Annotated in this window: 49 protein-coding genes and 1 pseudogene; 25 read left to right on the top strand and 25 right to left on the bottom strand. The window is 60.7% G+C overall.

Annotated features, from left to right (window positions below):
- Positions 1–69: 69 nt before the first annotated feature.
- Positions 70–516 carry a hypothetical protein gene (locus AC27VO_RS07250; protein ID WP_488666044.1) on the top strand — a complete coding sequence of 149 codons (447 nt, stop codon included), beginning with the start codon at positions 70–72 and terminating at the stop codon, positions 514–516.
- A gap of 105 nt (positions 517–621) precedes the next feature.
- On the opposite strand, the gene AC27VO_RS07245 is transcribed toward AC27VO_RS07250, so the two are convergent.
- The 3 genes and pseudogenes from AC27VO_RS07245 to AC27VO_RS07235 all read right to left on the bottom strand — a co-directional run bounded on the left by AC27VO_RS07245 (position 622) and on the right by AC27VO_RS07235 (position 1,715).
- On the bottom strand, positions 622–975 hold the full coding sequence (locus AC27VO_RS07245; RefSeq protein ID WP_488666410.1) for an FKBP-type peptidyl-prolyl cis-trans isomerase: 354 nt from the start codon (positions 973–975) through the stop codon (positions 622–624).
- Positions 970–1,314: pseudogene (locus AC27VO_RS07240) on the bottom strand (FKBP-type peptidyl-prolyl cis-trans isomerase); the annotation flags it as partial. The gene AC27VO_RS07245 and the pseudogene AC27VO_RS07240, both read right to left, overlap by 6 nt.
- Before the next feature lie 95 nt (positions 1,315–1,409).
- Entirely contained in the window at positions 1,410–1,715 is a 306-nt protein-coding gene (locus AC27VO_RS07235; RefSeq protein ID WP_191722908.1) for a winged helix-turn-helix transcriptional regulator, read from the bottom strand.
- A gap of 328 nt (positions 1,716–2,043) precedes the next feature.
- Between AC27VO_RS07235 and AC27VO_RS07230 the strand changes: the two genes are divergently transcribed.
- Positions 2,044–3,282 (top strand): CaiB/BaiF CoA transferase family protein, encoded by a 1,239-nt coding sequence (locus AC27VO_RS07230; RefSeq protein ID WP_488666043.1) that lies wholly within the window; start codon positions 2,044–2,046, stop codon positions 3,280–3,282.
- A gap of 164 nt (positions 3,283–3,446) precedes the next feature.
- On the opposite strand, the gene rpoD is transcribed toward AC27VO_RS07230, so the two are convergent.
- From rpoD to AC27VO_RS07200, 6 genes are all read right to left on the bottom strand, one after another.
- On the bottom strand, positions 3,447–5,930 hold the full coding sequence (gene rpoD, locus AC27VO_RS07225) for an RNA polymerase sigma factor RpoD (protein WP_488666042.1): 2,484 nt from the start codon (positions 5,928–5,930) through the stop codon (positions 3,447–3,449).
- A gap of 453 nt (positions 5,931–6,383) precedes the next feature.
- On the bottom strand, positions 6,384–8,396 hold the full coding sequence (dnaG, locus tag AC27VO_RS07220) for a DNA primase (RefSeq protein WP_488666041.1): 2,013 nt from the start codon (positions 8,394–8,396) through the stop codon (positions 6,384–6,386).
- Between the two features lie 159 nt (positions 8,397–8,555).
- On the bottom strand, positions 8,556–9,101 hold the full coding sequence (flhC, locus tag AC27VO_RS07215) for a flagellar transcriptional regulator FlhC (RefSeq protein ID WP_488666040.1): 546 nt from the start codon (positions 9,099–9,101) through the stop codon (positions 8,556–8,558).
- Between the two features lie 36 nt (positions 9,102–9,137).
- Entirely contained in the window at positions 9,138–9,464 is a 327-nt protein-coding gene (gene flhD, locus AC27VO_RS07210; RefSeq protein WP_312564648.1) for a flagellar transcriptional regulator FlhD, read from the bottom strand.
- A gap of 413 nt (positions 9,465–9,877) precedes the next feature.
- The gene (locus AC27VO_RS07205; protein WP_488666039.1) at positions 9,878–10,777 is read right to left on the bottom strand and encodes a sulfurtransferase; all 900 of its coding nucleotides are present in this window, start codon (positions 10,775–10,777) and stop codon (positions 9,878–9,880) included.
- Positions 10,778–10,950: 173 nt separating this feature from the next.
- Positions 10,951–11,862, bottom strand: coding sequence for a DMT family transporter (locus AC27VO_RS07200; protein WP_488666038.1), 912 nt, complete (start codon positions 11,860–11,862; stop codon positions 10,951–10,953).
- Positions 11,863–12,381: 519 nt separating this feature from the next.
- Here AC27VO_RS07200 and xseB point away from each other — a divergent pair.
- The 5 genes from xseB to AC27VO_RS07175 all read left to right on the top strand — a co-directional run bounded on the left by xseB (position 12,382) and on the right by AC27VO_RS07175 (position 18,081).
- Positions 12,382–12,630, top strand: coding sequence for an exodeoxyribonuclease VII small subunit (gene xseB, locus AC27VO_RS07195; protein WP_488666037.1), 249 nt, complete (start codon positions 12,382–12,384; stop codon positions 12,628–12,630).
- A gap of 10 nt (positions 12,631–12,640) precedes the next feature.
- Positions 12,641–13,576: a polyprenyl synthetase family protein gene (locus AC27VO_RS07190; RefSeq protein WP_488666036.1), complete on the top strand. Its 936-nt coding sequence runs from the start codon at positions 12,641–12,643 to the stop codon at positions 13,574–13,576.
- A 100-nt stretch (positions 13,577–13,676) separates the two neighbouring features.
- Positions 13,677–15,572 carry a 1-deoxy-D-xylulose-5-phosphate synthase gene (dxs, locus tag AC27VO_RS07185; RefSeq protein ID WP_488666409.1) on the top strand — a complete coding sequence of 632 codons (1,896 nt, stop codon included), beginning with the start codon at positions 13,677–13,679 and terminating at the stop codon, positions 15,570–15,572.
- Positions 15,573–15,753: 181 nt separating this feature from the next.
- On the top strand, positions 15,754–16,836 hold the full coding sequence (locus AC27VO_RS07180; protein ID WP_488666035.1) for a TRAP transporter substrate-binding protein: 1,083 nt from the start codon (positions 15,754–15,756) through the stop codon (positions 16,834–16,836).
- Positions 16,837–17,001: 165 nt separating this feature from the next.
- Complete coding sequence (locus tag AC27VO_RS07175) at positions 17,002–18,081, top strand: TRAP transporter substrate-binding protein (protein WP_488666034.1); 1,080 nt, start codon at positions 17,002–17,004, stop codon at positions 18,079–18,081.
- Positions 18,082–18,231: 150 nt separating this feature from the next.
- On the opposite strand, the gene AC27VO_RS07170 is transcribed toward AC27VO_RS07175, so the two are convergent.
- The 3 genes from AC27VO_RS07170 to yjgA form a co-directional block, all read right to left on the bottom strand.
- Positions 18,232–19,422: a multidrug effflux MFS transporter gene (locus AC27VO_RS07170; protein ID WP_488666033.1), complete on the bottom strand. Its 1,191-nt coding sequence runs from the start codon at positions 19,420–19,422 to the stop codon at positions 18,232–18,234.
- A gap of 98 nt (positions 19,423–19,520) precedes the next feature.
- Complete coding sequence (gene mog / locus AC27VO_RS07165; protein ID WP_488666032.1) at positions 19,521–20,114, bottom strand: molybdopterin adenylyltransferase; 594 nt, start codon at positions 20,112–20,114, stop codon at positions 19,521–19,523.
- On the bottom strand, positions 20,111–20,803 hold the full coding sequence (gene yjgA, locus AC27VO_RS07160; RefSeq protein WP_488666031.1) for a ribosome biogenesis factor YjgA: 693 nt from the start codon (positions 20,801–20,803) through the stop codon (positions 20,111–20,113). Before yjgA ends, mog begins: the two co-directional genes overlap by 4 nt.
- A gap of 66 nt (positions 20,804–20,869) precedes the next feature.
- Between yjgA and pmbA the strand changes: the two genes are divergently transcribed.
- Together pmbA and AC27VO_RS07150 are read left to right on the top strand one after the other, a co-directional pair.
- Positions 20,870–22,279 (top strand): metalloprotease PmbA, encoded by a 1,410-nt coding sequence (gene pmbA, locus AC27VO_RS07155; protein WP_488666030.1) that lies wholly within the window; start codon positions 20,870–20,872, stop codon positions 22,277–22,279.
- Between the two features lie 227 nt (positions 22,280–22,506).
- A complete protein-coding gene (locus AC27VO_RS07150) occupies positions 22,507–23,394 on the top strand; it encodes an EamA family transporter (protein WP_488666029.1) in 888 nt (295 codons plus the stop codon).
- A gap of 58 nt (positions 23,395–23,452) precedes the next feature.
- Here AC27VO_RS07150 and AC27VO_RS07145 read toward each other — a convergent pair whose 3' ends face one another.
- Positions 23,453–24,211 carry an IclR family transcriptional regulator gene (locus AC27VO_RS07145; RefSeq protein WP_488666028.1) on the bottom strand — a complete coding sequence of 253 codons (759 nt, stop codon included), beginning with the start codon at positions 24,209–24,211 and terminating at the stop codon, positions 23,453–23,455.
- Positions 24,212–24,311: 100 nt separating this feature from the next.
- Here AC27VO_RS07145 and AC27VO_RS07140 point away from each other — a divergent pair, with 100 nt between their 5' ends.
- From AC27VO_RS07140 to AC27VO_RS07120, 5 genes are read left to right on the top strand one after another with little or no spacing between them, the layout of a single operon-like run.
- Positions 24,312–25,184 carry an SDR family oxidoreductase gene (locus AC27VO_RS07140; RefSeq protein WP_488666027.1) on the top strand — a complete coding sequence of 291 codons (873 nt, stop codon included), beginning with the start codon at positions 24,312–24,314 and terminating at the stop codon, positions 25,182–25,184.
- A gap of 53 nt (positions 25,185–25,237) precedes the next feature.
- Positions 25,238–26,602: a flavin-containing monooxygenase gene (locus AC27VO_RS07135; protein ID WP_488666026.1), complete on the top strand. Its 1,365-nt coding sequence runs from the start codon at positions 25,238–25,240 to the stop codon at positions 26,600–26,602.
- An 18-nt stretch (positions 26,603–26,620) separates the two neighbouring features.
- On the top strand, positions 26,621–27,550 hold the full coding sequence (locus AC27VO_RS07130) for a bile acid:sodium symporter family protein (protein WP_488666025.1): 930 nt from the start codon (positions 26,621–26,623) through the stop codon (positions 27,548–27,550).
- Positions 27,547–28,551, top strand: a complete 1,005-nt coding sequence (locus AC27VO_RS07125) for an SDR family oxidoreductase (RefSeq protein WP_488666024.1) — start codon at positions 27,547–27,549, stop codon at positions 28,549–28,551. The genes AC27VO_RS07130 and AC27VO_RS07125 overlap by 4 nt, the downstream gene beginning before the upstream one ends.
- 26 nt (positions 28,552–28,577) lie before the next feature.
- Complete coding sequence (locus AC27VO_RS07120; RefSeq protein ID WP_488666408.1) at positions 28,578–29,480, top strand: EamA family transporter; 903 nt, start codon at positions 28,578–28,580, stop codon at positions 29,478–29,480.
- Here the strand turns inward: AC27VO_RS07120 and AC27VO_RS07115 are convergent.
- On the bottom strand, positions 29,477–29,653 hold the full coding sequence (locus AC27VO_RS07115) for a hypothetical protein (protein WP_488666023.1): 177 nt from the start codon (positions 29,651–29,653) through the stop codon (positions 29,477–29,479). The genes AC27VO_RS07120 and AC27VO_RS07115 overlap by 4 nt on opposite strands.
- 219 nt (positions 29,654–29,872) lie before the next feature.
- On the opposite strand from AC27VO_RS07115, the gene AC27VO_RS07110 reads away from it, so the two are divergent.
- Positions 29,873–31,666, top strand: a complete 1,794-nt coding sequence (locus tag AC27VO_RS07110; protein ID WP_488666022.1) for a monovalent cation:proton antiporter-2 (CPA2) family protein — start codon at positions 29,873–29,875, stop codon at positions 31,664–31,666.
- A gap of 107 nt (positions 31,667–31,773) precedes the next feature.
- Here the strand turns inward: AC27VO_RS07110 and AC27VO_RS07105 are convergent, their stop codons facing one another.
- Both AC27VO_RS07105 and AC27VO_RS07100 read right to left on the bottom strand, forming a co-directional pair.
- Positions 31,774–32,862, bottom strand: coding sequence for a tartrate dehydrogenase (locus AC27VO_RS07105; RefSeq protein ID WP_488666021.1), 1,089 nt, complete (start codon positions 32,860–32,862; stop codon positions 31,774–31,776).
- Positions 32,863–33,011: 149 nt separating this feature from the next.
- Positions 33,012–33,962, bottom strand: a complete 951-nt coding sequence (locus tag AC27VO_RS07100) for an MBL fold metallo-hydrolase (protein ID WP_488666020.1) — start codon at positions 33,960–33,962, stop codon at positions 33,012–33,014.
- Between the two features lie 155 nt (positions 33,963–34,117).
- Here AC27VO_RS07100 and AC27VO_RS07095 point away from each other — a divergent pair, with 155 nt between their 5' ends.
- Entirely contained in the window at positions 34,118–35,137 is a 1,020-nt protein-coding gene (locus AC27VO_RS07095) for a Bug family tripartite tricarboxylate transporter substrate binding protein (protein ID WP_488666019.1), read from the top strand.
- A gap of 108 nt (positions 35,138–35,245) precedes the next feature.
- A complete protein-coding gene (locus tag AC27VO_RS07090) occupies positions 35,246–36,196 on the top strand; it encodes a LysR substrate-binding domain-containing protein (RefSeq protein ID WP_488666407.1) in 951 nt (316 codons plus the stop codon).
- A 183-nt stretch (positions 36,197–36,379) separates the two neighbouring features.
- On the opposite strand, the gene AC27VO_RS07085 is transcribed toward AC27VO_RS07090, so the two are convergent.
- From AC27VO_RS07085 to AC27VO_RS07075, 3 genes are all read right to left on the bottom strand, one after another.
- Positions 36,380–36,826, bottom strand: a complete 447-nt coding sequence (locus tag AC27VO_RS07085) for a GatB/YqeY domain-containing protein (protein ID WP_488666018.1) — start codon at positions 36,824–36,826, stop codon at positions 36,380–36,382.
- Positions 36,827–36,948: 122 nt separating this feature from the next.
- Entirely contained in the window at positions 36,949–37,161 is a 213-nt protein-coding gene (gene rpsU / locus AC27VO_RS07080; protein WP_003052999.1) for a 30S ribosomal protein S21, read from the bottom strand.
- Between the two features lie 181 nt (positions 37,162–37,342).
- A complete protein-coding gene (locus AC27VO_RS07075) occupies positions 37,343–38,629 on the bottom strand; it encodes a BaiN/RdsA family NAD(P)/FAD-dependent oxidoreductase (protein ID WP_488666017.1) in 1,287 nt (428 codons plus the stop codon).
- A 149-nt stretch (positions 38,630–38,778) separates the two neighbouring features.
- Here AC27VO_RS07075 and AC27VO_RS07070 point away from each other — a divergent pair, with 149 nt between their 5' ends.
- The gene (locus AC27VO_RS07070; RefSeq protein WP_488666016.1) at positions 38,779–39,267 is read left to right on the top strand and encodes an acyl-CoA thioesterase; all 489 of its coding nucleotides are present in this window, start codon (positions 38,779–38,781) and stop codon (positions 39,265–39,267) included.
- A gap of 81 nt (positions 39,268–39,348) precedes the next feature.
- Here AC27VO_RS07070 and AC27VO_RS07065 read toward each other — a convergent pair whose 3' ends face one another.
- Positions 39,349–41,127, bottom strand: a complete 1,779-nt coding sequence (locus AC27VO_RS07065; RefSeq protein ID WP_488666015.1) for a methyl-accepting chemotaxis protein — start codon at positions 41,125–41,127, stop codon at positions 39,349–39,351.
- 206 nt (positions 41,128–41,333) lie between these two features.
- Between AC27VO_RS07065 and AC27VO_RS07060 the strand changes: the two genes are divergently transcribed.
- Positions 41,334–43,298 carry a PhoX family protein gene (locus AC27VO_RS07060; protein WP_488666014.1) on the top strand — a complete coding sequence of 655 codons (1,965 nt, stop codon included), beginning with the start codon at positions 41,334–41,336 and terminating at the stop codon, positions 43,296–43,298.
- A gap of 159 nt (positions 43,299–43,457) precedes the next feature.
- Here the strand turns inward: AC27VO_RS07060 and cobA are convergent, their stop codons facing one another.
- Positions 43,458–44,258: a uroporphyrinogen-III C-methyltransferase gene (gene cobA, locus AC27VO_RS07055; RefSeq protein ID WP_488666013.1), complete on the bottom strand. Its 801-nt coding sequence runs from the start codon at positions 44,256–44,258 to the stop codon at positions 43,458–43,460.
- Entirely contained in the window at positions 44,255–45,205 is a 951-nt protein-coding gene (ybiB, locus tag AC27VO_RS07050) for a DNA-binding protein YbiB (protein ID WP_488666012.1), read from the bottom strand. Before ybiB ends, cobA begins: the two co-directional genes overlap by 4 nt.
- A gap of 210 nt (positions 45,206–45,415) precedes the next feature.
- Here ybiB and AC27VO_RS07045 point away from each other — a divergent pair, with 210 nt between their 5' ends.
- The 6 genes from AC27VO_RS07045 (at position 45,416) to AC27VO_RS07020 (ending at position 52,268) form a co-directional block, all read left to right on the top strand.
- Positions 45,416–46,063 carry a DUF937 domain-containing protein gene (locus tag AC27VO_RS07045; protein WP_488666011.1) on the top strand — a complete coding sequence of 216 codons (648 nt, stop codon included), beginning with the start codon at positions 45,416–45,418 and terminating at the stop codon, positions 46,061–46,063.
- Positions 46,064–46,176: 113 nt separating this feature from the next.
- Positions 46,177–47,226 (top strand): tRNA (adenosine(37)-N6)-threonylcarbamoyltransferase complex transferase subunit TsaD, encoded by a 1,050-nt coding sequence (gene tsaD / locus AC27VO_RS07040; RefSeq protein WP_488666010.1) that lies wholly within the window; start codon positions 46,177–46,179, stop codon positions 47,224–47,226.
- A gap of 175 nt (positions 47,227–47,401) precedes the next feature.
- Complete coding sequence (locus AC27VO_RS07035; protein WP_488666009.1) at positions 47,402–48,871, top strand: efflux transporter outer membrane subunit; 1,470 nt, start codon at positions 47,402–47,404, stop codon at positions 48,869–48,871.
- Between the two features lie 24 nt (positions 48,872–48,895).
- A complete protein-coding gene (locus AC27VO_RS07030) occupies positions 48,896–50,287 on the top strand; it encodes an efflux RND transporter periplasmic adaptor subunit (protein ID WP_488666008.1) in 1,392 nt (463 codons plus the stop codon).
- Positions 50,284–51,063: an ABC transporter ATP-binding protein gene (locus AC27VO_RS07025; protein WP_488666007.1), complete on the top strand. Its 780-nt coding sequence runs from the start codon at positions 50,284–50,286 to the stop codon at positions 51,061–51,063. Before AC27VO_RS07030 ends, AC27VO_RS07025 begins: the two co-directional genes overlap by 4 nt.
- A complete protein-coding gene (locus tag AC27VO_RS07020) occupies positions 51,063–52,268 on the top strand; it encodes an ABC transporter permease (protein WP_488666006.1) in 1,206 nt (401 codons plus the stop codon). Before AC27VO_RS07025 ends, AC27VO_RS07020 begins: the two co-directional genes overlap by 1 nt.
- A gap of 433 nt (positions 52,269–52,701) precedes the next feature.
- On the opposite strand, the gene AC27VO_RS07015 is transcribed toward AC27VO_RS07020, so the two are convergent.
- From AC27VO_RS07015 to AC27VO_RS07005, 3 genes are all read right to left on the bottom strand, one after another.
- The gene (locus AC27VO_RS07015) at positions 52,702–54,462 is read right to left on the bottom strand and encodes a TRAP transporter large permease (RefSeq protein WP_488666005.1); all 1,761 of its coding nucleotides are present in this window, start codon (positions 54,460–54,462) and stop codon (positions 52,702–52,704) included.
- Between the two features lie 17 nt (positions 54,463–54,479).
- Positions 54,480–55,091 carry a TRAP transporter small permease subunit gene (locus tag AC27VO_RS07010; RefSeq protein WP_488666004.1) on the bottom strand — a complete coding sequence of 204 codons (612 nt, stop codon included), beginning with the start codon at positions 55,089–55,091 and terminating at the stop codon, positions 54,480–54,482.
- Positions 55,092–55,438: 347 nt separating this feature from the next.
- A complete protein-coding gene (locus tag AC27VO_RS07005; protein WP_488666003.1) occupies positions 55,439–55,930 on the bottom strand; it encodes a low molecular weight protein-tyrosine-phosphatase in 492 nt (163 codons plus the stop codon).
- Between the last annotated feature and the right edge of the window lie 185 nt (positions 55,931–56,115).

Raw genomic sequence — 56,115 nt, 5'->3', positions numbered from 1 at the left:
GCCCCAATGCGACGCGACGGCGATGTATGTCATGCTGCCCAATAGATACAAGATGCAGGAGGTGGCGGTATGGGAGTGCTATTGATCAAAACGCCAGAGGGCCAGCTGGCCTTCAAAGAGCGCAGCGTGCAGTTGGCGGGCAAGCTGCGTTCGGCCTTTTTGCTGTTTGATGGGCAACGCACGGTGCAGGATGTGCTGGCTGCGACCCAGGGGTTGGGCGTGACGCTGGACGATATCGAGGCCATGGCGCAGGCCGGGCTGCTCAGCGATGTGACGCCTGCCGCACCCGGGTTGGCGCCAGCGGCCCTGTCAGATCGCTCGCCGCAAGAGCGCTACCGCGATGCCTATCCGCTGGCTGTGGGGCTGACGGGCAAGCTGGGCTTGTCGGGCTTTCGGCTGAATCTGGCGGTGGAGGCAGCCACCAGCTACGAAGCACTGTCCCAGGTGGCCCCGAAAATCAAGGAAGTTGTCGGGCCTGTGGCCTATGCCCCGCTGGAGCGGGCGCTGTTCGGCTGAGCGCAGCACAGCCTGTTCACCATAAAAAACGGCCTGTCTCAGACAGGCCGTTGTGCTTATGTTGCAGCCATTGCGCAAGGGCTGCGATAACTGCTGCGACTGGGGTTAAACCGCCAGCAGCTCCACGTCAAACTTCAGCGTGGCGTTACCTGGAATCACGCCGCCTGCACCGCGTGCGCCGTAACCCATTTCTGGGGGGATGATCAGGGTGCGCTTGCCGCCCACCTTCATGCCTTGCACGCCCTTGTCCCAGCCCTTGATGACCATGCCTGCGCCCAGCTGGAACACAAAGGGGTCATTGCGGTCTTTGCTGGAATCGAACTTGGCGCCTTGCACACCGTCCTTGTACAGCCAGCCGGTGTAGTGCACGGTCACGCGTGCGCCGCGGGTGGCTTCAGCACCTTCGCCCAAGACGGTGTCTTCGATTTGCAGCACGGGCGCAGACTTGGTGCCCAGCAGTTCGACTTCAAACTTCAATGTGGCGTGGGGAGGAATCACGCCGCCAGCACCATGGGCGCCGTAGCCCAGCTCTGCGGGGATGATCAGGGTGCGCTTGCCGCCCACCTTCATGCCTTGCACGCCTTCGTCCCAGCCACGGATTACCATGCCGTCGTCCAGTGTGAATTCGAAAGGCTCGCGGCGGTCTTTGCTGGAGTCAAACTTGGCGCCTTGCTCGCCGTCCTGGTACAGCCAGCCGGTGTAGTGCACCTTGACGTCAGCGCCGCTGATCGCTTCGGCACCTGTGCCGACAACGACGTCTTCGTATTGCAGGCCGGAGGCAGTGGTGGTCAGTGCCATGGAATATGTCCTTGTTCAAAGGTCTCAAAGAAAAACAGGCACCCAAGGTGCCTGTGTGATTGCCGCAAGCGTGCTGCGGCAGGCAAGTGCCTAGATTACTTCTTCGCGCGTGCGGCTGCCCAGCGTGTGGCAAAAGCCTGCAGATCGCTCAGGCGCTTGAGCAGGTCCTGGCCCGAAGGGGTAACGGTGTAGCCGTCGTTGCCATGTTCCATCAAACCTTCTTCACGCAATTCCTTGATACGGGTGTTCAAGGTATTGGGGGTGATGCCGCCCACGCTGTCTTGCAGCAAACGGAAGGTTTGGGGGTGACCATCACGCAGTGCCCACAGCACGCGCAGTGCATAGCGGCGCTCGAGTTTTTCGAGCAACTGGTTGATGGCGGCGTTTTCCTTAGAGCTCATGGACGCTTCTCCTTGCGCTGAGATGGGGGATGGATCTGACGCAATCTGCATCGATCCAAGCTGGTTTGACTATAGCTTTGAATCTTGTCTGCTACAAGTTTAGTAGCTCGTGGCGCAGAATCGCTAGGCTGTAAAGCCCAAAAATCGTCAAAAAAACTGCTTTTGTTGTAGCGCTGCCACGTTCCGGAGGCTGGGTGTTCACCTTCGGGGATGGGCGGATTGCCCAAAACATCGGGAGGCAGGCCCAGCGGGCTTCCTAGAATCATTGCTACAAAGGGGAAACCCTTGGCTGCCCGTGCAGGCCGCTGTTTGATGAATTTTTACCGCTATGACCGACACCGCCGCTTCTGACCTACCCCCTTGCTCCGCCCCTGCCACCACCAAGACTTTGCCGCTGCAAGGCATTCGGGTGGTCGAGTTCAGTCACATGGTCATGGGGCCGGCTTGTGGCATGGTGCTGGCGGATCTGGGGGCAGAGGTGATCAAGGTGGAGCCTGTGACCGGCGATCTCACACGGCACCTGCTGGGGGCGGGCGCGGGCTTTTTCCCCATGTTCAACCGCAACAAGAAAAGCATTGCCATCGACCTGCGCAGTGCCGAAGGCTTGCAAGCCGCCATCCGCCTGGCATCGACGGCCGATGTGGTGCTGCAGAACTTCAAGCCCGGTGTGATGAAAAAGTACGGCCTGGACTACGCCCACCTGTCGCAGTTGAACCCTGGCCTGATCTATGTGAACCACACCGGTTTTCTGCCCGGCCCCTATGAGCACCGCACTGCCCTGGATGAAGTGGTGCAGATGATGGGTGGGCTGGCCTATATGACGGGCCGCCCTGGCGATCCACTGCGCGCCGGCACCAGCGTGAACGACATCATGGGTGGCATGTTTGGTGCCATTGGCGCCCTGGCGGCGCTGATGCAGCGCAACCAGACCGGCAAGGGCCAGGAAATTGATTCGGCCCTGTTTGAGAACAATGTGTTCCTTGTGGGCCAGCACATGATGCAGTACGCCGTCACCGGGCAGCCTGCGGCACCCATGCCCGAACGTATTTCGTCCTGGGGCCTGTATGACGTCTTCAGCGTGCAGGACGATGCACAGATCTTCTTGGCGGCCGTGAGCGACGCGCAGTGGCGCACCTTCTGCAGTGCCATGGGCTTTGAGGACATGGCCAGCGATCCGGCCTTGCAAACCAACAACGACCGTGTGCGCGCACGCGGCACCATGTTGCCGGAGCTGCGCAAGCGCCTGGCAGGTTTCAGTGCTGAGCATCTGGCCCAGGTGTTTGAAGCACACCAGCTGCCTTATGCGCCCATTTCACGGCCTGAGCAGTTGTTTGAAGACCCGCACTTGCTGGCCACAGGGGGCTTGGCCGATGTGCAGCTCAGCGATGGCGAGCGTGCGGGCAATACGGCCAAAACCACGCTGCTGCCCATCCGCATGGATGGTGAGCGCCTGGGTGTGCGCAGCAATCCCCCCAAGCAGGGCGAGCACACACAGGCCCTGCTGCAGTCGCTGGGTTATGCCGACGCCGAGATTGCGGCCTTGCTGCAAGCGCAGGCGATTGCTTGACAGGTGTTTTGGCTGTCTAGCCCTTATCCAGCCTGCGCTGGTTGCTATGGAAGTCATGTGAAGCCAGAAAAAAGGAGACCCCAGGGTCTCCTTTTTTTGGCCATAGCCACTGAGCGCGGCTGCCGCTTGCTGCCACCATGGGCAGCTTGCGGGCAGTGCAGGCGTTACAGCGAATCGATAAAGCTGCGCAGCTTGTCGGAGCGCGAAGGGTGCTTGAGCTTGCGCAGCGCCTTGGCTTCGATCTGGCGAATACGCTCGCGCGTCACGTCGAACTGCTTGCCCACTTCTTCCAGTGTGTGGTCGGTGGACATTTCGATACCGAAGCGCATGCGCAGCACCTTGGCTTCGCGGGGGGTCAGGCCATCCAGAATGTCCTTGACCACATCGCGCAGACCTGCTTGCATCGCAGCTTCGATAGGTGCGGTGTTGGCCGAGTCTTCGATGAAGTCGCCCAAGTGGCTGTCGTCATCATCACCAATTGGCGTTTCCATCGAGATGGGTTCCTTGGCGATCTTCATGATCTTGCGGATCTTGTCCTCAGGAATTTCCATCTTCTCAGCCAGGATGGACGCATCGGGCTCAAAACCAAACTCTTGCAAGTGCTGGCGCGAGATGCGGTTCATCTTGTTTATGGTCTCGATCATGTGCACAGGGATACGGATCGTGCGGGCCTGGTCCGCGATGGAGCGGGTAATGGCCTGGCGAATCCACCATGTGGCGTAGGTCGAGAACTTGTAGCCGCGGCGGTATTCAAACTTGTCCACGGCCTTCATCAAACCGATGTTGCCTTCCTGGATCAAGTCCAGGAACTGCAGACCACGGTTGGTGTACTTCTTGGCAATCGAGATCACCAGGCGCAAGTTGGCCTCGATCATCTCTTTCTTGGCAAAGCGGCTGTTGCGCTCGCCTTCGTTCATGCGCTTGTTGATGCTCTTCAACTCTTCCAGCGGCACGACGACGCGCGCTTGCAGGTCGATCAGGTTTTGCTGCAGCTCTTGCACGGGAGGAATATTGCGCGAGAGCACATTGCTCCAGGGCTTGCCTGCGGCAGCGTGCTCTTCCACCCACTTCAGGTTCAGCAGGTTCGGTGGGAATTCCTTGATGAAGGTTTCCTGGGGCATGCGGCACTTGTCCACGATGATCTTGCGCAGCTCACGCTCTTTCTTGCGCACATCATCCACCTGGCCACGCACCAGATCGCACAGCTTTTCAATGGTCTTAGCGGTGAAGCGGATGGTCATCAGCTCTTCAGTGATGGCCTTCTGCACCTTGTTATAGGTGGCAGATCCCCAGCCGTCCTTGTCGTAGGCCTTGCGCAGCTTTTCAAACTGATCGGCAATGCGGTCAAAGCGCGACAGGGCTTCATTCTTGAGCTCTTCGAGCTTCTTGGTCAGCGCCTTGGAGCCGCCCTTGCCGTCGTCGTCGTCCTCTTCGTCGTATTCGTCGAAGTCTTCTTCGGCCACGTAGTCATCGTTTTCATTGGCGTTCACAAAGCCGTCAACGATGGTGGAGATGACGACCTTACCTTCGCGGATTTCCGCGGCCATGCCCAGCACTTCGGCGATGGTGGCAGGGGAAGCGGAGATCGCTTCCATCATGTCCATCAAACCGCCTTCGATGCGCTTGGCAATTTCAATTTCGCCTTCGCGGGTCAGCAGCTCCACAGTACCCATTTCACGCATGTACATACGCACGGGGTCGGTGGTGCGGCCGAATTCCGAGTCCACGGTCGACAAAGCGGCTTCCGCTTCTTCTTCCGCTTCTTCTTCGGTCGTTGCAGACTGGCCGGTGTTGTTCAGCAGCAGGGTTTCGGCGTCGGGCGTTTGCTCGTACACCGCCACACCCATGTCGTTCAACATGGAGACGACGACTTCCAGCGTTTCGGCATCGACCAGCTTATCGGGCAAGTGGTCGTTGATTTCGGCGTGGGTCAGGTAACCGCGTGTCTTACCCAGCTTGATCAGCATCTTCAGACGCTGGCGGCGGGTGTTCAATTCGTCTTCGGTCAGAACGGTTTCGTCCAGGCCGAATTCCTTCATCAAGGCGCGTTCTTTGGCCTTGCTGATCTTCATGCGCAGTGGCTTGGCCTTTTCGGTCGTGCCCGTCTCTACGGTCTCGACTTCCGCTTCGGGCTCTGCCTCGGCTTCGGTATCTGCGTCCATGTCGGCGTCAAAGTCGCCCAGGTCTTCGTCGTCGCCAGACTCTTCCTTGGCCTTGGGCTTGCGGCCGCGCTTGGCCGGGGCCTTGGCTTCCGCAGCAGGCTTGGCCGCTTTCTTGGCCGCAGGCTTTTTGGCAGCGGGCTCGGCCACTTCTGCGTCTTCGTTCTTGGCGGCTACGGCCTTTTTGGCAGCAGGCTTCTTGGCAGCAGGCGCATCTTCAGCGTCGGCTTTCTTTTTGCCACGCTTGGGTGTGGATTCAGCCAGCAGCGCATCGGCCATGGCTTTGAGTTCGGCTTGGGACAGGGTCGCCATATCAGAATCTTTCTTGGAAGCGACTGCCTTTTTGGCAGCGGGCTTCTTCACGGCCGCAGGTGCAGCCTTGGCTGCAGGCGCTTTGGCGCTGGCAGCAGCCGTGGTTTTGGAAGTTTTGGGCTTCGCGGTAGCGTCGGGCGCCTGCTTGGACTTCTTCGCGGACTTTGCAACGGGCATGAAAACCTCTTGGTCAAAAGCGAACACACAAAGGGAAAACGCAAGCGCCACCTAACCCGGCGCGTCAGCGTGCGCAAAAAAATGCAGCACGCGCGGGAGCGAAAAGCTCCCAAGGCAAGATGTCTGGGCGATCATTTGGTGTGCAGTCCTTGCGGATATTGGGCGAGCAATTGCTGCTCAACACGTGATTCCATCACGGTGCCCGGGCCGGAGGTGCTGCTGTCGCTCTTGCCGATGAACTGTTTAATTATAGCGTTCGCCAGAAATTGCAAGAGGTTGGCGCGTTTTTTTCGTAAATATTTTTAGATGCCTGCGTTAGCCTTGCTGCATGCGGCTTTGCGCGGTATTGCTCTTAAAAATAGAGCTGCTAGCGCTCGTCAATTCATTCATTCAAATACATTTGGATTTGAATATTAGAAAAACAAAGCGCTGGCAGCTCCTCTTTTTGAAGTTTTAGTTGCCCGGCGTGGTGGGCGCAGCCAGCAGGCGGTTGCGCCGCTCGATCAGTGCCTGGTACTGCGCTTTGGCGGTGGTGTCGTGCGGGTTGGCCATATAGGCTTTGAGCGCTTCGGTGGCCAGCGTGCCTACACGCTCGGCCATCATGGGGCCCAGAATATTGCGCAGCTCCTGGAACTGTTCTTCTTCCTCGCCTTCCAGGTGGCCGTGCGGGCCGCTCATCAGTTGCAGCGCCAGCGCGGCGTGCGGGGTGTCGGCCATGCGCGTTTGCAAGATGGCCCAGGGCTGGGGGCCGTTTTCCTGGAACTGGCTTTCAATCCACGCGAACAGCGGGCCGTGGGGTGCGGGCTGGTTGGCCAGGGTATCGAGCGCATCGTTGTCCAGGCGTTCCATGAACTTCATCTGCGACAGCAAAATGCGTGTGGCCTGATCGGGCCCGGTTGAAGGCGCCACGCGTGGGCCGCCTGGCATGGGAGGGCGCTGCTGCTCTTTGTAGCGGCCAAATTTGCTTTTGCCTTTCCAGTCGCTCTTCCATTCGCCGCGTGGTGCGTTGTTATTGCCTTGCCAGCGTTCGCCATAAGGGGCGCTGCCGCCGGTGGGGGCAAATTCACTGACCCAGTCCGGTGGTGCCGATGCACTGCTGTGCGGTGCATTGTCGTACTGGGCGGCTGGAGCGGGTTTGCTGGCGCCGCGCTGAAAACGCTTTTCCTGCGCATCAGCCTGGGCCCAGAGATCGGACAGCTCGCGCGTGTCGATCTGGATTTTTTGCGCCAGCTCACCGAGCACCAGGCGCTTGAACGCGCCATCGGGCAGCAAGTGCCACAGCGGGCGTGCCTGGCTGGAGAGCTTGGCACGGCCCTGGGCCTGGCCCAGGTCGCACTCGGCGCTGGCCGCTTCCAGCAGAAATTGGTTCAGCGGCAAGGCATTGGAGATCTGGCGCGCAAAAGCGTCGCTGCCATGCTCACGGATATAGCTGTCGGGGTCGTGCTCGGCAGGCAGGAACAGGAATTTGATGCTGCGCGTGTCGGTGGCGTAGGGCAGGGCCGCTTCCAGTGCCTTGTGCGCGGCGCGGCGCCCGGCGTTGTCCCCGTCAAAGCTGAAGACCACGGAATCCGTAAAGCGAAACAGCTTTTGCACGTGGTCGTTGGTGCAGGCCGTGCCCAGCGTGGCTACTGCATTGGGAAAGCCCAGCTGCGCCAGGGCCACCACGTCCATATAGCCTTCGGTGACCAGTACATAGCCCATGCTGCGCAGTGCATCGCGGGCTTCATACAGGCCGTACAGCTCGCGCCCTTTGTGGAACAAGGGTGTTTCGGGCGAGTTCAGGTATTTGGGTTTCTCGTTACCCAGCACGCGTCCGCCAAAGCCGATGCACAGGCCTTTGACATCGCGGATGGGAAACATGATGCGGTCACGAAAGCGGTCGTAGCGCTTGTCGTCTTCACCGACGATGACGAGGCCCGACTCGTGCAGCTGCGGGTCGTCGTATTCGGGGAACACGCTGGCCAGGCTGCGCCAGCCTGCGGGGGCATAGCCCAGGCCGTATTTGCTGGAGACGGCGCCTGATACGCCGCGCTGCTTGAGGTATTGCACCGCGTGCGGGCTGTCTTTGAGCTGGCTGCGGTAGGCGTTGCCTGCGCGCTCAAGCACATCGTTGAGTGTGGCCTGCTTGACCTTGGCGGCGGCCTGGCGCTCACGCTCTTGCGGGCTGATGTCTTCTTGTGGCACCACCATGCCGACCTGGCCGGCCAGGTCGTTGACGGCCTCGATGAAGCCCATGCCGGTGTGTTCCATCAAAAAGCTGATGGCATTGCCGTTCTTGCCGCAGCCAAAGCAGTGATAGAACTGTTTGGCCGGACTGACGCTGAAGGAGGGGGATTTTTCGCCGTGAAAGGGGCACAGGCCCATGAAGTTGGCGCCGCCCTTTTTGAGCTGGACGTAGCGCCCCACCACGTCGACCACATCGACGCGTGCGAGCAACTCTTGCAGGAAAGATTGAGGAATGGACACGGTGTCTATTGTCCGGCATGGCGCTCGCTTGCGCCGAACTGTGCCTTTGCGGCGACGAAAAAATCCCGGCGCGTGCGGCAAAGCAGGTGTTTGGGGTCGAAAAAAAGCCCGACCTTGAAGGGCCGGGCTGTCAATGAAGGGAAAAGGATGGGATGCCGCTTAGTGCAGCATCAGTGCGCCTGCGCTCTTGCTCTTGCCAGCGCGCGCTGGTGGTGTGCACAGGCCGCATTCAAAGTGGCGGGCGTTTTCATACAGTTCAGACACAAACATGCCGCTGCACTTGCTGCACTTGGTGCGGGTGAGCATGTTGGCGTCCACAAACTTCACCAGGCGCCAGGCACGGGTGAAGGACAGCAGGCAGTCCAGCTGCGAGGCCGTGACCTGCTCGGTGTACAGGCGGTAGGCCTTGGTCAGGATCTCGACGGAGTCCGCATCTACGCCCTTGGACAGGTATTCATAGATGTTCAGGAACAGCGAGCTGTGGATGTTCTCTTGCCAGGTCAGGAACCAGTCTGTGGAGAAGGGCAGCTGGCCTTTGGAGGGCGACTTGCCGGCAATCTCTTTGTACAGACGAATCAGGCGTTCGTAGGACAGCGTGGTTTCCGATTCGAGCACTTGCATGCGTGCGCCCATGTTGATGAGCATGGCAGCACGTTCGATTTGCTTGGATTCGTTCAGAACGCTTTTGGTGGCGGTATTGGCCATGGGAGTCTCCGTGTCGGGTCGGTGGGCGTTGCGGGCTTAGAGGACTTCGGAGACGCGGCTGGCCATCAGGATGTTAGCGTGCAGCGTGTTGGTGGCTTCGTTGCCGATCTTGTTGCTGCTGTGGTTGGTCAGCAGGTTCCAGACCAGGTCATCGTCCACACGGAAGCTGCACAGCATGGTGTTGCGGGAGGCGATCTTCAGCACTTGGGCTGCGGAAAGGGTGCCCAGAATGTCGCAGGCTTCTTCGCTCAGGCCCAGGCGGAAAACCGCTTCGGCTTTGTCCTTGCGAATCAGCGTCTGTGCCAGCATCAAATAGGTGAGGTTGGCTTCACGGATCTCAGCTAGCAATTGTTCGTCATTCATGATTCATCCTTTTCCAAAAAACCTGTTCGAGTCGTTGCTCGGGGGTGGGTCGCTTGGCTCGGGATCGAGCGGCGATCTGATGGAATGAATTGTGAAATACCGTCAACGAGGCATGGAGTCGGGGCACGCCGGTGCGCGTTGTCTCGTTTGCAATCTGGGTTTGTCTGGTTTGGTATCCGCGTTTGTAGGGGAAATTCCTACATAAGCAGCATTGCACTGCTGGGATGGGGTGAATTTTAACGGCTTGGAGGCCGGGTAAAAGCTCAATCAATGCCGGGAAAAGCCGCCTGGATCACGGCTTGTATACCAGTTGGCTTTTCCTTCACCGCATGTCTGCATGATGCCTGAATTCAGGACGCTTAATGCTCCTGAAACAGGTGCAAAAACCCGCTTGTTCTCAGCGGAAACGATGTTTAACTTTTGGCCATCGGGCGGGCTGGGTTGCTGCACCACTCACTCCAGCTGCCGGCAAACAGCTGTGTAGGGGCATACCCTGCGATTTCCATGGCAATCAGGTTGGGCAGGGCGCTGACACCGCTGCCGCACTGGTGCACCACGGTGGCCGGGTCCTGGCCTTGCAGCAGGGCATCGAACTCGGCGCGCAGCAAAGCCTGGGGTTTAAAGCGCCCATCCAGGGCGATGTTCTCGGTGAACGGTCGGTTGAGTGCACCGGGGATATGGCCTGCCACGGGGTCCAGCGGCTCCACCTCGCCGCGGTAGCGTGCGGGGGCGCGGGCATCAATCAGGGTTTGGTTACCCTGGTTCAGGCGTCGCTCCACTTCAGTGGCACTGACCAGCTGGCGCAGGCTGTCTTGCAGGGCAAAGTTGGATTGGAAGTGGGCGGGCTCTTCCCCTTGGCTGGTGCTGCCACCCAGTGCTACCCAGCTGGGCAGGCCGCCGTCGAGCACGGCGACTGCATCGTGCCCTGCCCATTTGAGCATCCACCACAGGCGGCCGCAGAAGTTGCAGCCCTGGCGGTCGTAGACCACGGCTTGCATGTCATTGCGAAAACCCACCGAAGACAGCCACTGGGCAAAGCGCTCACGGCTGGGCAGCGGATGGCGTCCACCCGAGGCAGGCTGGTCGGTTTGCGCGGTCTGCACCTGCCCGTCTTTGCCGGGCGCGCCGTGGCGTGCGCTCAGGTGCTGGTCCAGGTCTGCGTGCACGGCTCCGGGGATGTGTGCTTCGAGATATTGCTGACGTCCTGCAGCGGGGTTGCTCAGGTCAAAGCTGCAGTCAAACACCATAAAAGGCTGGCCGCTGGCTTGAAGGGCTTGCAACTGGGCGGGCGAAATTAGGGTGGTGTAAGTCATGGCCATGCACAGGGAGTTCAATCTCCATGCATTGTGAACCAGTCACCACGGCTGTGTTCACAAAAAAAGGAGCTGCAAGCGATTGTCCTGCTTGAAGTTCAGAAGTAAAACAACTGAATATCTAGCAAATAAAGGCGTAAGCAGCTCTTATATAGAGAGTGCAGGCCGTGCGCCTAGCGTGGGCTAGCCGGGCGGGCTGCGCCGCGGGAGCGGAAGATGGTGGCTGCAATGCCGCTGATCACAATCAAGGTCATGCCCAGCCAGCCTTCCCAGCCCAGTTGGTCATTGAACAAAAACAGACTGTACAGCCCGGCAAAGACAATGCCTGAGTACTGCAGATTGGCCACCACCAGGGTGCCGCGTGCGGTTTTGGCGTTGGCGTAGGCCTTGGTCATGCACAGCTGGCCACCGGCGGCCAGCAGGCCGATAGGCAGCAGCCATACGGCAGCCTGCCAGCCCGGCCATTGCGAAAAGCCGGTGATGAAGCACGCCACCAGGCCTGCCAGGGTGCAACCCAGGCCGAAGAAGAACACGGTGCGCGACTCGGGTTCGCCGATGCGCGAGAGCGAGACCACCTGCATATAAGCCAGCGCGGACAGCAGCCCGGAGGCCAGGCCAAACAGTGCGGCCTGGGTTTGTTCCTGGGCAAAGCTGGGTTGCAGCATCAGCACCACGCCGACAAATCCCATGAAGATGGTCAGCAGCAACGGGGTGTTGAGTGCTTGCCGTGGTTTGCCGCTTTTGGGGTGCAGCGACCACAGGGCGCCAGCGAGCAGGAACACGGCAATCCACAGGCTGCTCATGTAGTTGAGGGTCATGGCGCTGGCCAGCGGCATTTGCGTGATGGCGTAGAACCAGCTGCCCAGAGCGCTGACCCCCACCAGGCTGCGCCAGGTGTGCATCCAGGGGTGGGCGGTTTTGAGGGAGACGCCTTGCGATGCGCTGAGCAGCCACAGCACCAGCATGCCGATCAGGCCACGGTAGAAAACGATTTCTGCGGTATTGAAATAGGGCGCGGCATATTTGATGCACATCCCCATGGTGGCAAAAAGAAAAGCGCCCACCACCATCCATAGCACTTGCATGGCCAGTTGTCCCTGATTAGCTGTTGTTTGTAGTTTTCAATCAAAAAGAGCTGCCAGCGCCCATGTACAGGGCGCTGGCAGCTCTGGAGAGCGTAGCAAAAAAGCGCAGGTTTGCGACGGCGGCACCCCCATCGTCTGGCGATACCACGCATGGAAATGCTGCATGCCGTCCACCGCCGGACTCTGTTAGGGCTCCACCTCGTAGCCACCGTGTGCCGGCAGCGCGCGGTGGCCTGTGTTCATGCGCGCGCCGATCTCAGCGTCTTCCTCGGTGGTTTTCTCTCTAGGGGCCGTGGCAGAGGGCGCTGCGTCTCACAGGGCAAAGCGCGTGCCGGTCGGTGGGGAATGGGGATGTAAGTGGTGGGGTTATTTCCACGGGAAACTTATGTGTATTGAATCAAAAGCTTGGCTGCAGAAAACTGTAAATTCTGCGCCAGCGTGCAAAGCCAAAGCCCCGGATGCCGGGGGCGCTTTTGCACCGCCTAAAATCACAGGTTCCCCAATCCCACGAGCGCCCACATGCCCAAGGCCAAAACCAACGCTGTTTTTGACATTTCCACGCCCCCAGCCAGCTACGAGCTGGCACTGGCCGAGCTGGAAACGCTGGCAGTGGCAATGGAGTCCGGCCAATTACCTCTGGGCGAGATGATGAATGGCTATCGCCGCGCTTCTTTCCTCCTGGAGTTCTGCCGCCAGCAGCTCGACACTGTCGAGGCGCAAATCCGCGCGCTGGATGAAGGGCAGATCAAGCAGTGGTCGCAGGACTGAGTGGGTTGATATGGAATCTCAGATTTTGACTACACCAAACACTTCCGCGCCAGCCATTTCTCCCTTTGACTTCCACGCATGGATGCACGAGCAGCTGCAGCGCACGGAGCAAGCGTTGTCGCTGTGGGTTGGGGTGAGTGCCCCTGCCAACCTGGGCGAAGCCATGCGCTACGCGGTGCTGGATGGCGGCAAGCGCTTGCGCCCTTTGCTGGTGCTGGCCGCCGCGCAGTCGGTGCAGGGGCTGAGTGAGGCCGCTCTGCGCGCAGCCTGTGCGGTGGAGTTGATCCACGCGTACTCGCTGGTGCACGACGACATGCCTTGCATGGACAACGATGTGCTGCGCCGCGGCAAGCCCACAGTGCATGTGCAGTTTGGTGAGGCGCAGGCCTTGCTGGGTGGTGATGCCCTGCAAGCATTGGCGTTTGAGCTGCTGACCCCTTCGGATCTGGAGGTGCCCGCCCCGGTGCAAGCCAAGTTGTGCCGCATCCTGGCGCAGGCAGCCGGTGCACAGGGCATGGCTGGTGGCCAGGCCATTGACCTGGCCAGCGTGGGCAAGGCACTCAATGAACAGCAGCTGCGCCAAATGCACAGCCTCAAAACCGGGGCGCTGCTGGAAGCCAGTGTTGCCATGGGGGTGGCGTGCGCTGCGGTGTCGCTGCCTGTGCAGCAGGCCCTGGGCCGTTATGCCACGGCGCTGGGTGTGGCCTTCCAGGTGGTGGATGATGTGCTGGATGTCGTGGCCGATGCGGCCACTTTGGGTAAAACGCCCGGCAAAGATGCTGCCAACGATAAGCCGACTTTTGTTTCCTTGATGGGGTTGGAGGGCGCACGCGCTTACGCCAACGATTTGTTGCAGCAGGCATTGCAGGCGCTGGAAGACAGTGGCTTGGCGGATGTCCGGGCCCTGGCTGCGCTGGCACACATGGTGGTTTCCCGCTCGCACTGAGCCATGGTCACACCACAACGTCGAATTTCTCCTATTGCCTGGCTTGCACTTGTGAACACACACTGTTCGCTTCGTGCAACCTGCCACCCGTAATTTGCTAATGACCACGAATGCTTACCCTTTGCTGCAGAAAGTGCATGCACCTTCTGACCTGCGTGCGATGTCGCGCAGCGACCTCAAAGCGCTGTCTGATGAGTTGCGAGCCTGTGTGCTGGACAGTGTGTCTAAAACCGGGGGGCACCTCAGCTCCAACTTGGGCACGGTCGAGCTGACCATTGCTTTGCACCACGTGTTCAACACGCCGTATGACCGCGTGGTGTGGGATGTGGGTCACCAAACCTATCCCCATAAGATTTTGACGGGGCGTCGCGAGCGCATGCCATCGCTGCGCCAACTGGGGGGGATTTCGGGTTTCCCGCTGCGCACGGAAAGCGAGTTCGACGCTTTTGGTGCCGGTCACTCCTCCACCAGTATTTCTGCCGCCTTGGGCATGGCCATGGCGGCCAAGCGCAAGGGTGAGGATCGCCGTGCTATTGCAGTGATCGGCGACGGCGCCATGACTGCAGGCATGGCCTTTGAGGCCATGAACAACGCCGGTGTGCTGGATGGCAACCTACTGGTGATCCTGAACGACAACGACATGAGCATCAGCCCGCCGGTCGGCGCGCTGAACCGCTATTTGGCACAGCTCATGAGTGGCCAGTTCTACGCGGCTGCGCGCAATGTGGGCAAAAACGTGCTCAAGCAAGTGCCGCCGTTGCTGGAGTTGGCCAAACGCCTGGAGCAGCACGCCAAGGGCATGGTGGTTCCGGCCACCATGTTTGAAAACTTCGGCTTTAACTACATTGGCCCTATTGATGGTCACGACCTGGACTCCCTGATCCCCACACTGGAGAACATTCGCAGCCTGGAAGGGCCGCAGTTTCTGCACGTGGTGACCAAAAAGGGGCATGGCTACAAGCTGGCCGAAGCCGATCCGGTGACCTACCACGGTCCTGGCAAGTTTGATCCGGCCGTCGGTGTGGTGAAGTCCAACGCACCTTCCAAGCCGACGTTCACGCAGATTTTTGGCAACTGGCTGTGCGACATGGCGGCCCAGGACAAGCGCCTGGTCGGCATTACGCCTGCGATGCGTGAAGGCTCGGGCTTGGTAGAGTTTGAAAAGCTCTTCCCTGATCGCTACTACGACGTTGGGATTGCGGAGCAGCATGCCGTGACCTTTGCAGCCGGCATGGCCTGTGAGGGCGTCAAGCCGGTGGTGGCGATTTACTCCACCTTTTTGCAGCGCGCCTATGACCAGTTGATTCATGACGTGGCACTGCAAAAGCTGCCCGTGGTGTTTGCGCTGGACCGTGCCGGTTTGGTGGGTGCCGACGGTGCTACGCATGCCGGTGCCTATGACATCGCCTTTGTGCGCTGTATTCCGAATATGAGCATGGCCACGCCTGCCGATGAGCGCGAATGCCGCCAGTTGCTCAGCACAGCCTATGCGCAAGACCACCCGGTGTGCGTGCGCTACCCGCGTGGTGCCGGTGTGGGCGTGGAGCCGCTGAAGGACTTGTCGGGCCTGCCCTTTGGTAAGGGCGAGATGCGCCGTGAAAGCGCCGCACCGCGCCAGGGTGAAGGCGCAGCGCAGCCGCGCATCGCCATTTTGGCGTTTGGCTCTTTGCTCTATCCCGCTTTGCAGGTGGGTGAGGCGCTGGATGCGACCGTGGCCAATATGCGCTGGGCGAAGCCTTTGGATGAAGCGCTGGTGCGTGAACTGGCCGCAAGCCACGATGTGCTGGTGACGGTGGAAGAAGGCTGCGTGGCCGGTGGCGCAGGTGCTGCTGTGTCGGAGGCTTTGTCTGCTGCAGGTTTGACCGTCCCGATGCTGCACCTGGGGCTGCCAGATCAGTTCATTGAGCACGGTGATCCAGCCAAGCTCCTGGCGCTGCAGGGCCTGGATGCGGCGGGGATCGAGCGTTCGATTCGCCAGCGTTTTCTGGCCGCCTAGTTCGTCCTTCTAGCCATGTCAGTCAGCCTGCGGGCTGACTGACAATTGGCTGAAGACGCGCTGGTTTCAGGGGTTTACCCCCAACGGTTTTTACATTTTCCATTCCTAAAATTTTGTACGCCCTGCTGGGTGTGGCGGCAGATTGCTGCAGCAGCCGCGTGTGCATATTCAAGGAGAAAAAATGGACCGTCGTTCCCTCATTAAAAACGCTGGCATTGCTGGTGTCTTGGCTGCCGCAGCAGCCCCAGCTGTTCACGCGCAAGCGGCAGTCCGTTGGCGCCTGGCCTCGAGCTTTCCCAAGTCGCTCGATACCATTTTCGGCAGCGCTGAAAAATTTGCCCAGGTGGTGAAGGCCCTGTCGGGCGGCAAGTTTGAAGTGTCGACCCATGCTGCAGGCGAGCTGATGCCCGCGTTCGGTGTGGTGGACGCTATTGAAAACAGCACCATCGAAATGGCGCAAACCGCGCCGTACTACTTCACGGGCAAGAACTCTATTTTTGCATTTGGCTGCGCAGTGCCTTTCGGCCTGACAGCGCGCCAGATGGATGCCTGGATGGAACATGGCAACGGCCGCAAGCTGTTTGACAAGTTCTGTGCCAACTACAACATCAAGAGCTACAGCGCGGGTAACACCGGCACCCAGATGGGCGGCTGGTACCGCAAGGAAATCAAGTCCGTGGCCGACTTGAAGGGTCTGAAGATGCGCCTGGGTGGCGGTCTGTTTGGTGAAGCCATGGCCAAGCTGGGTGTGGTGTCGCAAAACATGCCCGCTGGCGACGTGTACCAGGCACTGGAAAAAGGCACGCTGGACTCGACCGAGTTTGTGGGCCCCTACGATGACCAGAAGCTGGGCTTCAACAAAGTGGCACCGTTTTACTACTACCCCGGCTGGTGGGAAGGTGGCGCAGAGCTGGAGTTCTTCGTCAACGCCAAGGCCTATGCCGCGCTGTCGCCCGAGTTCAAGGCCATTGTGGACACCGCCACTCGCGTGGCAGCCCGTGACATGACGGCCAAGTACGATGCGTTCAACCCCATCGCGCTGAAGAAGCTGGTGGCGGACAAGACCCAGCTCAAGGCATTCCCCAAGGACGTGATGGACGCGGGTTTCAAGGCCTCCATGGAAGTGTTTGCCGAGCACGAAGCCAAGTCGGCCGAGTTCAAGGAAATCCACCAAGACATGCGTGCTTTCCAGCGCGATCAACTGCTGTGGGAGCGCTTCTCGGAGTTGCGCTTTAACCAGTACATGACGTCGGTCAAGCTGTAATTGACTGTGCGTACAGCGCTTGCATGGTTGGCCATGCAAGCGCGGCGTAGATAAAGGCCGGTGCATGCTTTCGCTCTCAGCACCGGTTTTTTTGTGTCTGCAAGACCGCCACAGAAGCGGCGCAGATGGGAGAGGTTCGTTTCATAACCCCTAAGGAGACCCCTAATGGATCGTCGTTCCATGCTCAAAAATGCCGGTATCGCCGGCGTTCTGGCTGCTGCTGCAGCCCCAGCCGTGCACGCACAACCTGCATTGCGCTGGCGCATTGCTTCCAGCTTCCCCAAATCCCTGGACACCATCTATGGCGCGGCCGACGTATTTGCGCAGGCGGTCAAGTCGATGACGGGTGGCAAGTTTGAAGTGTCGGTGCACCAGGCCGGTGAACTGATGCCTGCGTTCAACGTGGTCGATGGCGTGCAAAACGGCAGCGTGGAAATGGCCCACACTGCGCCGTACTACTTCTTCGGCAAGAACGAAGTGTTTGCCATTGGCGGTGCGATCCCCTTCGGCATGAATTCGCGCCAGCTGACTTCCTGGGTGGTGGAAGGCAACGGCAGCAAGCTGATGACCGAGTTCTACGCCAAGTACAACATCGTGCCGATGCTGGGTGGCAACACCGGCGCGCAGATGGGTGGCTGGTTCCGCAAGGAAGTCAAGAGCACGGAAGATATCAAGGGTCTGAAGTTCCGCGTGGGCGGTTTTGCGGGCCGCGTGTTGGAAAAGCTGGGTGCTGTGCCGCAAAACATTCCGGCCGGTGAAATTTACCAGTCGCTGGAAAAAGGCACGATTGACGCTGCCGAGTGGATCGGCCCTTACGACGATCTGAAGCTGGGCCTGAACAAGGTAGCGCCTTACTACTACTACCCCGGTTGGTGGGAAGGTTCGCTGAACCTGTCGTTCTACATCAACGACAAGGCGTTCAACGGTCTGAGCAATGAGTACAAGGCCATTGTCAAGGCGGCAGCCCATGAAGCCCATGTGACCTGCCAAGGTCGCTACGATGCCCGCAACCCCGCTGCCCTCAAGCAACTGGTGGCCGCAGGCGCCAAGGTGCTGCCATTCCCGCAGCAAGTGATGGACGCTTCGTTCAAGGCTTCGATGGAGCTGTACCAGAGCCTGGATACCAGCAATCCAGACTGGAAGAAGGTCTACACCGACTACCGCAACTTCCAGCGCGACCAAGTGCTGTGGTTCCGTTTTGCGGAAGGTCGCTTCGACAGCTTCATGTCCAGCCAGAAGCTGTAAGCCGCGCGGGATGCCGCACAAAAAAGGCAGCCGATGGGCTGCCTTTTTTTGGGTGCGATGTTTCTAAAAGGATAGCTGAAAGCGCAAGTATTATCTTGATCTCAAATAGAAATCTATAGATTTTCTAGGTTTGACAAGCGCTGGTTGCTCTTATTTTTCAGTGGATGCGTAGCGGGTGGAGCACCACCAGGTCAGCATGCCCAGGCCCACCAAGCAGAGCTGGCCAATGGCCAGCGCCAGACCGCTGTGGAACAGGTGGGGGGCAATTGCTCCGGCGGTGATGGCAAACACACTCATCTGCGTGAAGCCTTGCAGCGACGAGGCCAGGCCGCGCATGTGTGGGAACAGGTTCATGATCTGCAGCGACAGCAGCGGCGTCAGCAGCGCAATGCCCAGTGTGTAGCAGGCAATGGGCAATACCGCCCAGGGCACGGTGGGTGTGGCCGTCAGGCTGTGGTAGAGCACATTGCTGGTGCAACCCAGCAGCAAGCAGCCGTAGCCAATGATTTGCTGCACACGCTCGGGAATGTGCTTGGCCAGCACGCCAGAGATGGCCGAGCCGATCATGGAGCCACCGATCAGCGGCATGAACAGCCAGCCAAACGAGGTTTCATCGAGCTTGAGGATGACCATCACAAACTCTGCAGCAGCGCTGATGTACAGCCCAATGCCGCCAGACATCAAGGCCAGGCCCAGCACCATCAGGCGAAACTGCGGGTGGCGCAGTGCGGTGAGGTAGTTGCGCGCAATCACACCCAGTTTGAGCGGGGTGCGCTGTGCCGCAGGCAAGGTCTCAGGCAGCACACGCCAGCACATGACGGCCAGCAGCAGGCCAAAGGCTGCCAGGAAGAAGAAAGTGGCACGCCAGCCGCCATGGGCCTGCAGCCAACCTCCCAACACCGGGGCAATGGCGGGCGCCAGGCCAAAGCAGAACATGACCATGCTCATCATGCGCTGGGCATCGGCGCCATGGAAACGATCTTGCACGACGGCACGGGCAATCACCATGCCTGCACCAGCCATGGCCCCTTGGGCAAAGCGTACGGCCACCAGGGCTTCAATGCTGCCCACAAACGCGGCGACGGTCGATGTCAGCGCATAGCCCACACCTGCAAAAATCAGCACACGGCGGCGGCCAAAGGTGTCGCTGAGCGTGCCGTAAAACAGCATGGTGATGGCCATGGCCAGCACATAGACGCTCAGGGTCTGCTGCACGGCTGTTGGGCTGACAGCAAACTCTTGCGCAATGGCGTGGAACGAGGGCAGGTAAGTATCAATGCCCAGCGCGCCCAGCATGGTGCACATGGCCAGAATAAAAGTCAGCGATAAATGGCTTTTCATGGGTCTCTGTGTCTTGCAGTGCGGCAGGTGTCACTGTGCATCAGTCACTGCATAAAAAAGGCACATGGGGTGCATGTGCCTTGGTGGTTGCGCAGCTGCTAGGCCTTGGACGCGCGCTGGGCGCTCTTGGGGCGGAAGGCTTGGCACACGGTGTGGTCGGTTTCCAGGTACGGACCGCCAATCAGGTCGATGCAGTACGGGACGGCGGCAAAAATACCATTCATCCGCTGCTGGCCAGCCGCATCTTTGAGGCCTTCCAAGGTTTCTGCAATGGCTTTGGGCTGGCCGGGCAGGTTGATGATCAGGCTTTGGCCGCGAATCACCGCCACCTGGCGCGACAAGATGGCTGTTGGAACAAATTGCAGGCTGATCTGGCGCATTTGCTCGCCAAAGCCGGGCATTTCCTTGTCGGCCACCGCCAGCGTGGCTTCGGGTGTGACATCGCGCAGCGCCGGGCCGGTACCGCCGGTGGTCAGCACCAGGCTGCACCCGGCGTCCACCAGCTCAATCAGGGTTTGGCTGATGGTGGCTTGATCATCCGGAATCAGGCGTGCTTCAAACGTGACAGGGTTGCGCAGGGCGTGGCCCAGCCAGTCCTGCAGCGCAGGCAGGCCTTTGTCCTCATACACGCCGGAGCTGGCACGGTCACTGATAGAGACAATGCCGATCTTGACGGCATCGTGCTCGCTCATGCCTCGTCCTCTGCGTCTACGCCGTGATCCTGGTCATCATCCACACCATGGCTGGCGCTGCCGTTGATGTAGGAGAGCACCAGCTTGAACAGCTCGCGGTAGGCGTTGCCCTTCTTGGCGGGCGCCAGGATCTGGCCCTTGGCTTCAGCATCGATGGCTTTTTGTTTGGCGGTGGCTTCGTCCTTGCGCACCTGGCGCATCAATGTGCGCACTTGCTGGACATTGGTGGCAGGGAACTGGTCCAGCCAGATGCCCAGGTTGTCGTCGCTGTCGATCAGGCGGTCGCGCCACTGTTCGGCCACCAGAATCTGCGTCTGCTCCAGGCTCACACCTGTGCGCTGCTCTTCCAGCGCGGCCTTGGCGGCTTCGACTTCGCTTTCTTCCAGCTTTCGCATCAACTTGCCGATGAACTGCATCTGGCGGCGCTTGGCTTCAAAGTTGGTCAGGCGCTTTTGCTCAGCCAGGGCTTCCAGCAGTTTTTCCGGCAGCTGCAGGCGATCGAGCAGTTTGGGGCGCAGGCCCAGCAGGGCTTCGCCCAGATCTTGCAGGGCGTCGCTCTCCACCTTGCGGTCGGTACGGGTCTGATCCCAGGTGCCTTTGAGTTCGGCCTTCAGCTCCAGATCGCGCTCGCTGCCTTCTGCAACGAACACGCCTTTCACGTAGTAGCCTTTTTTGGGTTTGCGTGACATGTCTTCTCAGGGGAAATAGGGTGGCAGCACATAGGGGCTGCAGTGCTGGGTATCATATCCGCCGCTATGAATAAACCCCGCACACGCTCTACAAGCACCACCGCAGCACAGGCTGATTCTGGTTTCAGCTACAGCCGTTCCTTTTTTGAGGGTCTGGTGGACCAGGCCTTGGCCCATGCCAAAAAGCTGGGCGCCACCGATGCCGGTGCCGATGCGTCCGAAGGCTGTGGCCTGAGCGTGAGCGTGCGCAAAGGTGAGCTGGAGACCGTGGAGCGCAACCGCGACAAGTCGCTGGGGGTGACGGTGTATCTGGGGCAGCGTCGTGGCAATGCCAGCACCTCGGATTTCTCAGAGCTGGCAATTCAGCAGACCGTGCAAGCCGCGTATGACATTGCGCGCTTCACGGCCGAAGATCCCACGGCCGGTTTGCCCGACGCCGAAGACATTGCGCCCGAGTCCACACACAAGGATCTGGACCTGTTCCACGCCTGGAGCGTGAGCAGCGAAGAAGCTGCACGCCTGGCCATTGCGTGTGAAGACGCCGCGCTCAAGACCCACAAACGCATCACCAACAGCGAAGGCGCCAGCGTCTCGGCGCAGCAGAGTCACTTCTACAGCGCCCACACGCGTGGTTTTCGCGGTGGCTATGCCAGCTCGCGCCACAGCGTGTCGGTGGCGCCGATTGCTTCCTTGCCAGGCAAAAACGGCGAAATGCAGCGTGATTACTGGTACAGCTCCATGCGTGACGCGGTGGAGCTGGCCTCGCCCGAAGAAATTGGCCGCTATGCCGCGCAGCGCGCTTTGAGCCGTCTGGGCAGCCGCAAGATCCCCACCACCGAATGCCCGGTGCTGTTCGAGTCGCCCGCAGCAGCGGGCTTGCTGGGTGGCTTTGTGCAAGCCATCAGCGGTGGCACGCTCTACCGCAAGAGCAGTTTCTTGCTGGACTCGCTGGGCAAGCAGGTCTTCCCCGATCACATCAGCATTGAAGAAGACCCCTTCATTTTGCGTGGCAAGGGCAGCTCGCCCTTTGACGACGAAGGTGTGCGCGTGCAGCGCCGCATGGTGCTCGATAGCGGCCGTGTGGAAGGCTACTTCCTGTCCAGCTATTCGGCACGCAAGCTGGGCATGAAGACCACCGGCAATGCCGGCGGCTCACACAACCTGACGCTGACCTCGCGCTTGACGCGCCGTGGTGATGATCTGGATGCCATGCTCAAAAAGCTGGGCACAGGTCTGTTTGTGGTGGAGCTGATGGGCCAGGGCGTGAACTACGTCACGGGCGACTACTCGCGCGGCGCCTCGGGCTTCTGGGTGGAAAACGGTGAAATTGCATTTCCCGTCCAGGAGATCACCATCGCGGGCAACCTCAAAGACATGTACATGGGCATTGAAGCCGTGGGCGCAGATGCCTATAACTACGGTGCCAAAACGGTGGGCTCCATCCTCATCAATCGCATGAAGGTGGCCGGCAGCTAATTGCCACACACGGTGCACTGCAGGGTGAAAAGGGCTGTCTGGGACAGCCCTTTTTTGTGGCGCGCCGTGCGCTGTGTGTTCAAAAGCGGTTACCACACCTGGTGGTCGGTGGATAGGTGGCTGCCTGCGTCACGCAGTTGATCGGCACCCGGCGCAAAGTGTGGGACAGTGGAGCCCCCAGATTGCTCGCCACGCTTTTTATGCAGAACCACCACACGTTACGCCCCATGGATTGGCTCTTGGCCGCAGTCGTCATTGGGGTCTGGGGGGTGAACTTTGTTGTGATGAAGTGGGGCTTGCAAGAAGTCTCGCCCCTGCTGCTGTGTGCGTTGCGCTTTTTGGCGGCATCCCTGCCTTTCTTGTGGCTGGTGCGGCCACCTGCGACTTTGTCGTGGGGTGTGCTGGCTGCCTACGGGCTGGTGCAAGGGGTGGGGCAGTTCGGTTTGCTGTTTGTGGGCATGCAGCTGGGCATGCCTGCGGGGATGGCCTCGGTGGTGCTGCAAACCCAGGCGTTCATCACCTTGTTGATGGCGGCTGCCTTGCTGGGAGAGCGCCCTCAGCCCTGGCAGTGGGCCGGTCTGTGCATTGCGATTGCAGGGCTGATTACGATTGGCGCTGCCCATGGCGATAGCGCCACGCAGATGTCGCTGATCGGCTTTGTATGCACGGTTGGCTCGGCCGCCATGTGGGCCGCATCCAACCTGATTACGCGCCATGCCGCGAAATATGGCGTGTATGAACCACTGCCCTTTCTGGTCTGGAGCAGTGTGTTCCCCATCATTCCGCTGCTGCTGATGTCGCTGTGGCTGGAAGGGGGCTGGAGCACCATGCGCGCACAACTGACGGGCATGACGTGGCAAGGCATGGGGGCTGTGGCGTATCTGGCGCTGCTGTCTACCTTGCTGGGTTATGGCCTGTGGACCCGATTGCTGCAGCGTTACCCCGCCAGCACGGTGGCGCCTTTGTCGCTGCTGGTGCCGGTGATTGGCTTGATCGCCGCGATGCTGTTGCTGGGGGAGTTTCCTTCCGGCATGCAATGGCTGGGCACGGCCGGGGTTTTGCTGGGCATGGTGGTCAACCAGTTTGGCGGGCGTTGGCGCCGGGGTGCTGGATAGGATTTATCATCAAATTGGCTGCTAGCCCTTGCTCCATAAGCGCTAGCAGCTATACAAATTAAGCCAGCGTGCGCCCCAGTGCTGTGGCCGCTTGGTGCAGGCGCGGCACACGCTCCAGAGCCTGGGCCAGGCTCATGCGCGCTACGGGGGCCTGCAAGGCCACGGCGCAGCGCACGCTGCGGGCATCTGGGCCCAGCACCGGCACGGCGACGCAGACCAGTCCATCGACAAATTCTTCGGCGTCCACGGCGTAGCCGTCCTTGCGGATGCGGCGGAACTCTTCTTCCAGCATTTCACGGGTGGTGAGTGTGGTCGCGGTGTAGCGTGCCAGCGGCAAGGTGGCCAGCAGGCTGTTGCGCTGGGCGGCTGCCATGTGCGCCAGGATGAGCTTGCCGCTGGCTGAGCAGTGCACGGGCACATGGGTGCCGGGACGCAGGTTCAGCTGCAAGGGGAAGGCCGACTCAATGCGGTCCAGGTAGACCACCTCCACGCCTGACAAGGCGGTGAAGTTGCAGCTTTCCCCAATGTCCGCCACCAATTGCCGGAGCACGGCATGGCGCACGCTTTGCTGGGCGCTGCCCGCCAGCGTGGCTTCGGCCAGGCGCAGCAAGCGTGGGGCCAGGGCATAGCGGCGGCCATCGGGTTCACGTGCCAGCAAGCCGCCAGCCTCCAGCTGGGTGAGCTGGCGGTGCACGCTGGGCTTGGGCCAGCCGCTGGCGGCAACAGCTTCTGCCAGCGTGAGAGGACGGGCTTCACGCACCAGAATTTCCAGCAAATCAAACAGCCGCAAACCGGGGGTAGAGGTTGAATCTGTCATAAATCTCAGAATTCGAGACGATTTAATAAAATTTTCCGGGATTTTTATCATTCAACGTACAGTCATGGCAAGCCCTTTGCGGTAACGAAAGGATGGCGCCATGTCCGTATCTCCTGCCTCTCTTGCTCCTGCCACCGGTTTTCGCAACGCGGTGCTGACGGGTGCCTGTGGTGGTTTGGGTCAAGCCTTGGCACGCGCCTTGATCGCGCGTGGGGCCAAAGTGGCGCTGCTCGGTATTCAGACCCCCGTGCTGGAGCGCCTGGCCGCACTGGCCCCCGAGCGCACCCGTATCTACACCGTGGATGTCACCGACTCCGAGGCCATGCAGGCCATGGCGCAGGATTGGATGGCATTTGCCGGTATGCCAGATCTGGTGATTGCCAATGCCGGTGTGGCCAGCGGGTTTGATACCGCCCAGGCTGCAGATTTGCCGGTGCTGCGTCGCATGCTGGAAATCAATGTATTGGGGCCTGCCACCACATTCCAGCCCTTTGTACAGGCGTGGCAGCACACGCCCGGTCAGGCTTGTGCCTTGGTGGGCATTGCCAGCATTGCGGGCTGGCGTGGCATGCCGGGGAATGGCGCCTATTGCGCCAGCAAAGGGGCGCTGATTCGCTATCTGGAAAGCCTGCGTGCCGAGTGGCGCGGCACCCCCGTCACGGTGCACACCGTCTGTCCCGGTTATCTGCGCACGGCCATTACGGCCAACAACCAATTTGCCATGCCCGGTCTGATGGAGCCTGAAGCGGCCGTGCAGGTCATGCTGGCGCGCTTGGCCCAAGGCCATACGCATATTGTGATTCCACGCCGCACGGGCTGGCTGTCACGCCTGCTGGGGGGCTTGCCCGATGCATGGATGGATCGCTTGCTGCGCGGCCAGCCCCGCAAGGCACGCTGGGGTGAACCCGGTGGCAACCCGATTCCTGGCATGCCATCCGCAGGCGATAGTGCTTCACCACCACCTTCGCGCTAGCGCAGGACTGCATTCAACAACACGCTACAAAAAACACAATGACGGAGACAACCATGCGCAATGAAAGCCATGTGACCCCAGCACCTTTGGCTGCCGCCACGCCGGTGCAAGCCACGGAAGACATGATCGCCCTGATTGGCGCAGGCCCCTCGGGCCTGGCAGGGGCACGCAATCTGCAAAAGCAGGGCATTCCTTTTCAGGGCTTTGAGGCCTACAGCGATGTGGGAGGCTTGTGGAATATCGACAACCCACGCTCCACGGTGTATGAGTCGGCCCACCTGATTTCCAGCAAACGCACCACCGAGTTTGCAGAGTTCCCGATGGCGGATTCCGTAGCTGACTACCCCAGTCACCGTGAGCTGTGCGGCTACTTCAAGGCATTTGCCGATAAGTTTGATTTGCGCAGGCACTTTCGTTTTGGGGTGCATGTCGAGCGTGTCGAGCCCGTCGATCCTGACGATGCGAATACCCCGTGGCGCGTGACGGTGCGCAATGCCCAGGGAAATGTGGAGACGGCGCAATACAAGGGCGTGGTCATTGCCAATGGCATTTTGGCGGAGCCCAATGTGCCGCAGTTTGAAGGCACGTTCACCGGCGAGCTGTTGCACACCAGCCAGTACAAGCGCGCCAGCCAGTTCACGGGCAAACGCGTGCTGCTGGTGGGGGCCGGTAATTCCGGCTGCGATATCGCGGTGGATGCGGTGCACTATGCACAAAGCGTGGATATTTCGGTGCGTCGTGGCTACTACTTTGTGCCCAAGTATGTGTTTGGCAAACCGGCGGACACCCTGGGCGGCAAGCGCCCCATGCCACGCTGGATCAAGCAGAAGTTTGACAGCACGGTGCTCAAATGGTTCACCGGGGACCCTACGCGTTTTGGCTTCCCCAAACCGACCTACAAGATGTATGAGTCGCACCCCATCGTGAACTCGCTCATCTTGCACCACCTGGGGCATGGCGACATCCATGTGAAGGCCGACATTGCACGCTTTGAAGGCCAGACGGTGCACTTTAAAGATGGCTCCCAGCAAGACTACGACATGGTGCTGCTGGCCACCGGCTACACCTTGCACTATCCGTTCATTGATCGTGCCCACCTGAACTGGCAGGGCATGGCGCCGCAGCTGTACATGAATATTTTTGCACCGCGCTACACGCACCTGGCGGTGCTGGGCATGGTGGAGGCCAGTGGCCTGGGCTGGCAAGGCCGTTACGAGCAGGCTGAGCTGGTCGCGCGCTACTTCAGCGGCATAGCAGGCAAAGCGCCTGCCGCACAGCGCCTGCAGGCGGCGATTGCAGGGCCTGCACCGGACTTGTCGGCAGGCTACCAGTACCTGCAACTGGAGCGCATGGCGTTTTATGTGAACAAAGATGCCTACCGCACTGCCGTGCGTGAGGCTGTGGCCAAGCTGGTCTGAGTTTTCAGGAGAACGAAGATGTTGCCTGTGGACGAAATACGGTTGAATTTCAACCCTGCCTCTTTGGTGCTGCTCAATGGGGTGCTTGGCTTTTTGATGTTTGGTATTGCGCTGGATACGCGCATGGAGGACTTTCGGCGCGTTGCACGCATGCCCTGGGCGATGGCCGTGGGCATTGCCGCGCAATTCATTGTGCTGCCGGCGGTCACTTATGGGCTGACGCGTTTGCTGAACGTTGGCCCGAGCATTGCGCTGGGCATGATCCTGGTGGCGTGCTGCCCGCCGGGCAATGTCTCCAACATTCTCACGCACCGCGCACGCGGCAATGTGGCGCTGTCGGTGTCGATGACCGCCATTTCCAACGCAATTGCGATCGTGGTGATGCCGCTGAACTTTGCGTTCTGGGGCGGGATGCATCCGGCAGCCTCCAGCTTGCTGCAGTCCATCTCGCTGGATCCGCTGGAGATGGTGGGGCACATCGTGATGATCATCGGCATTCCCTTTGTACTGGGGCTGTGGTGCGCGCACCGTTTCCCTGTGGCTACACAGCGGTGCAAGAAAGCCGTGCGCATTCTGAGTTTTGTGGCGTTGATTGGCTTCATTGCCGGAGCCATTGTGGGGAACTGGCGGTTCTTCCTGGACTATGTGGGCCTGGTTTTGCTGGCAGTGGCACTGCATGACGCGCTGGCCTTTGGCACGGGCTATGTCTGTGCCCGCGTGATGGGGCTGGCCGACTACGAGCGCCGAGCCGTGGCGATTGAGGTGGGTATCCGCAATGCGGGCTTGGGCCTGGTGCTGATCTTCAGCTTTTTTGGGGGTTTGGGCGGCATGGCGGTGGTGGCCGGCGTCTGGGGTTTTTGGGACATTATTGCGGGCTTGGCTTTGGCTTCCTGGTGGGGGCGCAAGCCGCCAGAAGGTGCCCCCGCTCTGGAAGGCGTACAAGCATGAGTAGCAAACAGGAGCTGCCCCGCGCGCAGCGTATTTTGATTACCGGTGCCGATGGTTTTTTGGGCCGCACGGTGGTGGCTGCACTGGCTCGCCGCAATGACACCACGGTGGTGGCGGTGGATGTGCGGGAGGTGCCGTCAGAGCGCCAGCACCCCGGGGTCGTCTATTGCCAGCAGGATGTGCGTGATGCACAGCTGCAGCAGACCCTGGAGCGCCATGCGATTGACACGGTGGTGCACCTGGCGTCTATCGTCACTCCGGGCAAAGATTCCAACCGTGCGTTTGAGTACGACGTGGACGTGAATGGCACGCGCAATGTGCTGCAAGCCTGTGTAGCTGCTGGCGTGCACCATGTGGTGGTGTCTTCCAGTGGCGCCGCCTATGGTTACTACGCCGACAACCCTGCGTGGATTACCGAGTCGGATGCGCTGCGCGGCAACACCGTGTTTGCATATTCTGACCACAAGCGCCTGGTCGAGGAAATGCTGGCGCAGTGGCGGGTGCAGCACCCGCAGTTGCAGCAAACCATTTTGCGTATTGGCACGATCCTGGGTGCACGCGTTGACAACCAGATCACAGCCCTGTTTGAGAAGCCTCGCTTGCTGGCCATTCGCGGCAGTGACAGTCCATTTGTGTTCATCTGGGATGAGGATGTGACGGGCGCCATCATGCATGCGCTCGATGGTGCCGAGCCGGGCTGCTACAACCTGGCAGGAGACGGTGCGCTGACCATCCATGACATCGCCCAGCGTTTGGGTAAGCGCACCCTCAACTTGCCAGCCAGCTTGCTGCGCGGTGCTTTGTGGACGGGCACCAAGCTGGGCGTGAGCCGCTACGGACCTGAGCAGTTGGACTTTTTGCGCTATCGCCCGGTGCTGTTGAACCACGCACTCAAACAGTGGGGGTACGTGCCCAGCAAGACCAGTGCGCAGGCATTTGAGGCTTTTGTACAGGCGCGCAGCCAGCATGGCACACCGGTGCGGGTGGCGGTAGCGGCATGAGTGCATCGCCTGGGCATACCACGCACATGTCGCGTGGCGACTGGCTCTGCGCGCTGGCCGTGATTGTGATTTGGGGTCTGAACTTTGTGGTGATGAAGCTGGGTCTGCAAACCCTCAGCCCCATGGTGCTGGGGGCGCTGCGCTTCATGGTGGCCTCCCTGCCATTTCTGCTCTTTGTGCGCCCGCCGCAAATGCCTTGGGGCTATGTGGTGGCTTACGGGTTGGCGCAAGGCCTGGGGCAGTTCGGCCTGCTGTTTTTGGGGTTGCGCTGGGGCATGACTGCAGGCATGGCTTCGGTGGTCATGCAAACACAAGCCTTCTTCACGGTGATTTTGGCGGTGAGCTTGCTGGGTGAGCGTGCCAGGCCCTCGCAATGGTGGGGTTTGGTGCTGGCTTTTGCCGGGCTGGTGGTGATTGCCGCGGGCCATGGCGAAGGTGCGCTACAGATGAGCTTGGCAGGCTTTGTCTTGACCTTGGGCGCAGCCTTCATGTGGGCCGTATCGAACTTGGTGGCACGCAAGGCCAGCCAGATAGTGCCAGGTTACGCACCGCTGCCTTTTATTGTGTGGAGCAGCCTGGTGCCCATCGTGCCGTTTTGTCTGCTGGCCTGGTGGCAGGAGGGCAGCGAGGGCATCGCACAGCAACTGCAGGCAGCCGATGGCAAGGCCGTGTTTGCTGTGCTGTACCTGGCGCTGCTGGCTACGGTGCTGGCCTATAGCCTGTGGACACGGCTGCTGCAGCGCCATACCGCAGCGCGGGTGACGCCTTACTCGCTGCTGGTGCCGGTGGTGGGCCTTATGGCTGCCATGGCCGTGCTGGGGGAGCAGCCCACGGTTGCGCAGTGGCTGGGCACCGGCGCGGTGATCATCGGCATGTTGATCAACCAGTTTGGTCACCTGCTGCGCAAGCCGCAGGCAGCGCTGGCTTAACGATGCCCACGGCCACCGCGGGGGCCACCTCCGTGCGGCCCACCTTGAGGTCCATGCCCTTGGTGGGCGCCGTGGCCATGGTGCCCGTGGTAGTGACCGGGCGGGGGAATGACACACCCGCTCAGCATGCACGATGCGGTGAATGCGGCGATCAGCCATGTGAGTTTTTTCATGGGAACTATCTTCTGGGAAAAGCAAGCCAATGTAGGCCCCAGATGCTGTGAAAAAAGGTAAGAGTGGCGCTCAGTTGCTCCGTGGCTGGCGATGGCTGAGAAGCCAGCTCTCGTGGTACTGGTGACGGTGCCCTACAAGGCCACCACCTTAGGCGCATTAGCATGGCCCGGCGAGGTCACGTGTCGTGACCTTTTCCTTCCTCGCTCAAGGAGTTGTTTATGGCCGTTGAAGGTAATGCCAGCCAGCTTGTGGGCATCGTGACTTTGCTGGGGGCAGCGGTGGTTGGCGTGCCCCTGTTCAAGCGCCTGGGATTGGGCGCTGTGCTGGGTTATCTGGCAGCAGGTTTGGTGATCGGCCCGTTTGGCATGGGGTTGTTGACCGATGCGCAGACCATCATCCACGTGGCTGAACTGGGCGTGGTGATGTTTCTCTTCGTCATTGGGCTGGAGATGAAGCCTTCCCATCTGTGGGGGCTGCGGGGACAGATCTTTGGCTTGGGCAGCATGCAGGTGGTGCTCTCCGCCCTGCTGCTGACCGGTGTGGCCATGGCTTTTGGCTTTTCCTGGCAAGTGGCTTTTGTCAGCGGCGCCGGTTTTGTGCTCACATCCACGGCCATCGTCATGCAGGTGCTGGCGGAGCGGGGGGACATTCATGCCCCGCAGGGGCAGCGCATTGTGTCCATCTTGCTGTTTGAAGACCTGTTGATCGTGCCCTTGCTGGCCATCGTGGCCTTTTTAGCACCGGCGGATGCCGCTGTATCCAGCGTTCACGCATCACCGATGTGGCAGCGCATAGGCATTGCGCTGCTGTCACTGGCAGCGCTGGTGGCGGCTGGCCGCTGGTTGCTGAACCCCATGTTCAGAGTCCTGGCCCGTGCCAAGGCCCGCGAGGTGATGACGGCGGCTGCTTTGCTGGTGGTGCTGGGGGCCGCTTTGCTGATGGAGTGGGGTGGCTTGTCCATGGCCATGGGGGCCTTTGTGGCGGGGGTGCTGCTGTCCGAGTCCAGCTTTCGCCACCAGCTGGAGGCTGATATCGAGCCCTTCCGCGGCTTGCTGCTGGGCTTGTTCTTCCTGGGCGTGGGCATGGCGCTGAACCTCGATGTGGTGGCGCGCAATTGGCAGTTGATTGTGGCCGGTGTGCTGGCGCTGATGACGGGCAAGGCGCTGTGCATCTACCTGGTGGCGCGCTTTGCCAAAAGCGCCCATGCGGAAGCCATGGATCGGGCCATCTTGATGGCGCAAGGGGGGGAGTTTGCCTTTGTGCTGTTCACCGAAGCGCTGAAGTTGCGCGTGATCGGTGCCGAGGTGAATGCCAATATGACGGCCATTGTGGTGCTGTCCATGGCCATCACGCCTTTGGTCGTGGCGCTGCACAAGCGCTGGGCACGGCCTGCAGCCCTGTCCATGGAAGGGGTGGAAGCGCCCGATGGGCTGCAGGGCACAGTGCTGGTCATCGGCTTTGGGCGCATGGGGCAGATTGCCAGCCAGGGGCCGCTGGCCAAGGGCGTGCAGCTGTCCATCATCGACAACGATCCGGATGCCATTCGCGCAGCCGGGCTCTATGGCTTCAAGGTGTATTACGGTGATGGTGCGCGCCCGGACATTTTGCATGCCGCAGGTGCGGCCCACGCCCAGGCGATCGTGGTCTGTGTGAACGATAAAGCGGCCGCCACGCGCATTGTGGAGGCCGCGCGGCGCGAATACCCGCAGGTGCAGCTGGTGGTGCGTGCTTTTGACCGTGAGCATGCGCTGGAGCTGGTGCAGCACGATGCGGACTATGTGGTGCGCGAGACGTTTGAATCTGCCATGGCAATGGGGCGCCAGACCCTGAAGGTGCTGAATGTGAGCGAGGATGAGGCCGACATGCTGATGGAGCAGGTGCGCAACCGTGATGCAGAGCGCTTTGCGCTGGAAACTGCTGGCGGCATGTTTGCAGGCCGTGCGCTGGTCTTGGGCAATATCGCACACATTGCCCCTCCCAAGCACGATGGGCAGACCAGCGAGCAGTCGTAAATGTTTTATGCATAAAAATAGCTGCTAGCCCATACAGCGTATGCGCTAGCAGCTAGTTATTTCATTGCGTTGTCACTTGCTAGGCTGCAGGAGCCAGGGCTGCTGGATCAGCCGGCGTCAATCGCAGCTGCGATGGCTTCGCCGACTTGGGTGGTGTTGGCGCTGCCGCCCAAGTCTGGCGTCTTGGGGCCGGTTTTGATGACCGCCTCGATGGCCGCCACGATGGTGTCGTGCGCCGCACGCCATGGGCCTTCGCTGTGGCCCAGAAAATCCAGCATCAGTGCGGCAGACCAGACCATGGCGATCGGGTTGGCAATGTTCTGGCCATAGATGTCCGGCGCCGAGCCGTGCACCGGCTCGAACAAGCTGGGGAAGGTGCGCTCCGGGTTCAGGTTGGCCGAAGGCGCCAGGCCAATCGTTCCTGTGGTGGCCGGGCCCAGGTCACTCAGAATGTCGCCAAACAGATTGGTGGCCGCCACCACATCAAAGCGCCCTGGCTGCAGCACAAAGCGCGCCGTCAGGATGTCGATATGCTGCTTGTCCAGCGTGATCTCGGGGTAGGCCTTGTGCATGGCATCGGCCTGCTTGTCCCACCAGGGCATGCTGATGGCGATGCCGTTGCTTTTGGTGGCCAACGTCACATGCTTTTTGCTGCGGCTTTGGGCCAGATCGAAGGCGTATTTCAGCAGGCGCTGTGCACCATGCTTGCTGTAGACCGATTCCTGAATGCAGATCTCGCGGTCCGTGCCTTCAAACATGATGCCGCCCAGGGCCGTGTACTCGCCCTCGGTGTTCTCGCGCACCACGTAGTAGTCAATATCACCCGGTTTGCGGCCTGCCAGCGGGCAGGGTACGCCTTCAAAAAGGCGCACGGGTCGCAGGTTGATGTACTGCTCAAATTCACGGCGGAATTTGAGCAGCGAACCCCACAGCGAGATATGGTCTGGCACGGTGGCTGGCCAGCCTACGGCGCCAAAGAAAATGGCATCCATGCCTTGCAGCTGGGCCTTCCAGTCGTCGGGCATCATCTGGCCGTGTTCGGCGTAGTAGTCGCAGTGCGCCCAGTCGAAGTGGTGGAACTCCAGCGCCAGGTTGAAGCGCCGGGCGGCAGCTTCCAGCGCACGCAGGCCTTCAGGCATCACTTCTTTGCCGATACCGTCGCCAGCAATCACGGCAATTTTTTTGGGGTGGGACATCGCAATTCCTTCCAGATAGAGCGGCCCATTGTGCGGCGTGTGCAGAGCGCTGAATTGTTGTCAGCGTGGTTCGAAGGTTGACGCTGTGTGTTGAATGCAGAGATCTCCCCATCTCCAGGGCGTTACCTGGAGATGGGCGGTGCACCGGTTTATGGGCGAGGCAGCCATTGGTAGCCGCTGCCGCTTTTCTGAATGCGGCCCATGCCCGGCAGCGGGAAGTGGTAGCCACTGACCCAGTCGCCTTCTTGCGCCATTTGGGCCAGCAGTGCGTGGCGCGTGGCACGTGCCTGCTCGGGGTTCATGTCGAACTGCACCTGCCAGTCTGGGTGGGTGACAAACAGCGCGGGCAGGTGGGCTGCATCGGCAATGAAGGTAAAGCGCTCACCCGCAGACAGCACGCGGATGGCGGTGTGACCAGGCGAGTGTCCAAATGCGGCCAGGGTGCTGATGCCGGGGGCAATGTCGCTGCCCGGTGCAAACAGGCGCAGCTTTTGCGCTGGATAGTCCTTGAACACCCGGCGCACGGCGACAAAGCCGCCTCGGGCCGCTTCTGGCGTGGCTTGCATGCGTGCATCGTCCAGCCAGAAAGCCGCTTCGGGCTGGGGCAGGTAGACCATGGCCTGGGGGTAGACCAGGCTGCCATCTTTGCGGCGCAGGCCGTTGATGTGGTCGCCGTGCATGTGGCTGATGATGACGGCATCAATGCTGGCGGGGTCGATGCCTGCTGCACGCATGCGGGTCTGCAACAGGCCTGAGCCTGCGGCGCCATTGTCGGCAAAGCCGGTGTCCAGCAGGTAGCGCTTGCCGTCCAGCTCCACCACAAAACAGGTGTAGGGCACATCGATGTGTGTGGTGGGCAGTCCGGCTGCGGCCAGCGCGGCTTGCACATCACTGAGTGCGGCATTTTTGACAAAGCCGGCATCCAGCGGGCGGCGGCCCAGGCCATCGGTGATGGCAATCACGCGCGCTTTGCCGATGTGGTGCACGGCATAGCCCGCGTCGAGGGTGCTGTTGCGGGATGGCTGCGTGCAGCCGGTGAGCCAGCTGGCCGTGGCCAGGCTGCCGGTGGTCAACAGCCAGTGGCGGCGGTTCATGTGCATGGAGATCTCCTTTGCAAAGGGCAAGAGCTGACAAGAGGCTGAAGCCTAACGTGCTATATGCGGCATGAATAGCAGATGCAAGGGTAAACACGGAAGCGCGAGTGTTGGAAACAGCCGACATTGGGGCCTGTTTTTTTTGAATGCAGGACGCAGCCATGAACCGACCCTCCCTCGCCCAGACCTTTCAACCGCGCAAGCTGCGCAGCCAATGGGGCCAGTGGCTGCTGGCCGCAGGCGTTATGGCATGCGCTGGCGTGGCTGGCGCGCAGACGGCAACGAACTACCCGAGCAAAGCCATTCGCATGGTGATCCCGTTCACCCCCGGTGGCTCGGCCGACATTCTGGGCCGCGCCATGGGCCATGAGCTGACCACGGCGTGGAACCAGTCGGTGGTGCCAGAAAACGTGGCGGGCGCCGGTGGCAGCATCGGTGCTGACCGTGTAGCCAAGGCCGCCAGCGATGGCTATACCTTGCTGATGGGCCATGTCGGCACTTTGGCGATCACGCCGGCGCTGTATCCCAAGCTGCCTTATGACCCGGTCAAGAGCTTCACTCCGATTGCCTGGGTGGCGCGTGTGCCGAATGTGCTGGTGGTGCACCCCTCGCTGCCCGTGACCGATCTGAAATCCTTTATCGCCTACGCCAAGGCCCACCCCGAGAAGATCAACTACAGCTCTGGCGGCAATGGCAGCGCAGCCCATATGACCATGTCGTACCTGGCTCAGCAGAGCGGCCTGCAGATGCAGCACGTGCCCTACAAAGGCACGGCGCCGGCCGTCAATGACCTGGTGGCCGGTCAGGTGCAGGCGCTGTTTACCGGCATTCCTGCGGTGCTGGCCCAACTCAAGGCCGGGCAGATCAAGGCGATTGCGGTCTCGTCGCCACAGCGTGTGGCCATCCTGCCGGATGTGCCTACGGTGGCTGAAGCGGCCATTCCCGGTTTTGAGGCCGACCAGTGGTATGGCATCGTCGGCCCTGCAGGCATGCCCAAGGATGTGGTGAGCAAGCTCAACGCGCAGATCAATGCTTCGCTCAAGAGCCCTGCGATCTTGGAGCGCCTGCAAAGCGAAGGTGCACAGCCCATGCCCAGCACGCCGGAGGTGTTTGGTCAGCTGATCAACAAAGACCTGGAGCGCTGGGGCAAGGTGATCAAGTCCAGCGGCATGTCGCTGTAAGCAGCGCTTTGCCTTGAAGGAGTCCCAGCCCGCAGCCTGTGCTGCGGGTTTTTTTATGGCCTTTTTACAATCGGCATTTTGGTGAGTGGAGTGATGGCCGTGCAAAAAATGCCTGCCTTGGAAGATCTGCGTGTGTTCATGACGGTGGTGCGTCAGTCCAGCTTTGCGGCGGCGGCGCAGGCACTGCAGGCATCGCCCGCCTACGTCAGCAAACGCATGCGCCTGCTGGAGCAGGAGCTGGGCGTCAAGCTGTTGCACCGCACCAGCCGCCGTGTGACCGTGACCGAAGAGGGGGAGCGCATCTTTCAGTGGGCCCAGCGCTTGCTGGACGATATGGATCAGCTGCTGCAAGAGGCTCAGATCACCCGTCGTGAGCCGCGTGGTCTGCTGCGTGTGAGCAGCAGCTTTGGCTTTGGCCGGAATGTGGTGGCACCGGCCTTCTCGCAGCTGGCCCGACGCTATCCGGCCCTGCAGCTGCGGCTGGAGGTGTTTGACCGGCTGGTGGATGTGGCGGGCGAGGGCCTGGATCTGGATGTGCGCGTGGGCGATGAAATTGCGCCCCACCTGATTGCGCGGCACCTGGCCGACAACTGCCGCGTGCTGTGTGCTGCGCCGGACTATGTGCAGCGCCGCGGTATGCCGCGCAGCCTGGACGAGCTGGCTGCCCACGACTGCCTGGTGATCAAGGAGCGTGACCACCCGTTTGGGGTGTGGAAGTTGCGCAGCGGCGCGCAAGAGCGCAGCGTGAAAGTGACAGGGCCGCTATCGACCAACCACGGCGAGATGGCGGTGCAGTGGGCGCTGGATGGCCATGGTGTGGTGCTGCGCTCGCACTGGGATGTGGCCGACGATCTGGCTGCCGGGCGGCTGGTGCAGGTGCTGCCCGATTGGCAGCAAAGCGCCAACATCTGGGCGGTTTATCCGACGCGGCTGGAGCGCTCCGCGAAAGTGCGCGTCTGCGTCGAATTCTTGCAGGACTTTTTTGCACGCACCCAGCCCGCAGCGATCAAGGCGACGATGAAAAAGGAAGCGCAGGGCGCAGGCACAGTCAGCGTTTGAGCGCGATTGAAATGCCATGTCAGTTGCAGCAACAGGTTGCCTGCAGTGCAAAAAAAGAAGCTGCCAGCGCCTTTCAAACCTAGGCTTCAGATAGAAAACTATCGGAAACCATGGGTTGACCAACGCTAGCAGCTTCTTTTTTATAACCATCCACACCACGCTGTGCGCGGATGGTGGGGGCCATTACTTGGCCAGTGCAGCTTTCACAGCAGCGGAGACCAGGCCCATATCGGCCTTGCCTGCCAACTGGGATTTCACAGCACCCATGACTTTGCCCATGTCGCCAGGGCCGGTGGCACCCAGCTCAGCCACAATGGCTTGCACGGCAGCGGTGATTTCGGCTTCACCCATGCGCTCAGGCAAATACACCTTCAGCACTTCCATCTCGGCCTTTTCCACATCGGCCAGATCGGCGCGGTTCGCCGTTTCGAACGCGGCGATGGAGTCCTTGCGCTGCTTGATCAGCTTGTCCACGATGGCAATGATGGCGGCATCGTCGAGTTCCACGCGCTCGTCCACTTCCTTTTGCTTCATCGCTGCTTGCAGCAGGCGAATGGTGCCCAGACGTGCGCTGTCTTTGGCACGCATGGCAGTTTTCATATCTTCGGTAATCTGGGCTTTCAAGCTCATACATCTCTCCTTGGGTGAGAGGTCACTGCGAACATCGCAGTGGCCAGAAAACAAAAAACCCGCGCTTGGCGTCCCTAGCGCGGGTTTCGGCTTTTTTACGGCCGGCTAGTCCTAATCAACGATTAGTACAGCTTCTTAGGCAGTTGCATGCTGCGAACGCGCTTGTAGTGACGCTTCACGGCAGCAGCCTTCTTGCGCTTGCGCTCAGCTGTAGGCTTTTCGTAGAACTCACGAGCGCGCAGGTCTGTCAGCAGGCCCAGCTTTTCGATTGTGCGCTTGAAGCGGCGCAGGGCAACTTCATAGGGTTCGTTTTCTTTGACGCGGATGGTAGTCATTCAATTTCCAGATATATCTGTGCTGACAGCGGGTTCTCGGGAAGATCGGGCCTAAGAGCCATGTGCAGCGGTTGTTCCCCGTCTCTATTAACTAGTATGGCCGACGGGGATATGCCAGCAAAGTCGAGCATTATAACGAGTTTTCAGCGCTTGTCAGAAGCAGCTGCTTTGCCAAGGCCCTTTAGCCCGTGGCGGCAGTGTCCGCATGCGACTGTGCCATGGCCTGTGCGCAGGCAAAAGCACTGGCCCAGGCCCACTGAAAGTTATAACCGCCCAGCCAGCCAGTGATGTCCACCACCTCGCCAATGGCATACAGCCCGGGCTGGGTTTTGCATTCCATGGTCTGCTGCGACAACGCTTTGGTGTCGATGCCGCCCAAGGTCACTTCGGCCTTTTTATAGCCTTCAGAGCCTGTTGGCGTGATTTCCCAGCGACTCAGTTGTTCGGCCAGTTTGGACAGCGCTTTGTCGCTGGCCTCGTTGATGGGGCGCTGCAGCTCGGGCTGCTGGCTGGCCCAGGCCTCGGCCAGGCGTGTGGGCATGTGGGCGGCCAGCTCGTTGGCCACCAGCTTGCGCGAGCGGTTCTTGGCGTCTTGCAGCAAGGCGGCCATGTCGGTGCCGGGCAGCAAATTGATGTGCAGCGGCGTGTTGTCTTTCCAGTAGCTGGAGATTTGCAGCACCGCCGGGCCAGACAGGCCGCGGTGCGTGAACAGCAAGTCTTCGTGAAAAGCCATGCGCTCTTTTTTGCTGCCGGTGCTGATTTCCACTGGCAATGCCAAACCGGCCAATTGGGCGTAGGGCTGCCAGGCGACACCATCGAACGTCAATGGCACCAAACCAGCGCGGCGCTCCACCAAGGGCAGCTTGAACTGCTGGGCCATGCGGTAGCCAAAGTCGGTGGCCCCAATCTTGGGGATGGACAAGCCCCCGGTAGCCAGCACCAGGCGCGGCGTCGTCACGGTGCCGCGGTCAGTGTGTATTTCATAGCTGCCAGCGCTTGCTGTATCTGCGTTAGCAGGCAAAAAGACAACTTTTTTGACGGCACACGGCTGCCAGCGCTGCACACCGCCATTGGCACATTCAGCCAGCAGCATGCGGATGATGTCTTCCGCACTGGTGGTGGCAAACAGCTGGCCTTTGTGTTTTTCCTCGTAGGGAATGCCGTGCTTGTCCATCAAGGCGATGAAGTCTGTGGGGGTGTAGCGCGAGAGGGCCGATCGGCAAAACTGCGGGTTCTGGCCGACATAGTGTTTGTGCGGCGCGCGCACATCCAGGTCGCGGTTGGTGAAATTGCAGCGCCCGCCGCCAGAGATGCGGATTTTTTCTGCCACTTTGGCGGCGTGGTCGATGAGCAGCACCTTCAAGCCCAGTTGCCCTGCTTGCGCGGCGCAGAACAAACCTGCTGCCCCCGCGCCGATGATGACGGCGTCGAATGAAGAGAGCGTAGAAGCGGCGGTGTTATCGGTCATAGGGCAAAGTAGCTGGGCTTTTTAGAGCAAATCACGTAGCACAGATGTGCGTTGTGGGCAGTGTAGCCAAGGGAACAAGCCCTGTGCTGGGCTAGGTTGCATGGCACGCGGTTTGCTTGGTTTGCTATCAATTTTTAAAATTCCCCTCCATGAATTTGCCTGAACACCAGCTCAGCATGACCGTGCTGATGACCCCCGATATGGCCAACTTTTCTGGCAATGTCCACGGGGGCGCCATTTTGAAAAAACTGGACGAAGTGGCTTATGCCTGCGCCAGCCGTTATGCCGGGCGCTATTGCGTGACCTTGAGCGTGGACCAGGTGATGTTCTTGCAACCCATTCACGTCGGCGAGCTGGTGACCTTTTTGGCCAGCGTGAATTACACCGGCCACTCGTCCATGGAAATCGGTATCAAAGTGGTGGCCGAGCAAATTCAGGACAAGGTGGTGCGCCACGTGAACAGCTGCTTTTTCACCATGGTGGCGGTGGATGCGGACCGCAAGCCGGTATCGGTGCCGACGCTGCAACCAGAGACCGACGATGAAAAACGTCGCTGGCATGCCGCGCTGATCCGCAAGGACATGCGCAAAGAGGTGGCACTGCGTTTTGCCCAGACCCGTACACCAGCCGCTGCGTAAACCCAAGCATTACGCTGCGCCAGAAAAAAGGCCGTGCACAAGTGCACGGCCTTTTGCGTTGATGACGCGGCAGCTGCCGCGTTAAAAGGTTTCCCAGTCGTCGGATTCTGCGGTGCTGGCAGCGGGCGCACGCTTTGCAGGCGCTGGCAGGCGCTGGGAGGGCGCAGCCTGTGCGGCCGGTTGGCTGGGCGTTGCTGCCACGCGTGCTTTGGCGGATGGCGCGCTGCGGATGGTGGTGGCCGCTGCACTGCGTGTGGCGGCTGGTGCAGGCATGGCGGGTGTGGCAGCGCCTGTGGTTTTGAAGTGCGAGACGGCCTGTACCAGTTCCTGGGCCTGGCGTTTGAGGCTTTCTGCGGCGGCAGCACTTTCTTCCACCAAGGCAGCGTTTTGCTGGGTGGTGGTGTCCATCTGCGTAATGGCTTCGCCCACTTGGCTCACGCCCTGGCTTTGCTCGGTGCTGGCGGCGCTGATTTCACCCACCAGATCGGTCACGCGGCGGATGGAGCCGACAACTTCGCTCATGGTGTGGCCCGCGCGGTCCACCAGCGCTGTGCCCGTGGTGACGCTCTCCACGCTGTTGTTGATGAGGAGCTTGATTTCTTTGGCCGCTTCTGCGCTGCGCTGGGCCAGGGAACGCACTTCACCGGCCACCACGGCAAAACCGCGACCTTGGTCGCCAGCGCGTGCCGCTTCCACGGCGGCATTCAGCGCCAGGATGTTGGTCTGGAAGGCGATGGAGTCGATCACGCCGATGATGTCGGCAATCTTGCGGCTGCTTTCGGTGATGCCGCGCATGCTTTCAACCACTTCGCCCACCACATCACCGCCTTGGGACGCGACCTGGGATGCGCCCAGGGCCAGCTGGTTGGCTTGCAGCGCACTGTCGGCGTTCTGGCGCACGGTGGAAGACAGCTCCTCCATAGACGCGGCGGTCTGCTCCAGGGCGCTGGCTTGCTCTTCGGTGCGCGAGGACAGGTCGGTGGTGCCGCTGGAGATTTGCTCGCTGGCAATGGCTACGGATTCGGCGTTGTGGCGCACACGCTGCACCACGTGGCTGAGGTTGTTGCGCATTTGCTCCAGCGCGGCCATCAGCAGGCCCATTTCGTCCTTGCCTGCGGCGGGAAGAGCGTGCGTTAGATCACCATCGGCGATCTGGCTGGCGGCTTCAACCGCCTGCTTGGCGGGGCGGGTCACAGAGCGTGTGACCAATACGGCAAACAGCAGGGCGAACAAGGTGCTGACGGCCATCACCAAGATGACCCACCACAGGGCAGAGTTGCGCACCACATCGCCTTGCTGACTCACGGCCTGGGCATCGCGCTGGGTCATCGCAGAGAGTTTGCCCACGGTTTCGGCCAGCGCGGCAAAGCTGGGTTCGGCTTCATCGGTGTACATGCGCTGCAAAGATTGCAGGCTTTGCTCCGTATGCTGGCCGCTGCGGTGCAGCTGTGTGGCGGCATCCACAAATTTGCGGTGCACGTTGAGGTAGGCATCGCGGTGCTGCTGGTAGCTGCGCATCAGCTGCTGCTCTTCGTCCGAATGCGGCAGGGCTTCGTAGTTTTTTTCAGACTGCTCGATCGAGGCACGTACGCTGGTGGCAACTTGCAGCAGCGCCTGGGCGGCATTGTCTGGTTGTGCTGGCAGCAGGTGGCTTTCCAGTCGGCGGAAGCGATTCCATTGCGAGCGAATATTGCCAGCCTCTGCCACGCTGGGCAGCGCACTGTGCCCCAAGGTCTGCATGGCCAGGTGCATACGTTCCACCTGCAGCAGGGCTACACCGCCCAGTGTCAGTGTGAGCACCAGCAGCAGCGCAAAAGCACCGCCGAGCTTGGTACCAAGCTTGAAATCTGTCAGACGCATCAAAAATCTCCAAGGGGCTTGATGGGCAGGCTGGGCCACAGGGGTAGTCCGCCCGGGTGCTTACATTTTGCAATACACGCAGCATGCAAGCCAGTGGGTGTGCGCACAAGTTGGGGCTGTCATGGCGGTGACTTCAAAGGGTCATGCTGCTGTCACATGGCGTGCAGACACTGGTGGTGTTCTTTGTTCTGTAAGAAAGCCTGACGATGACACCAGATAGCGACATCTTTGTGGACCGTGAAGACATTCCCACCAACCTGAGCGACAACCCAAGCTTTCAGTCCGTGGTGGACTTGGCTGTATCACGCCGTGGTTTTTTGCGCAGTGGCAGCGGCTTGACGGCTGCCATGTTTTTGGGGTTAGGGGGCGGCCTTGCGGGCTGTGCAAGCTCGGCCAGCCCCGGTCCTGGCCCTGCGGTAATGGGTTTTCAAGGCATTGCGGCGTCCACGGCAGATACCATTCAGATTGCCCCTGGCTATAGCGCCCAGGTTCTGGCCCCTTGGGGAACCCCCTTGGTGGATGGCGCCCCTTCTTTCAAAGGTGATGGCAGCGAAGATGCTGCGGCCCAGGCCCTACAGGTGGGTGACAACCATGATGGGATGCACTTTTTCGCCATCGATGGGAAAAGCAACGAAGGCCTGCTGGTGGTGAACCACGAGTACAGCACGGTGGATGAAAAAACGGGTGCCTATGTCTGGTTGTTTGGTACCCGGGGCGCCGATGCCAAAGCGCGGTGGAGCAAGGATCATGTGCACAAGTCCATGAATGCCCACGGAGTGTCGGTGATGCACGTCCAAAAGAGTGCAAAGGGGACGTGGGACATTGTCAAAGGCAGCGTCTACAACCGCCGCATCACCGCTTTCTCGGCCATGGAAATGACAGGCCCCGCCGCTGGGGATGGCTTGCTGCAAACCCGGGGCGATCCATCGGGGCGCCGTGCCCAGGGCACTTTCAACAACTGTGGCAATGGCTGGACGCCGTGGGGAACATACCTGACGTGTGAAGAAAACTTCAACAACTACTTTGGCACGACCAGCGGTGAGGACCGCCGCCATGCAGCGCACAAGCGCTATGGCATCTCGCCCAAGGGCAGCCTCTACCAATGGGAAAAGCACGAGGTCCGCTTTGACTATGTGAAGGAGCCCAACGAGTCCAACCGCTTTGGCTGGATTGTGGAAATTGACCCCTTCAACCCGGGCAGCGTGCCGCAAAAGCGCACGGCCCTGGGCCGTTTCAAGCACGAGAACGCGGCCTTTACCTTGACCCGCGATGGGCGTGCGGTGGTCTATATGGGCGATGACCAGGCCAACGACTACATCTACAAATTTGTCTCGGACGGCCGCTACGTCGAAGGCGGAGACAACAGCCAACTGCTGGACCAGGGCAAGCTGTATGTGGCGCGCTTTGATGCAGGCAAGGCGGCCGGGGAGTTTGCCGGCACAGGGGCGTGGTTGCTGCTGGACAAACAGGCCAACCCCACACTGCAGGCAGACAGCCGCTTTACCAACCAGGCCGCCGTGCTGGTGAACGCGCGCATGGCCGGTGATGCGGTGGGGGCCACGAAGATGGACCGGCCAGAGTGGGTGGCGGTGCACCCCAAGACGGGGGAGGTGTATGTCACCTTGACCAACAACACCAGCCGCACGCAGGCCGATGCCGCCAATCCACGTGCCAAGAACATTTACGGCCAGATTGTGCGCTGGCGCGAAACGGGTACGGATGCCGGGGCCACCACGTTCGAGTGGGACATTTTTGTGCTGGCGGGCAACCCCGCAGTGCATACCGACCGGAAAAATTTGATGGCAGGCTCTGCCAACGTGACTGCAAGCAACACCTTCAACAGCCCGGACGGTCTGGCATTTGATGCCGATGGCCGCCTGTGGATTGAAACCGATGGCAAATACAGCAACCAAGGGGACTACGCCGGTCAGGGCAACAACCAGATGCTGTGTGCCGACCCGGTGACCAAGGAAATTCGCCGCTTTCTGGTGGGGCCCAAGGAGTGCGAAGTGACGGGCATCAGCTTCACGCCGGACAGCCGCACCATGTTCATCAACATCCAGCACCCGGGTGAAGAGGGGGACAGCCGCTGGCCCGGTGGCGGCAACAACCTGCCGCGCTCGGCCACGCTGGTGATCACCAAGGATGATGGTGGTGTGATCGGAACCTGAGTGTGTAGAACATGTGCCCCACTGCTTGCAGGCGGGGCAGATGGCAAGGGCTGCAACGGTGGTGGACGTTGTAGCCCTTGTTTTTTATGTGCAGTGAAATTGCGCATTAGGCCAGGTGCAGCAAGCGCTGGTAGCTATCAATGATGATGGTGTTGCTGCTCAGGCCACGCCGCGCAGGGCTGGGGCAGTGATTGCTTGCTGTGCGCAGGCCGCGACGCCTTGCACCACATCGCCAATCACCAGTACGCTGGGGCTGGCCAGGTTTTCTGCATGCAGGGTGTACGCCAGCTGGTGCAAGGTAGTAATGGCATGGCGCTGCTGGGGCAGGCTGGCGTGCTGAATGATGGCTGCGGGTGTGCTGGCGGGTAAGCCACCGGCTTGCAGCTCGGTCGTGATGTGCTCGGCCGAGCTGACACCCATGTAAATCACCAGCGTGAGCTTGGCTGCGTGTGCCGTAGCCGCCAGCGCGCGCCAGTCGGTACCGCTGTCACCGGGCTTGGCGTGGCCAGTCATGAACACCACACCGTGGGCATGTTCACGGTGGGTCAGGGGGGCACCCAGGCTGGTCAAGCCGGCCAGACCGGCGGTAATACCGTTGATGACTTGCACCTCAATGCCGGCGGCACGCAGGTGTTCCACCTCTTCTCCGCCACGGCCAAAGATGAACGGATCGCCACCTTTGAGGCGGACCACGCGCTCACCGCTGCGCACTTCGGCTTCCATGCGTTTTTCAATAAAAGCCTGGGGTGTGCTCTTGCAACCGCCGCGTTTGCCCACGTAGATGATCCGCGCGGAGGGGCTGGCAAAGGCCACGATGTCTGCAGAGACCAGATCGTCCACCAGTAACACCGTGGCGGACTGGATGGCTTTGAGCGCTTTGAGGGTCAGCAGCTCGGGGTCTCCTGGGCCTGCGCCGACCAGGGTGCAGGTGCCGGAAGTGGGGGGGATATGGGCGCTCATGTGGGGACTCCTGGCGCTGCGGGCAAAGCGGCAAGCTGGCGGTGTAACTGCACAATGACTTGGACTTGGGTGGCAATTGAAGCGGGGACGGGGCGCTGCTCTTGCAGCACCTCGCGCGTGAAGTCGGCGGTGGCTGCCACGTCCAGTCCATTCGGTAATTCCGGGGCAACGGCCACGGAGCCTGCTTCGGCCTCCCACTCCAGGACCTTGCGCCCCTGGATGATGCCGCGCAGGGCGGGCTGGCGCCGGGGATCGGCCACGGGCTCCCCCTCCATGCCACGCAGCAGCAGGGCATGGCTTTGGGCTTCGGCATGGCTGTGCTCCATGCTGATGCTGTACTCGGGGTGGGTGTAGCAGCCCACAACCAGGCTGTGCGTGCCGCTGGCCGCCAGCGGGTTCATGTGTTTGACCAGGCTGTGCGCCGGATTGCGCAGGCCAATGGTGGCGCGGGCATCCAGCAAATCGGCCAGGCCCGGCAGCAGGTGGCGGGTGGCAAGGTGTACCAGCTCGCCGGGCTGCGGGGTGCGCAGCTGGGTGGCTGCCGCATGGCCCAGGTGTTCCAGCACCTGGGCGGCCGTCACACGGGTGGTTTCTGTGGTGCTGCCATGCAGCAGAACGGGCAAGCCCTCACGCACCAGCAGCAAGGCCAGCAAGGGGGTGAGCACCGGCAGGCGGCGTGCGCCGTTGTAGCTGGGCAATACGATGACGGGCGATGCGGCTGGTGCGCTGCGTGGCAGGCGGGCGTGTACGGCGTCCATGAATCCGGCCATCTCCTGGGCGGTTTCACCCTTGATGCGCATGGCCAGGCAAAAGGCGCCGACTTGCAGCGGATGGGCCTGCCCATCCAGCAGCCAGCCCAGCAGCTCTGACGCCTGCGCGCGCGTCAGCGCCCGCGCGCCGTCTTTACCGCGTCCGATTTCTTTGAGGTATTGCTGGATGGTGCTCATGGGGGTTCTATAAATTTATTCTGCTTATTTTGAATGAGTTGTTATATCTATTGCTTATATTGAAATGCACCTGGCCTGCATGGGGTGCGCAGTCATGGCGATGAAGTGTCAGGCTTTGTCTCAAATCGCCGTGGCACGCTCGGCAAGCTGGGTGGATCCCTCCATACTGCGGTCTGGTGGATTTTGGTCATACGCAGATAGGAGCAACACATGAATCAACAGCAGTCTTTGGTTTCTGACCTGATGGCTCAATTGCAGGGCGCACCCATGCAAGAAATGGCCCAGCAAATGGGGGCCAGCAGCCAGCAGACGCAATCGGCCGTCGAAGCTGCACTGCCGCTGTTGCTGGGTGCTTTGGGGCACAACGCGGCCCAGCCACAAGGGGCTGCAGATTTGTTGGGGGCCTTGCAGCGTGACCACAGCAGTGCTTTGCCGCAGGGCCTGGGCGGCTTGGGTGGTCTGCTGGGTTCTATCTTGGGCGGTGCTCAGGCGCAGGCAGGCAGCAGCTCGCCACTGGGCAACGGTGGAGCCATCTTGGGGCACATCTTCGGCAACAACCGTGACAAGGCCGAAAGCGGTCTGGGTCAGGCCACAGGTCTGGGTGGCAACAACGCGGGGCAGTTGCTGGCCATGCTGGCGCCCATCGTGATGGCGTTTTTGGCCAACCGCGTGAAAGCCGGCAATCTGGATGCGGGCAGCCTGGGCCAGGCATTGGGCCAGGAGCGCGCACAGGCACAGCAGCAAGGGGGGCTGGGTGGCGATTTGCTGGGCAGCCTGCTGGATCAAAATGGTGATGGCAAACTGGATGTGGGTGATTTGTTCAAGCTGGGCTCCAGCTTTTTGGGCGGTCGCCGCTGATTTCAGCGTGCTGCACACCAAGCACCTTCGGGTGCTTTTTTCTTGCCCTGCATACAAGGCCATTGAGGTGGTGCAAACGCCGAGATGCAGCGGCAGTTCTACACTTGAGGGCTATGAGTCAGCTGATCTTGGGTATTGAATCTTCGTGTGATGAAACCGGCGTTGCCTTGGTGCAGGTGCCGGATGATGGCGGCGTGCCCACGCTGCTCGCGCATGCTTTGCACAGTCAAATTGACATGCACCGCGCATACGGCGGTGTGGTGCCCGAGCTGGCCAGTCGTGACCACATTCGCCGAGTGCTGCCCTTGACCCAGCAGGTGATGGAAGATGCCGGCAAGACGCTGCAGCACATTGACGTGGTGGCTTTCACGCGCGGCCCAGGCTTGGCCGGTGCTTTGCTGGTTGGTGCCGGCGTGGCCTGTGCGCTGGGTGCAGCCATCGACAAGCCTGTGCTGGGGGTGCACCACCTGGAAGGGCATTTGCTCTCCCCGTTTCTGAGTGAAGATCCACCCCAGTTCCCGTTCATCGCGTTGCTGGTGTCCGGTGGCCATACGCAGCTGATGCGCGTAGATGGTGTGGGGCGCTATGAAATCCTGGGTGAAACCATCGACGATGCAGCGGGCGAAGCCTTTGACAAGTCGGCCAAGGTGATGGGGTTGCCTTATCCCGGTGGTCCCATTTTGTCGAAGCTGGCTGAAGGCGGCGATCCTGAGGCGTTCAAGCTTCCTCGCCCCTTGCTGCACAGCGGAGACCTGGATTTTTCATTCGCAGGCCTGAAAACAGCAGTGCTCACGCAAGCGAAGAAACTGGGGGATGATCTGGAAGTGCGCAAGGCCGATCTGGCGGCCAGCACCCAGGCCGCCATTGTGGATGTGCTGGTGAAGAAAACCATCAATGCGCTCAAGCAAACAGGGATGGACCGGGTGGTGGTGGCTGGCGGTGTCGGGGCCAACCGACTGTTGCGTGAGCAACTCAACCACGAGTGCGCCAAACGCAAGATTCGCGTGCACTACCCCGAGCTGCATCTGTGCACAGATAACGGTGCCATGATCGCCATGGCTGCCGCCATGCGTATTCAGGCGGGGCAACAACAACCCAGCAAAACCTATGCGTTTGATGTCAAACCCCGTTGGCCGCTGGATGCCATCGTGGACATGGCTTAACTTACCCCCTTGCTACGCCCCCTGGAAGCCCTCTGCATGAGGGCTTTTTCATGCGGCGCGCTGTTTTCCGGCACCCGTGCTTTACCAAAGCTTCACATGGCTTTTGCCGTGGCCCTACATCCGGTCTGCACAATCCGGGGGTAGAAACAGGCTATTGCGTTTTTTCGCCCCCAGCATGTACAAGAAACAAAACATCTTCTCTCCCTCTTTGGTGCGCGCTCCATGGGGCTTGCCTGCGGCGCTGTTATGCGCCGCATTGGCGACCGGCTGCGCCCACACCTCCAGCTTTGATGGCCAGAACGAAGCCGTGCCTGTGCCAGCGCAGTGGCACAGCACAGGCGCTCAGCCGCAGCAGCAAACGCCGCAAGACCTCAGCCGCTGGTGGCAGCGCTTTGGTGATGCGCAAATGACCGCGCTGATCGAGCAAGCCCTGCAGGCCAACCCCAGTGTGCAATCGGCCCAGTCGGCCTTGCGCCAAGCGCGTGCGCAGCTGGATGGACAGGAGGCCGCAGGCATGCCGAATGCCAGTGCAGGCTTGGATGGTGGACGCAACTGGGTGGATGGTGCCAATGGCCGCAACAGTTATGCAGGCCGGGTGAGTGCGGGCTGGGAGCCTGACCTGTGGGGGCGCCAGGCGAATGCCGTCAAGGCCGGGCAGGCCAATGTGCAAGCCGCTGTTGCCACGCTGGAAGGCTCGCATGTGTCTTTGGCAGCCGAAGTGGCGCTGGACTATATAGAGCTGCGCAGCTTGCAAAATCGGTTGGCGATTGCACAAAACAATCTGGGTATCCAAAGAGAGAACCAGCAGATCACCGAATGGCGGGTGCAAGCAGGGCTGGCAACATCCCTGGATGCCGAACAAGCACGTGCTTCGACGGCGCAAACTGCGGCGCAAGTGCCCGCACTCGAAGCTTCACTGGCCAAAATGCGGCATGCCTTGGCCATTTTGACGGGGCAAGTTCCGACGGCCCTGGATGCGGTCCTGACGCCAGCCAAGCCCCTGCCTGCCGCGCCAGCCAATCTGGCCATGACGTTGCCAGCAGACACGCTGCGCCAGCGCCCGGATGTGCGGGTGCAAGAGCAAAAAGTGGTGGCTGCCGTGGCCAATCTCTCTGCACAAGAGCGTGCCAATTTTCCGACCTTGCGGCTGAGTGGATCGCTGGGTATCAGTGCCCTGACGCTGGGTGCACTCAGCGGTGCGCCGCTGGCCCAGGGGATTGCGGCAGCGCTGTCTGCCCCCTTGTTTGACGCGGGGGCAAACAAGGCCCAAATCCGCGTGCAGCAAGCGGCGGTGGAGCAGGCGCGCATCAGCTATCGATCCACCGTGCTGTCTGCATTGCAGGAGGTGGAAGATGCCTTGGTGCAGTTGCAAGGGGACAAAGACCGTTTGGCGCAGCTGCAGGTGGCAGAAGAAGCCGCGCGTTATGCACAACTGCTGGCCAACCAGCGCTATGGCAGTGGGCTGGTGGATTTTCAGACGGTGCTGGACACCCAGCGCACCCTGCTGACGGCACAAGACAGCGTAGCCACATCGCAGGCGGCCATCAGCACGGACTATGTGCGCCTGTACAAGGCCCTGGGTGGCGGTTGGCAGCCGCTGGATCTGGATGGGCAACCCACCAGTACATCTGCCGCACAACCTTAAAAAATATCGAGCGAGATACGAACAATGCGTAAAAAAACATCCGCAAGCACTTCCCAAGACGTGCAAGAACTTCTGGGTGATGGCCTGGCCCGCCGCTGGTGGCAAAGCCCCACCGTGTGGCTGGGGGGCGTCGCGGTGGCTGTGGCCATCGGCGGCTTTCTGTTCTGGCAAAACCACCAGGCGGCCAATGCCAAACCGGTCTATGTCGCACAAGCGGTCAAGCGCGGCAACCTGTCTATCACGGTGGCTGCCAATGGCACGCTGCAGCCCACACGCACGGTGAACATTGGCTCGGAACTGTCGGGCACCGTGCGCAATGTGCTGGTGGATGTGAACGACGTGGTCAAAAAAGGCCAAGTGCTGGTGGAGCTGGATACCGACAAGCTCAATGCCCAGTTGAACCGCTCCAAGGCCTCGGTGGCTTCGGCGCAGGCACGTTTGCAGCAGTCGCAGGCAACGCTCAAAGAGTCACGCGCCAACTTCGCGCGGCTGGAAGAGGTGTACCGCATCTCGGGCGGCAAGGTGCCGTCAGCGGCGGAGATGGATTCGGGCCGTGCCGCTGTGGACCGCGCGGTGGCCGATGAGGCCGCTTCACGCGCGTCGGTGGACGATGCCAAGGCTGCGTTGAAAACCGATGAAACCAATCTGTCCAAGGCATCGATCAAATCACCCATTGATGGTGTGATCCTGACGCGAACCGTCGATCCGGGTAACGCGGTTGCCGCATCCTTGCAGGCGGTGACGCTGTTTACCGTGGCGGAAGACCTGCAGCAACTGCGTTTGCAGGTTTCGGTGGATGAGGCCGATATCGGCCAGGTGCAAGTGGACCAGCGCGCCAGCTTCACGGTCAGCGCCCACCCGTCACGCACCTATCCCGCCAAGGTCACGCGGGTGGATTACGGCTCCACCAAAACTGACAATGTGGTCACTTATCTGGCACTGCTCACCGTGCGCAACGAAGATCTGTCGCTGCGCCCGGGGATGACAGCTTCGGCCACCATTCGTTCCAACGAGCGCAATGATGTGCTGCTGGTGCCCAATGCGGCACTGCGCTTTACGCCCGTGGGCATGACAGCGCCGGCTGCAGCGGGTGCGGGTGGTGAAGAAGGCCGCGCCGCAGGCGGCGCCCAAGGCGAGCGCGGTGCCCGTGCCCAAGGGGGCAGTGGCGCAAGCAGCGGCGGCATCATGGGCCAGTTGATGCCACAGCGCCCACGCATGAACCGTGGCGGTGCGGGCGGCAGCCAGGCACTGGGCGCCGGTCAAACGCGCTACGTTTGGGTGCTGGAGGGCGAAACGCCGGTGGCGGTACAGGTCAAGACCGGGTTGAGCGATGGCCGCATGACCGAGGTGGACAGCGACAAGCTCAAGGAAGGGGCGCAGATCATCACTGATCAGCGCAGCGGAGCCGCACGATGAGTGGCAGCATCGCGCAGGCCAGCGATGGCACACCGCTGATCCGGCTGCGCCAGATCGTCAAGGTGTATGGCGAAGGAGGGCTGGCATTCAAAGCCCTCAAAGGCTTTGACCTGGACATTGAGCAGGGGGATTTTGTGGCCATCATGGGCCCCAGCGGGTCGGGTAAATCGACGGCCATGAATACGCTGGGCTGTCTGGACCGGCCCACGTCTGGCGAGTACCTCTTCAAAGGTGTGCACGTGGAAGACCTGGACCGCGATGAGCGGGCGCGCTTGCGCCGTCGCTACTTCGGTTTTGTGTTTCAGGGCTTTCACTTGCTGCCGCGCACGACAGCGCAGGAAAACGTCGAGCTGCCTTTGCTCTACCGGGGTGAAGCGAATGCGCAGCGCAAAGAGGCTGCGGCCCGTGCGCTGGATGCGGTGGGTTTGAAAGGCTGGGAGCACCACACGCCGGCCGAACTGTCGGGAGGGCAGCAGCAGCGCGTGGCGATTGCCCGTGCGATTGTGAGCAACCCGGTGGTGCTGTTGGCGGATGAGCCGACCGGCAATCTGGACACCCAGCGCAGCGAAGAAATCATGGAGCTGCTGTGGAAGCTCAACTGCGAACAAGGGATTACGGTGCTGATGGTGACCCACGAACCCGAGATGGCCGCGTATGCGCGCCGCATTGTGCGTTTCAAGGATGGTTTGCTGGATACCGACTCCCCGAATGAACCGCTGATGCTGCGCAACGCCGCAGCCAAAGCGGCCGTAGCCCAGAATGGGGAGGGCGCCTGATGCTGTTGAACACCATCCTTTTGGCACTGCGCTCCATCCGCCGCAATTTGCTGCGCTCGTTTCTGACCATTCTGGGGATTGTGATCGGCGTCAGCGCGGTGATCACCATGGTGACGTTGGGCAATGGCGCCACCATGGCGGTGCAGTCGCAAATCCAAGGCCTGGGCACCAACCTGCTGCAAATTCGCGCAGGTATGCGCATGGGGCCGGGGGCGGCACCTGCGCCGGCCTTCAAAGACACCGATGCCAACGTCATTGAGCAGCAGATCGGCGGCATTGCTGCCGTGGCACCCGAATCGCGCTCCAGCGTGACGCTGGTGGCCGATGGGCGCAACTGGTCATCGACCGTGATTGGCAGCACCAACGAGTGGCTTAAAACTGGCAACTGGAAACTCTCGCAAGGCCGTGAGTTCAGCGATGAAGAGCTGCGTGCCGGGGCTTCCGTGTGCGTGATCGGCTCGACCTTGCACCGCGAGCTGTACCAAAACAGCAGCGATGTGGTGGGGCAGAAGCTGCGCGTGAAGGCGTTTTCCTGCTCCATCATCGGAGTGCTGGACTCCAAGGGCCAGGGTGCTTTTGGCAATGACCAGGACGATCAGGTGCTGATTCCGCTGAAGACCTTGCAGCGCCGTGTCACAGGCAACACGCGGGTTAGCACCTTGTTGGTGTCCATGGCCGACGACAGCGACCCTGAGCGTGTGAAAAGCAGCCTGCGTGATCTGCTGCGCGAGCTGCGCAAGCTGGCCCCCGGCGATGAAGACAACTTCAATGTGCTCGATACCAAGCAGCTGGCCGACACCATGGCGGGCACCACGAAGGTGATGACCACCTTGCTGGGCGCGGTGGCGGCGGTGAGCTTGCTGGTGGGCGGTATCGGCATCATGAACATCATGCTGGTGAGCGTGACCGAGCGCACCCGCGAGATCGGCCTGCGCCTGGCGATTGGCGCGCTGGAGCGCGAAGTGCTGCTGCAGTTTTTGATTGAAGCGGTGGTGCTGGCGGCCCTGGGGGGCTTGATCGGGATTGCCATTGCAGCGGGGGCATCGGTGGTGCTGGCGCAGGTGATGCAAGTGCCGTTCATTTTCAACCCGATGGTGAACGTGCTGTCGTTCGTGTTTTCAGCGGCGATTGGCGTGCTGTTCGGCTACTTCCCGGCGCGGCGGGCGGCCCAGCTGGATCCGATCGAGGCCTTGCGCCACGAGTAAAGCAGACGGGGATATCCCCGTCCATGTGCCATGCATAAAGCCGGAACCCTGCACCAGGGCTCCGGCTTTTTTATGGGCAGGTGACAGGGGCAGGGTGGCGTGTACCTGTGCCTGGTCAGTGGCACGGTGCCGCGCGTGGTGGGCGCTGGCGTTCGTCGCACCTGCATGCCAAACCGTAGTTTCTGCGCTGTGAGCCCTTCAAACTATGTAGATGCAGTGCGCGCCAGCGCCGGGAGAGGCAGCGGCGCTGCGGATGGCCATCGCTGCACGGGTTTTAAAAATGAGAGCTGTTAGCGTAGGCAGAGTCTTGCTTACAGATATAAACAGGTGTAAAAGCGAAGTTTATGTAGCGCAAGTTGCTCATTTTTTATGAGTAATAGACGAAAAAAAGCCCCTGAAGCGTTGGTATTCAGGGGCTTTTTGTAGAGCGCGCTTACTTGCTCATGGAGTCTTGCAGCGCTTTCATGGGGTCTTCATCCGCGGCATTGCTGTCAGGCGCCGCGTTGTTGGGTTGCTCCATGAAGGGATTGTCAAAGTCCACCGGTGCGGGCATGGAGGCTTCCATTTGCTCGCGGATGGCGTCCAGATCGTATTCCACCTTCTCGTCCAGACCGCTGGAGACAATGCCTGGGAAGGCAATGATCAGGCCCACCATCAGCAGCTGGATACACAGGAACGGAATCGCGCCCATGTAGATCTGCGAGGTGGTCACCGGTGCAATGTGCTTCTTGGTGATCTTGTCGGTGTATTCCTTCTCAGGCGCCACCGAGCGCAGGAAGAACAGCGCAAAGCCGAACGGTGGGTGCATGAACGAGGTCTGCATGTTCACCGCCAGCAGCACGCCGAACCACACCAGGTCGATGCCCAGCTTGTCGGCCACGGGCGCCAGCAGTGGCACGACGATGAAGGACAGCTCGAAGAAGTCCAGGAAGAACGCCAGCACGAACACCATGATGTTCACGACGATCAGGAATCCCACTTGTCCGCCAGGCAGATCAGCCAGCAGGTGTTCCACCCACAGCGGACCGTCCACGCCTTGGAATGTCAGGCCGAACACGGTGGCACCGATCAGGATGAACAGCACAAAGCACGACAGCTTGGTGGTGCCCACCATGGCCTGGCGCAGCAGCTTGTAGTTCAGGCGCTTGCGGCTGACGGCCAAGATGATGGCGCCCAGTGCGCCCATGGCGCCGCCTTCGGTCGGCGTGGCGATACCCAGGAAGATGGTGCCCAGCACCAGGAAAATCAGCAGCAGCGGGGGAATCAGCACGAAGGTGACTTTTTCCGCCACTTGCGACAGCAGGCCCAGGCCTGTCAGTCGGTTGATGGACGCAGCCACAAAGGCCAGGGCTACGCCAAAGCACATGGCGAAAACGATGGTTTCATCCTTGGCGACTTGCTCGACATGTTCACCCGTGATCCACGTGTGGATGGCTGCCATGTGGTTGGCGGCAAAAATCGACACCCCCACGCACAGCACGGTGAGAATTAACAGCGAGGTCAGGCCGGAAGAGCCGTCTTTTTCCTTCAGGCTGCGCGCTTCGGGCGGCAGTGCAGGCACCATGGCGGGCTTGAAGATGGCCAGCGCAAAGATCATCAGCATGTAAAAGCCCACCAGCATGAAGCCGGGGACAAATGCACCCTTGTACAGATCGCCCACGCTGCGGCCCAACTGGTCGGCCAAAATGATCAGCACCAGCGAGGGTGGAATGATCTGGGCCAGCGTGCCAGAGGCAGCAATCACACCCGATGCGATGCGGCGGTCATAACCGTAGCGCAGCATGATGGGCAGCGAGATCAGGCCCATGGAGATCACCGAAGCAGCCACCACGCCGGTGGTGGCTGCCAGCATGGCGCCCACCAAAATCACGGCAATCGCCACGCCACCACGGATGGGGCCAAACAGCTGGCCCACGGTGTCGAGCAAATCCTCGGCCATGCCGCTGCGCTCCAAAATCAGCCCCATCAGGGTGAAGAAGGGAATCGCAAGCAGCGTTTCGTTTTGCATGATGCCGTAGATGCGCAGCGGCAGTGCTTGCATCAGGGCTTCGGGCAGTACGCCCAGTTCGATACCGACTACGGCAAAGAACAGACCGCAGGCGCCCAGGCTGAATGCCACGGGAAAGCCAATCAGCAAGAAGCAGATCAGCCCCGCGAACATGATTGGGGCCATATTGTTGGCAATGAATTCCATCGCTGTGTCTCCCTCGCTTAAGCGCGCTTGGCGCCGGTGCGCTCAGCTTCTTCTTCGGCTTTGCGGATGGCTTCGGCCAGCTCTTCTTCCGCGGTCTTTTCCACGATCTTGACCGTGGGGTCATCGATCAGGCCCGCCAGGAAGGCAATGCGTTTGATGAACTCAGAGATTCCTTGCAGCAGCAGCAGGGCAAAGCCCACAGGCATCGTCAGATAGACGGGCCAGCGGATCAGGCCGCCAGCATTGCTGGACATTTCACCGCTGTGGTAGGCCTGCAGGAAAAACGGAATGCTGTAGTACAGCACTACCAGGCACATGGGGGTCAGGAAAAAGGCAAAGCCCAGCACATCGATCCAGATGCGGGTGCGCTGGCTGAGCTTGGAGTTGATCACGTCCACTTTGACGTGCTCTTTTTCCAGCAGTGTGTAGCCCGCAGCAATCAGGAACGATGCGGCAAAGAAGTACCACTGCACTTCCAGGAACGCATTGGAGCTGGTGTGAAAAACCTTGCGCACTACGGCATTCACACCGCTGATGACGGTGGCAGCCAGGATGAGCCAGATGACGTATTGACCGACCCAGGCATTCAGCCGGTCAATCCCCCGAGAGAGTCGTAAGAGTGCTTGCATGGTGTCTCCAAAAAGCGCGATATGTGCCGCAGGTTCGGTGGTGGCGAGTGGCCACAGCTGCCCTGCAGACTTGTAGGAATGCACAGTCGCGCGATTCTACGGAGCACCTTTGTGACTTGCTGACGGGTTTGTGACGATGCGTTGCAAATCGCTACTTCAGGGGCGTTTTTGGGGGGGTGTCCAGGGTTTTCACTAGGCTTGGCACAGGCTGGCGCGTAGCTCGAGCGCTGCCAATGGACGGTGAAAAGTTCGCTGGGGAAGCCCCGCATGCGTACCCGTACGCCACGCGCAAGCGATCTGCGCATGCAGCTGCTGCATGCCGGTCGTGGTGGCGGGCCAGCGGTGGTTTAAGGCGTTGGCAGGTGCGTGGTCTGGATGTGACGCAGCACGCCCTGGCAGGCGTCTTCGATCAGATCCAGCACGTGCTCAAAGCCTTGGTCACCGCCGTAATACGGATCGGGCACCACGGGGCTGCGCATGGTGCGGCAGAACTCGGTCAGGCGATGCAGTTTGTGGCGTTCCGTAGGCGGGCACAGCGCTTGGGCGCGGGCCATGTTCTCGTGGTCCATGACCAGCACCAGATCAAAACGTGTGAAGTCTTCGCGCGTGAGCTGGCGCGCACGCAGATCACTCAAGTCATAGCCGCGCAGCAGCGCATGCTTTTGGCTGCGCCGGTCAGGGGCCTCGCCCACGTGGTAGGCATGGGTGCCGCAGGAATCCACCTGGCACCAGGCGCTCCAGCCACGCGCTTGCACCATGTTGCGCAGCACGCCGTGGGCGCTGGGGCTGCGGCAGATATTGCCCATGCAAACCATTAGGACTGAGAAGCTACTATTCATGCAAGTTTCCAGAGGTTGTACCCTAATTGTCACCTAACTTGCACCCTATCTAGGGTTGTGGGTAACTCAGGATACACGCACTCGCAACGGCTCTATTCCACGCGGGTCTGCGTAGATATTTGCAGTCTTTTCGGTGGTGTGTCCGAGTAGCGCTTTCGTGTCTACGTTGCCCTGTGCCATATACG

Source organism: Comamonas sp. 14P8.1.4 (assembly GCF_057799285.1).
This window is presented reverse-complemented; position numbering and strand designations above follow the sequence as displayed.

Excerpts from the sequence above, each read along its gene's own strand:
- AC27VO_RS07250 (WP_488666044.1), top strand. The coding sequence starts at position 70 with ATGGGAGTGCTATTGATCAAAACGCCAGAGGGCCAGCTGGCCTTCAAA.
- AC27VO_RS07235 (WP_191722908.1), bottom strand. The coding sequence starts at position 1,715 with ATGAGCTCTAAGGAAAACGCCGCCATCAACCAGTTGCTCGAAAAACTC.
- AC27VO_RS07230 (WP_488666043.1), top strand. The coding sequence starts at position 2,044 with ATGACCGACACCGCCGCTTCTGACCTACCCCCTTGCTCCGCCCCTGCC.
- rpoD (WP_488666042.1), bottom strand. The coding sequence starts at position 5,930 with ATGCCCGTTGCAAAGTCCGCGAAGAAGTCCAAGCAGGCGCCCGACGCT.
- flhC (WP_488666040.1), bottom strand. The coding sequence starts at position 9,101 with ATGGCCAATACCGCCACCAAAAGCGTTCTGAACGAATCCAAGCAAATC.
- flhD (WP_312564648.1), bottom strand. The coding sequence starts at position 9,464 with ATGAATGACGAACAATTGCTAGCTGAGATCCGTGAAGCCAACCTCACC.
- AC27VO_RS07205 (WP_488666039.1), bottom strand. The coding sequence starts at position 10,777 with ATGACTTACACCACCCTAATTTCGCCCGCCCAGTTGCAAGCCCTTCAA.
- AC27VO_RS07200 (WP_488666038.1), bottom strand. The coding sequence starts at position 11,862 with ATGCAAGTGCTATGGATGGTGGTGGGCGCTTTTCTTTTTGCCACCATG.
- xseB (WP_488666037.1), top strand. The coding sequence starts at position 12,382 with ATGCCCAAGGCCAAAACCAACGCTGTTTTTGACATTTCCACGCCCCCA.
- AC27VO_RS07190 (WP_488666036.1), top strand. The coding sequence starts at position 12,641 with ATGGAATCTCAGATTTTGACTACACCAAACACTTCCGCGCCAGCCATT.
- dxs (WP_488666409.1), top strand. The coding sequence starts at position 13,677 with ATGACCACGAATGCTTACCCTTTGCTGCAGAAAGTGCATGCACCTTCT.
- AC27VO_RS07180 (WP_488666035.1), top strand. The coding sequence starts at position 15,754 with ATGGACCGTCGTTCCCTCATTAAAAACGCTGGCATTGCTGGTGTCTTG.
- AC27VO_RS07175 (WP_488666034.1), top strand. The coding sequence starts at position 17,002 with ATGGATCGTCGTTCCATGCTCAAAAATGCCGGTATCGCCGGCGTTCTG.
- AC27VO_RS07170 (WP_488666033.1), bottom strand. The coding sequence starts at position 19,422 with ATGAAAAGCCATTTATCGCTGACTTTTATTCTGGCCATGTGCACCATG.
- mog (WP_488666032.1), bottom strand. The coding sequence starts at position 20,114 with ATGAGCGAGCACGATGCCGTCAAGATCGGCATTGTCTCTATCAGTGAC.
- yjgA (WP_488666031.1), bottom strand. The coding sequence starts at position 20,803 with ATGTCACGCAAACCCAAAAAAGGCTACTACGTGAAAGGCGTGTTCGTT.
- pmbA (WP_488666030.1), top strand. The coding sequence starts at position 20,870 with ATGAATAAACCCCGCACACGCTCTACAAGCACCACCGCAGCACAGGCT.
- AC27VO_RS07150 (WP_488666029.1), top strand. The coding sequence starts at position 22,507 with ATGGATTGGCTCTTGGCCGCAGTCGTCATTGGGGTCTGGGGGGTGAAC.
- AC27VO_RS07145 (WP_488666028.1), bottom strand. The coding sequence starts at position 24,211 with ATGACAGATTCAACCTCTACCCCCGGTTTGCGGCTGTTTGATTTGCTG.
- AC27VO_RS07140 (WP_488666027.1), top strand. The coding sequence starts at position 24,312 with ATGTCCGTATCTCCTGCCTCTCTTGCTCCTGCCACCGGTTTTCGCAAC.
- AC27VO_RS07135 (WP_488666026.1), top strand. The coding sequence starts at position 25,238 with ATGCGCAATGAAAGCCATGTGACCCCAGCACCTTTGGCTGCCGCCACG.
- AC27VO_RS07130 (WP_488666025.1), top strand. The coding sequence starts at position 26,621 with ATGTTGCCTGTGGACGAAATACGGTTGAATTTCAACCCTGCCTCTTTG.
- AC27VO_RS07125 (WP_488666024.1), top strand. The coding sequence starts at position 27,547 with ATGAGTAGCAAACAGGAGCTGCCCCGCGCGCAGCGTATTTTGATTACC.
- AC27VO_RS07120 (WP_488666408.1), top strand. The coding sequence starts at position 28,578 with ATGTCGCGTGGCGACTGGCTCTGCGCGCTGGCCGTGATTGTGATTTGG.
- AC27VO_RS07115 (WP_488666023.1), bottom strand. The coding sequence starts at position 29,653 with ATGAAAAAACTCACATGGCTGATCGCCGCATTCACCGCATCGTGCATG.
- AC27VO_RS07110 (WP_488666022.1), top strand. The coding sequence starts at position 29,873 with ATGGCCGTTGAAGGTAATGCCAGCCAGCTTGTGGGCATCGTGACTTTG.
- AC27VO_RS07105 (WP_488666021.1), bottom strand. The coding sequence starts at position 32,862 with ATGTCCCACCCCAAAAAAATTGCCGTGATTGCTGGCGACGGTATCGGC.
- AC27VO_RS07100 (WP_488666020.1), bottom strand. The coding sequence starts at position 33,962 with ATGCACATGAACCGCCGCCACTGGCTGTTGACCACCGGCAGCCTGGCC.
- AC27VO_RS07095 (WP_488666019.1), top strand. The coding sequence starts at position 34,118 with ATGAACCGACCCTCCCTCGCCCAGACCTTTCAACCGCGCAAGCTGCGC.
- AC27VO_RS07090 (WP_488666407.1), top strand. The coding sequence starts at position 35,246 with ATGCCTGCCTTGGAAGATCTGCGTGTGTTCATGACGGTGGTGCGTCAG.
- AC27VO_RS07085 (WP_488666018.1), bottom strand. The coding sequence starts at position 36,826 with ATGAGCTTGAAAGCCCAGATTACCGAAGATATGAAAACTGCCATGCGT.
- rpsU (WP_003052999.1), bottom strand. The coding sequence starts at position 37,161 with ATGACTACCATCCGCGTCAAAGAAAACGAACCCTATGAAGTTGCCCTG.
- AC27VO_RS07075 (WP_488666017.1), bottom strand. The coding sequence starts at position 38,629 with ATGACCGATAACACCGCCGCTTCTACGCTCTCTTCATTCGACGCCGTC.
- AC27VO_RS07070 (WP_488666016.1), top strand. The coding sequence starts at position 38,779 with ATGAATTTGCCTGAACACCAGCTCAGCATGACCGTGCTGATGACCCCC.
- AC27VO_RS07065 (WP_488666015.1), bottom strand. The coding sequence starts at position 41,127 with ATGCGTCTGACAGATTTCAAGCTTGGTACCAAGCTCGGCGGTGCTTTT.
- AC27VO_RS07060 (WP_488666014.1), top strand. The coding sequence starts at position 41,334 with ATGACACCAGATAGCGACATCTTTGTGGACCGTGAAGACATTCCCACC.
- cobA (WP_488666013.1), bottom strand. The coding sequence starts at position 44,258 with ATGAGCGCCCATATCCCCCCCACTTCCGGCACCTGCACCCTGGTCGGC.
- ybiB (WP_488666012.1), bottom strand. The coding sequence starts at position 45,205 with ATGAGCACCATCCAGCAATACCTCAAAGAAATCGGACGCGGTAAAGAC.
- AC27VO_RS07045 (WP_488666011.1), top strand. The coding sequence starts at position 45,416 with ATGAATCAACAGCAGTCTTTGGTTTCTGACCTGATGGCTCAATTGCAG.
- tsaD (WP_488666010.1), top strand. The coding sequence starts at position 46,177 with ATGAGTCAGCTGATCTTGGGTATTGAATCTTCGTGTGATGAAACCGGC.
- AC27VO_RS07035 (WP_488666009.1), top strand. The coding sequence starts at position 47,402 with ATGTACAAGAAACAAAACATCTTCTCTCCCTCTTTGGTGCGCGCTCCA.
- AC27VO_RS07030 (WP_488666008.1), top strand. The coding sequence starts at position 48,896 with ATGCGTAAAAAAACATCCGCAAGCACTTCCCAAGACGTGCAAGAACTT.
- AC27VO_RS07025 (WP_488666007.1), top strand. The coding sequence starts at position 50,284 with ATGAGTGGCAGCATCGCGCAGGCCAGCGATGGCACACCGCTGATCCGG.
- AC27VO_RS07020 (WP_488666006.1), top strand. The coding sequence starts at position 51,063 with ATGCTGTTGAACACCATCCTTTTGGCACTGCGCTCCATCCGCCGCAAT.
- AC27VO_RS07015 (WP_488666005.1), bottom strand. The coding sequence starts at position 54,462 with ATGGAATTCATTGCCAACAATATGGCCCCAATCATGTTCGCGGGGCTG.
- AC27VO_RS07010 (WP_488666004.1), bottom strand. The coding sequence starts at position 55,091 with ATGCAAGCACTCTTACGACTCTCTCGGGGGATTGACCGGCTGAATGCC.
- AC27VO_RS07005 (WP_488666003.1), bottom strand. The coding sequence starts at position 55,930 with ATGAATAGTAGCTTCTCAGTCCTAATGGTTTGCATGGGCAATATCTGC.